The organism is Streptomyces sp. AP-93 (genome assembly GCF_022808175.1).
Taxonomy (GTDB): domain Bacteria; phylum Actinomycetota; class Actinomycetes; order Streptomycetales; family Streptomycetaceae; genus Streptomyces.
The window spans coordinates 56,614-113,382 of record NZ_JALGBX010000007.1; the positions used below are offsets into that span (position 1 = coordinate 56,614).

General features: G+C 70.9%; 55 protein-coding genes (2 of these 55 cut by a window edge). 41 read left to right on the forward strand and 14 right to left on the reverse strand.

The features are described from left to right. The 4 genes from metH to MTF69_RS13655 all read left to right on the forward strand — a co-directional run. On the forward strand, nucleotides 1-628 hold the 3' end of the coding sequence (gene metH, locus MTF69_RS13640; RefSeq protein WP_243334004.1) for a methionine synthase. 2,891 nt of this gene lie to the left of the window's left edge; the window shows 628 of its 3,519 coding nt (coding positions 2,892-3,519); its start codon lies beyond the left edge, outside the window; the stop codon is at nucleotides 626-628. A 164-nt stretch (nucleotides 629-792) separates the two neighbouring features. After that, nucleotides 793-1,494, forward strand: a complete 702-nt coding sequence (locus tag MTF69_RS13645; RefSeq protein WP_243334006.1) for an HAD family phosphatase — start codon at nucleotides 793-795, stop codon at nucleotides 1,492-1,494. Nucleotides 1,495-1,974: 480 nt separating this feature from the next. Then, nucleotides 1,975-3,579, forward strand: a complete 1,605-nt coding sequence (locus MTF69_RS13650; protein ID WP_243334008.1) for an ABC transporter substrate-binding protein — start codon at nucleotides 1,975-1,977, stop codon at nucleotides 3,577-3,579. 134 nt (nucleotides 3,580-3,713) lie between these two features. Then, nucleotides 3,714-5,294 carry an ABC transporter substrate-binding protein gene (locus MTF69_RS13655; protein ID WP_243334009.1) on the forward strand — a complete coding sequence of 527 codons (1,581 nt, stop codon included), beginning with the start codon at nucleotides 3,714-3,716 and terminating at the stop codon, nucleotides 5,292-5,294. 137 nt (nucleotides 5,295-5,431) lie between these two features. Here the strand turns inward: MTF69_RS13655 and MTF69_RS13660 are convergent, their stop codons facing one another. After that, on the reverse strand, nucleotides 5,432-6,106 hold the full coding sequence (locus MTF69_RS13660) for a response regulator transcription factor (protein ID WP_243334010.1): 675 nt from the start codon (nucleotides 6,104-6,106) through the stop codon (nucleotides 5,432-5,434). A 93-nt stretch (nucleotides 6,107-6,199) separates the two neighbouring features. After that, nucleotides 6,200-7,117 carry a RecB family exonuclease gene (locus tag MTF69_RS13665; RefSeq protein ID WP_243334011.1) on the reverse strand — a complete coding sequence of 306 codons (918 nt, stop codon included), beginning with the start codon at nucleotides 7,115-7,117 and terminating at the stop codon, nucleotides 6,200-6,202. Between the two features lie 240 nt (nucleotides 7,118-7,357). Between MTF69_RS13665 and MTF69_RS13670 the strand changes: the two genes are divergently transcribed. From MTF69_RS13670 to MTF69_RS13680, 3 genes are all read left to right on the forward strand, one after another. Then, nucleotides 7,358-8,491: a site-2 protease family protein gene (locus MTF69_RS13670; protein WP_279345768.1), complete on the forward strand. Its 1,134-nt coding sequence runs from the start codon at nucleotides 7,358-7,360 to the stop codon at nucleotides 8,489-8,491. 18 nt (nucleotides 8,492-8,509) lie between these two features. After that, nucleotides 8,510-9,460, forward strand: coding sequence for a tRNA (adenine-N1)-methyltransferase (locus tag MTF69_RS13675; RefSeq protein WP_243334014.1), 951 nt, complete (start codon nucleotides 8,510-8,512; stop codon nucleotides 9,458-9,460). Between the two features lie 240 nt (nucleotides 9,461-9,700). Beyond that, the gene (locus tag MTF69_RS13680) at nucleotides 9,701-10,318 is read left to right on the forward strand and encodes a hypothetical protein (RefSeq protein WP_243334016.1); all 618 of its coding nucleotides are present in this window, start codon (nucleotides 9,701-9,703) and stop codon (nucleotides 10,316-10,318) included. A gap of 4 nt (nucleotides 10,319-10,322) precedes the next feature. On the opposite strand, the gene MTF69_RS13685 is transcribed toward MTF69_RS13680, so the two are convergent. Next, nucleotides 10,323-10,655 carry a ferredoxin gene (locus MTF69_RS13685; RefSeq protein ID WP_243334018.1) on the reverse strand — a complete coding sequence of 111 codons (333 nt, stop codon included), beginning with the start codon at nucleotides 10,653-10,655 and terminating at the stop codon, nucleotides 10,323-10,325. A gap of 264 nt (nucleotides 10,656-10,919) precedes the next feature. Between MTF69_RS13685 and arc the strand changes: the two genes are divergently transcribed. The 6 genes from arc to prcA all read left to right on the forward strand — a co-directional run bounded on the left by arc (nucleotide 10,920) and on the right by prcA (nucleotide 17,109). After that, complete coding sequence (arc, locus tag MTF69_RS13690; RefSeq protein ID WP_243334020.1) at nucleotides 10,920-12,686, forward strand: proteasome ATPase; 1,767 nt, start codon at nucleotides 10,920-10,922, stop codon at nucleotides 12,684-12,686. Between the two features lie 251 nt (nucleotides 12,687-12,937). Beyond that, complete coding sequence (gene dop, locus MTF69_RS13695; protein ID WP_243334022.1) at nucleotides 12,938-14,449, forward strand: depupylase/deamidase Dop; 1,512 nt, start codon at nucleotides 12,938-12,940, stop codon at nucleotides 14,447-14,449. A 193-nt stretch (nucleotides 14,450-14,642) separates the two neighbouring features. Then, the gene (locus MTF69_RS13700) at nucleotides 14,643-14,855 is read left to right on the forward strand and encodes a ubiquitin-like protein Pup (protein ID WP_133898495.1); all 213 of its coding nucleotides are present in this window, start codon (nucleotides 14,643-14,645) and stop codon (nucleotides 14,853-14,855) included. Between the two features lie 71 nt (nucleotides 14,856-14,926). Further along, nucleotides 14,927-15,502, forward strand: a complete 576-nt coding sequence (locus MTF69_RS13705; protein ID WP_243334516.1) for an endonuclease VII domain-containing protein — start codon at nucleotides 14,927-14,929, stop codon at nucleotides 15,500-15,502. After that, nucleotides 15,454-16,293, forward strand: a complete 840-nt coding sequence (gene prcB / locus MTF69_RS13710; protein WP_243334024.1) for a proteasome subunit beta — start codon at nucleotides 15,454-15,456, stop codon at nucleotides 16,291-16,293. The genes MTF69_RS13705 and prcB overlap by 49 nt, the downstream gene beginning before the upstream one ends. Nucleotides 16,294-16,344: 51 nt before the next feature. Further along, nucleotides 16,345-17,109, forward strand: coding sequence for a proteasome subunit alpha (prcA, locus tag MTF69_RS13715; RefSeq protein ID WP_243334026.1), 765 nt, complete (start codon nucleotides 16,345-16,347; stop codon nucleotides 17,107-17,109). Between the two features lie 64 nt (nucleotides 17,110-17,173). Here the strand turns inward: prcA and MTF69_RS13720 are convergent, their stop codons facing one another. Continuing rightward, nucleotides 17,174-18,175, reverse strand: coding sequence for a LacI family DNA-binding transcriptional regulator (locus MTF69_RS13720; RefSeq protein ID WP_243334028.1), 1,002 nt, complete (start codon nucleotides 18,173-18,175; stop codon nucleotides 17,174-17,176). Between the two features lie 160 nt (nucleotides 18,176-18,335). On the opposite strand from MTF69_RS13720, the gene MTF69_RS13725 reads away from it, so the two are divergent. The 13 genes from MTF69_RS13725 (at nucleotide 18,336) to MTF69_RS13785 (ending at nucleotide 31,471) form a co-directional block, all read left to right on the forward strand. Then, nucleotides 18,336-19,637 (forward strand): MFS transporter, encoded by a 1,302-nt coding sequence (locus MTF69_RS13725; protein WP_243334518.1) that lies wholly within the window; start codon nucleotides 18,336-18,338, stop codon nucleotides 19,635-19,637. A 124-nt stretch (nucleotides 19,638-19,761) separates the two neighbouring features. Then, nucleotides 19,762-21,123, forward strand: a complete 1,362-nt coding sequence (gene pafA, locus MTF69_RS13730) for a Pup--protein ligase (protein WP_053678744.1) — start codon at nucleotides 19,762-19,764, stop codon at nucleotides 21,121-21,123. Nucleotides 21,124-21,258: 135 nt separating this feature from the next. Continuing rightward, complete coding sequence (locus tag MTF69_RS13735; RefSeq protein WP_243334030.1) at nucleotides 21,259-22,197, forward strand: FKBP-type peptidyl-prolyl cis-trans isomerase; 939 nt, start codon at nucleotides 21,259-21,261, stop codon at nucleotides 22,195-22,197. Between the two features lie 49 nt (nucleotides 22,198-22,246). Continuing rightward, nucleotides 22,247-22,624 carry an FKBP-type peptidyl-prolyl cis-trans isomerase gene (locus tag MTF69_RS13740; protein WP_243334032.1) on the forward strand — a complete coding sequence of 126 codons (378 nt, stop codon included), beginning with the start codon at nucleotides 22,247-22,249 and terminating at the stop codon, nucleotides 22,622-22,624. A gap of 145 nt (nucleotides 22,625-22,769) precedes the next feature. Beyond that, nucleotides 22,770-23,732 carry a YafY family protein gene (locus MTF69_RS13745; RefSeq protein WP_243334033.1) on the forward strand — a complete coding sequence of 321 codons (963 nt, stop codon included), beginning with the start codon at nucleotides 22,770-22,772 and terminating at the stop codon, nucleotides 23,730-23,732. Between the two features lie 92 nt (nucleotides 23,733-23,824). After that, nucleotides 23,825-24,847, forward strand: coding sequence for a YafY family protein (locus MTF69_RS13750; protein WP_243334035.1), 1,023 nt, complete (start codon nucleotides 23,825-23,827; stop codon nucleotides 24,845-24,847). A gap of 23 nt (nucleotides 24,848-24,870) precedes the next feature. Then, entirely contained in the window at nucleotides 24,871-25,083 is a 213-nt protein-coding gene (locus tag MTF69_RS13755) for a CpXC domain-containing protein (RefSeq protein ID WP_243334037.1), read from the forward strand. 26 nt (nucleotides 25,084-25,109) lie between these two features. Next, nucleotides 25,110-25,310, forward strand: coding sequence for a hypothetical protein (locus MTF69_RS13760; protein WP_243334039.1), 201 nt, complete (start codon nucleotides 25,110-25,112; stop codon nucleotides 25,308-25,310). A gap of 170 nt (nucleotides 25,311-25,480) precedes the next feature. Beyond that, entirely contained in the window at nucleotides 25,481-25,780 is a 300-nt protein-coding gene (gene tatA / locus MTF69_RS13765) for a Sec-independent protein translocase subunit TatA (protein ID WP_243334040.1), read from the forward strand. A 61-nt stretch (nucleotides 25,781-25,841) separates the two neighbouring features. Next, nucleotides 25,842-26,807: a twin-arginine translocase subunit TatC gene (gene tatC / locus MTF69_RS13770; RefSeq protein ID WP_243334042.1), complete on the forward strand. Its 966-nt coding sequence runs from the start codon at nucleotides 25,842-25,844 to the stop codon at nucleotides 26,805-26,807. A 37-nt stretch (nucleotides 26,808-26,844) separates the two neighbouring features. Beyond that, entirely contained in the window at nucleotides 26,845-27,783 is a 939-nt protein-coding gene (locus tag MTF69_RS13775; protein WP_243334044.1) for a diacylglycerol kinase, read from the forward strand. 85 nt (nucleotides 27,784-27,868) lie between these two features. Continuing rightward, on the forward strand, nucleotides 27,869-30,730 hold the full coding sequence (locus tag MTF69_RS13780; RefSeq protein ID WP_243334046.1) for an RNA helicase: 2,862 nt from the start codon (nucleotides 27,869-27,871) through the stop codon (nucleotides 30,728-30,730). 90 nt (nucleotides 30,731-30,820) lie between these two features. After that, nucleotides 30,821-31,471, forward strand: a complete 651-nt coding sequence (locus MTF69_RS13785; protein ID WP_243334047.1) for a helix-turn-helix domain-containing protein — start codon at nucleotides 30,821-30,823, stop codon at nucleotides 31,469-31,471. A 67-nt stretch (nucleotides 31,472-31,538) separates the two neighbouring features. On the opposite strand, the gene MTF69_RS13790 is transcribed toward MTF69_RS13785, so the two are convergent. From MTF69_RS13790 to MTF69_RS13805, 4 genes are all read right to left on the reverse strand, one after another. Next, on the reverse strand, nucleotides 31,539-32,504 hold the full coding sequence (locus MTF69_RS13790; RefSeq protein ID WP_243334048.1) for an RluA family pseudouridine synthase: 966 nt from the start codon (nucleotides 32,502-32,504) through the stop codon (nucleotides 31,539-31,541). An 18-nt stretch (nucleotides 32,505-32,522) separates the two neighbouring features. After that, a complete protein-coding gene (locus MTF69_RS13795) occupies nucleotides 32,523-34,067 on the reverse strand; it encodes a serine hydrolase (RefSeq protein WP_243334050.1) in 1,545 nt (514 codons plus the stop codon). A gap of 81 nt (nucleotides 34,068-34,148) precedes the next feature. Then, on the reverse strand, nucleotides 34,149-34,997 hold the full coding sequence (locus MTF69_RS13800; protein WP_243334052.1) for a siderophore-interacting protein: 849 nt from the start codon (nucleotides 34,995-34,997) through the stop codon (nucleotides 34,149-34,151). Between the two features lie 61 nt (nucleotides 34,998-35,058). Beyond that, nucleotides 35,059-35,964 (reverse strand): 5'-3' exonuclease, encoded by a 906-nt coding sequence (locus MTF69_RS13805; RefSeq protein WP_243334520.1) that lies wholly within the window; start codon nucleotides 35,962-35,964, stop codon nucleotides 35,059-35,061. A 186-nt stretch (nucleotides 35,965-36,150) separates the two neighbouring features. Between MTF69_RS13805 and MTF69_RS13810 the strand changes: the two genes are divergently transcribed. Both MTF69_RS13810 and MTF69_RS13815 read left to right on the forward strand, forming a co-directional pair. Beyond that, complete coding sequence (locus MTF69_RS13810) at nucleotides 36,151-36,804, forward strand: XRE family transcriptional regulator (protein WP_279345743.1); 654 nt, start codon at nucleotides 36,151-36,153, stop codon at nucleotides 36,802-36,804. 4 nt (nucleotides 36,805-36,808) lie between these two features. Continuing rightward, nucleotides 36,809-37,534 carry a helical backbone metal receptor gene (locus tag MTF69_RS13815; RefSeq protein ID WP_243334053.1) on the forward strand — a complete coding sequence of 242 codons (726 nt, stop codon included), beginning with the start codon at nucleotides 36,809-36,811 and terminating at the stop codon, nucleotides 37,532-37,534. A gap of 11 nt (nucleotides 37,535-37,545) precedes the next feature. Here the strand turns inward: MTF69_RS13815 and MTF69_RS13820 are convergent, their stop codons facing one another. Beyond that, nucleotides 37,546-38,694: a TDT family transporter gene (locus tag MTF69_RS13820; protein ID WP_243334055.1), complete on the reverse strand. Its 1,149-nt coding sequence runs from the start codon at nucleotides 38,692-38,694 to the stop codon at nucleotides 37,546-37,548. A gap of 70 nt (nucleotides 38,695-38,764) precedes the next feature. Between MTF69_RS13820 and MTF69_RS13825 the strand changes: the two genes are divergently transcribed. Further along, the gene (locus tag MTF69_RS13825) at nucleotides 38,765-39,706 is read left to right on the forward strand and encodes a LysR family transcriptional regulator (RefSeq protein ID WP_243334057.1); all 942 of its coding nucleotides are present in this window, start codon (nucleotides 38,765-38,767) and stop codon (nucleotides 39,704-39,706) included. A 400-nt stretch (nucleotides 39,707-40,106) separates the two neighbouring features. Here the strand turns inward: MTF69_RS13825 and MTF69_RS13830 are convergent, their stop codons facing one another. From MTF69_RS13830 to MTF69_RS13840, 3 genes are all read right to left on the reverse strand, one after another. Then, on the reverse strand, nucleotides 40,107-40,808 hold the full coding sequence (locus tag MTF69_RS13830; protein WP_243334059.1) for a gamma-glutamyl-gamma-aminobutyrate hydrolase family protein: 702 nt from the start codon (nucleotides 40,806-40,808) through the stop codon (nucleotides 40,107-40,109). A gap of 32 nt (nucleotides 40,809-40,840) precedes the next feature. Beyond that, the gene (gene eat, locus MTF69_RS13835; RefSeq protein WP_243334061.1) at nucleotides 40,841-42,325 is read right to left on the reverse strand and encodes an ethanolamine permease; all 1,485 of its coding nucleotides are present in this window, start codon (nucleotides 42,323-42,325) and stop codon (nucleotides 40,841-40,843) included. Between the two features lie 114 nt (nucleotides 42,326-42,439). Continuing rightward, nucleotides 42,440-43,186 (reverse strand): FadR/GntR family transcriptional regulator, encoded by a 747-nt coding sequence (locus MTF69_RS13840; RefSeq protein WP_243334063.1) that lies wholly within the window; start codon nucleotides 43,184-43,186, stop codon nucleotides 42,440-42,442. A 77-nt stretch (nucleotides 43,187-43,263) separates the two neighbouring features. Here MTF69_RS13840 and MTF69_RS13845 point away from each other — a divergent pair, with 77 nt between their 5' ends. From MTF69_RS13845 to MTF69_RS13860, 4 genes are all read left to right on the forward strand, one after another. After that, nucleotides 43,264-44,643, forward strand: coding sequence for a glutamine synthetase family protein (locus MTF69_RS13845; protein WP_243334065.1), 1,380 nt, complete (start codon nucleotides 43,264-43,266; stop codon nucleotides 44,641-44,643). 120 nt (nucleotides 44,644-44,763) lie between these two features. Further along, the gene (locus tag MTF69_RS13850) at nucleotides 44,764-46,128 is read left to right on the forward strand and encodes an aldehyde dehydrogenase (RefSeq protein ID WP_243334066.1); all 1,365 of its coding nucleotides are present in this window, start codon (nucleotides 44,764-44,766) and stop codon (nucleotides 46,126-46,128) included. A gap of 5 nt (nucleotides 46,129-46,133) precedes the next feature. Next, a complete protein-coding gene (locus MTF69_RS13855; RefSeq protein WP_243334068.1) occupies nucleotides 46,134-46,928 on the forward strand; it encodes a 3-oxoacyl-ACP reductase in 795 nt (264 codons plus the stop codon). Between the two features lie 122 nt (nucleotides 46,929-47,050). Continuing rightward, complete coding sequence (locus MTF69_RS13860) at nucleotides 47,051-48,355, forward strand: haloacid dehalogenase-like hydrolase (protein ID WP_243334070.1); 1,305 nt, start codon at nucleotides 47,051-47,053, stop codon at nucleotides 48,353-48,355. 17 nt (nucleotides 48,356-48,372) lie between these two features. On the opposite strand, the gene MTF69_RS13865 is transcribed toward MTF69_RS13860, so the two are convergent. Next, nucleotides 48,373-49,575, reverse strand: a complete 1,203-nt coding sequence (locus tag MTF69_RS13865) for an amino acid deaminase/aldolase (protein ID WP_243334072.1) — start codon at nucleotides 49,573-49,575, stop codon at nucleotides 48,373-48,375. Nucleotides 49,576-49,828: 253 nt separating this feature from the next. Here MTF69_RS13865 and MTF69_RS13870 point away from each other — a divergent pair, with 253 nt between their 5' ends. From MTF69_RS13870 to MTF69_RS13880, 3 genes are read left to right on the forward strand one after another with little or no spacing between them, the layout of a single operon-like run. Further along, nucleotides 49,829-50,668, forward strand: coding sequence for a hypothetical protein (locus MTF69_RS13870; protein WP_243334074.1), 840 nt, complete (start codon nucleotides 49,829-49,831; stop codon nucleotides 50,666-50,668). Further along, nucleotides 50,665-51,849, forward strand: coding sequence for a type VII secretion-associated serine protease mycosin (gene mycP, locus MTF69_RS13875; protein ID WP_374322991.1), 1,185 nt, complete (start codon nucleotides 50,665-50,667; stop codon nucleotides 51,847-51,849). Before MTF69_RS13870 ends, mycP begins: the two co-directional genes overlap by 4 nt. Nucleotides 51,850-51,861: 12 nt before the next feature. Continuing rightward, nucleotides 51,862-52,602 carry an SseB family protein gene (locus MTF69_RS13880; RefSeq protein WP_243334076.1) on the forward strand — a complete coding sequence of 247 codons (741 nt, stop codon included), beginning with the start codon at nucleotides 51,862-51,864 and terminating at the stop codon, nucleotides 52,600-52,602. A gap of 93 nt (nucleotides 52,603-52,695) precedes the next feature. Here the strand turns inward: MTF69_RS13880 and MTF69_RS13885 are convergent, their stop codons facing one another. Continuing rightward, nucleotides 52,696-53,070 (reverse strand): DUF1844 domain-containing protein, encoded by a 375-nt coding sequence (locus MTF69_RS13885; RefSeq protein WP_243334084.1) that lies wholly within the window; start codon nucleotides 53,068-53,070, stop codon nucleotides 52,696-52,698. 323 nt (nucleotides 53,071-53,393) lie between these two features. Here MTF69_RS13885 and infC point away from each other — a divergent pair, with 323 nt between their 5' ends. The 5 genes from infC to MTF69_RS13910 all read left to right on the forward strand — a co-directional run. Then, on the forward strand, nucleotides 53,394-54,182 hold the full coding sequence (infC, locus tag MTF69_RS13890; protein ID WP_243334086.1) for a translation initiation factor IF-3: 789 nt from the start codon (nucleotides 53,394-53,396) through the stop codon (nucleotides 54,180-54,182). Nucleotides 54,183-54,286: 104 nt separating this feature from the next. Continuing rightward, nucleotides 54,287-54,481, forward strand: coding sequence for a 50S ribosomal protein L35 (gene rpmI, locus MTF69_RS13895; RefSeq protein WP_030157249.1), 195 nt, complete (start codon nucleotides 54,287-54,289; stop codon nucleotides 54,479-54,481). Nucleotides 54,482-54,584: 103 nt separating this feature from the next. Beyond that, on the forward strand, nucleotides 54,585-54,971 hold the full coding sequence (gene rplT / locus MTF69_RS13900; RefSeq protein ID WP_214948116.1) for a 50S ribosomal protein L20: 387 nt from the start codon (nucleotides 54,585-54,587) through the stop codon (nucleotides 54,969-54,971). Nucleotides 54,972-55,104: 133 nt separating this feature from the next. Further along, nucleotides 55,105-55,965 carry an RNA methyltransferase gene (locus MTF69_RS13905; RefSeq protein ID WP_243334089.1) on the forward strand — a complete coding sequence of 287 codons (861 nt, stop codon included), beginning with the start codon at nucleotides 55,105-55,107 and terminating at the stop codon, nucleotides 55,963-55,965. 56 nt (nucleotides 55,966-56,021) lie between these two features. Further along, nucleotides 56,022-56,769 carry the 5' portion of an ATP-binding protein gene (locus MTF69_RS13910; RefSeq protein WP_243334091.1) on the forward strand. The gene runs 551 nt beyond the window's last position, so 748 of the gene's 1,299 nt are visible here — the first part of the coding sequence; the start codon lies at nucleotides 56,022-56,024; the stop codon falls past the right edge of the window.

Below are 56,769 nucleotides of genomic sequence, written 5' to 3' on the forward strand. Positions count from 1 at the left end.
CCCCCGCCTGCGCGGCCTCCTCGACAAGCTGCACACCGAGAACCTCCTCGAAGCCGCCGTCGTCTACGGCTACTTCCCCTGCGTCTCCAAGGGCGAGGACCTGATCATCCTCGACGACTCCGGCAACGAGCGGACCCGCTTCACCTTCCCCCGCCAGCGCCGCGGCCGCCGCCTGTGCCTCGCCGACTTCTTCCGCCCCGAAGAATCCGGCGAAACCGACGTCGTCGGCCTCCAGGTCGTCACCGTCGGCTCCAGGATCGGCGAAGCCACCGCCAAGCTGTTCGAGTCCGACTCCTACCGCGACTACCTCGAGCTCCACGGCCTCTCCGTCCAGCTCGCCGAGGCCATGGCCGAGTACTGGCACGCCCGCGTCCGCGCCGAGCTCGGCTTCGGCGGCGAGGACCCCGCCAAGGTCGAGGACATGTTCGACCTGAAGTACCGCGGCGCCCGCTTCTCCCTCGGCTACGGCGCCTGCCCCGACCTCGAGGACCGCGCCAAGATCGCCGACCTCCTCCAGCCGGAGCGCATCGGCGTCCACCTCTCCGAGGAGTTCCAGCTCCACCCCGAGCAGTCCACCGACGCCATCGTCATCCACCACCCCGAAGCCAAGTACTTCAACGCACGCTGAGACGTACTTCAACGCACGCTGACACGTAATTCAACGCACGCCGCCACGGACCGGCGTACACTAGTCGGTCCCATACAGGCCGGTCACCTGTTCCCCCGGGCACGCCCCCGGAGGTGAGGTGACCGGCCTTCTCGTCCCCAACGGACCCCCGGAAAGGTGCGCGCATGACGAGCACAGTCCCCGCCCCCGTCGCCCGTACGGCCGACGGACACGCCCTGCAGGCGGTGCTGCTCGACATGGACGGCACCCTCGTCGACACCGAAGGCTTCTGGTGGGAGATCGAAGTCGGCGTCTTCGGCGAACTCGGCCACCGCCTCGACGAATCCTGGCGGGACATCGTCGTCGGCGGCCCCATGACCCGCAGCGCCGGCTTCCTCATCGAATCCACCGGCGCCGACATCGGCCTCGCCGAGCTCACCGTCCTCCTCAACGAGCGCTTCGAAGCCCGCATCGCCGACCGCGTCCCCCTCATGCCCGGCGCCGAACGCCTCCTGAGCGAACTGGCCCGGCACAACGTCCCCACCGCCCTGGTCTCCGCCTCCCACCGGCGCGTCATCGACCAGGTCCTGCTCACCCTCGGCCGCGACCGCTTCACCATGACCGTCGCCGGCGACGAGGTCACGCGCACCAAGCCCCACCCCGACCCCTACCTCCTCGCCGCCCACACCCTCGGCGCCCACCCCTCCCGCTGCGCCGTCATCGAGGACACCGCCACCGGCGTCGCCGCCGCCGAAGCCGCCGGATGCAGGGTCGTCGCCATCCCCTCCGTAGGCCTGATCGCACCCGCCCCGGGCCGCACCATCGTCGGCTCCCTCGAAGACGTCGACCTGCCCTTCCTGCGCTCCCTCATCACTCCGCTGAACTGACCGCGCACGCTCCGTACCGGACGATCCGCCCCAGGACCAAGGTCCCGCGGGCGGATCTCCCGCGCACTTCCCCGAGGGCCGAAATTCCATCCCTACCGGGGGAGTTGTCCCGGGTGACCTTTGTCACCCGCAAAGCCCCCTTCGCACCACTGCGCGCCCTCCCGCACCACCCCTTGTGTCCCCATTGATCAGCACCTGACCGACTCTGCGCCCCACCCCGCGCACACCCCCCGGTCAACTCCCGCAACGGAGCGACAACACCCCCGCTCCACACCGTTCAAGCCACCCCTCCACAGGCCACTAATGTCGATCCGGGCACTGCGCCGCACCTCAGCCGTCCCGGACACACACCCCTGTTCCGGAACCGCGTGGACCGATCGTCACACCACCGGCCCGATCGTTCCGCCCAGAACGGGCGACCGTCGCGATGCCCTCCACGCCAGCTTTGAACAAGTGCCGGGTCGAGGGAGTACTTCCAGCATGAACCGCAAGACCATGGCGCTGACGGCAGCCGCCGGACTGCTCACCCCCGCGCTGACCGCCTGCGGCAGCACCAGCGGCGCAGGAGCGGGATCCGGAGCGATCGTCGTCGGAACCACCGACCGGTTCGAGGCAGCCGAATACGCCCCCGCCCCGCTCGACCCCGCCTACGCCTACGACGCCGGCACCTGGAACATCCTCCGCCAGACCGTCCAGACCCTGATGCACACCCCGCGCGGCGGCGGCCGGCCCGTCCCCGAAGCAGCCACCGACTGCCGCTTCACCGACACCGGCAACGAGAGCTACCGCTGCATCCTGCGCCCCGGCCTCACCTTCGCCGACGGCAGCCCCCTCACCGCGCAGGACGTCAAGTTCTCCATCGAACGCGTCCTCGCCATCAAGGACGAGAACGGCCCCTCCTCGCTGCTCTCCACCATCGACACCGTCGAAACCAAGGGCGCCGACACCGTCGTCTTCCACCTGAAGACCGCCGACGCCACCTTCCCGTACAAACTCTCCACCCCCGCCGCCGGCATCATCAGCTCCAAGAAGTACGACGCCAAGAAGCTCCGCGCGGGCTTCGACATCGACGGCTCCGGCCCCTACACCATGAAGGCCGAAGTCAAGGGCAACCGCCTCGTCCGCGCCGTCTTCAGCAAGAACCCCAACTACCGCGGTGATCTGAAACTCCAGAACGACAAGGCCGAACTGCGCGCCTTCGACGACTCCGACACCATGGGCAAAGCCCTGGAACGCGGCACCGTCCACATGGTCTCCCGCACCCTGTCGCCCGCCCAGATCACCGAACTCTCCGCCAATCCCCCCAAGGGCATCAAGCTCGTCCCCATGCCCGGCCTGGAGATCCGCTACCTCGGCTTCAACACCGAGGCCCCCGGAGTCAAGGACAAGGCCGTACGCCAGGCCCTCGCCGCCGCCGTCGACCGCAACGCCCTCATCGCCAAGGTCTACGGCAAGTCCGCGCAGCCCCTGTACTCCCTGGTCCCCACCACCCTGAGCGGCCACGTCAACTCCTTCTTCAACAAGTACGGCGAAGCCAACACCGCCAAGGCCGCCGACCTGCTGAAGACCGCCGGGATCAAAACCCCGGTCAAGCTGACCCTCAACTACACCAACGACCACTACGGCGACGGCACCGCGGCCGAGTTCGAAGCCCTCAAGACCCAGCTGAACTCCACCCAGCTCTTCGACATCACCGTCCAGGGCACCGACTGGGCCGACTTCAGGCCCGCACAGAAGAAGGGCGACTACGCCGCCTACGGGCTCGGCTGGTTCCCCGACTACCCCGACGCCGACAACTTCCTCGCCCCCTTCCTGGAGCAGGACAACTTCCTGGGCACGCCGTACGCCAACACCACGGTGCGCACCAAGCTCATCCCCGAATCGCGCCGCGCCGTCGACCGCGGCGTCGCCGGTCCCGCGATCGCGGAGATGCAGGACATCGTCGCCGAGGACGTACCCGTCCTGCCCCTGTGGCAGGGCAAGCAGTACGTCGCCGCACGCGACGGGATCACCGGAGTGGAGTGGTCGGTCAACGCCATCTCCGACCTCCAGCTGTGGGAACTCGGCCGCGGCGTCAGCGGCTGACGCCCCGGCACCAGGCCCCTGCACCAGGCCCCTGCACCAGGCCCCGGCCTCACCCCGCCCGTGACCCCACCACGGGCCGCAACACGAGCCAGACAGAACCAGACGAGCCCAGTGAGACTGAGAAGGACGTTCACGTGAAGACACGCAACCAGTGGTTGGCCGCCCCGCTCGGAGCGGCCACCGCCGCCGCACTGCTGAGCGGTTGCGGTGCGACGGACGGCTCCAGCGCCGGCAGCGGCAAGGGCGTCGTCATGGGCATATCCGACAAGGTGAAGGCCACCGACCCCGCCTCGGGCTACGACCCCGGCTCCTGGCTGCTCTTCAACAACGTCTTCCAGTCCCTGCTCAGCTTCCCCAAGGGCGGCACCACCCCCGAACCCGACGCCGCACAGGCCTGCGCGTTCGAGGGCAGCGAGAGCAAGACCTACGTGTGCACCCTGCGCGGCGGCCTGAAGTTCAGCAACGGCAACAGCCTCACCTCCAAGGACGTCAAGTACTCCTTCGAGCGCACGCTCAAGATCAACGACGAGAACGGCCCCGCCGTCATGCTCGCGTCGATCGGCAGCATCGACACCCCCGACGACAAGACCGTGGTCTTCCGCCTCAAGACCCCCGACGCGACCTTCCCCAGCAAGATCGCATCCGGCGCCGGCTCCATCGTCGACCACACCGAGTACCCCGCGGACAAACTCCGCACCGACGGCAAGGCCTTCGGCTCCGGCGTCTACAAGCTGGACTCGATCAACGACAAGAGCGCCGCCTTCTCCGTCAACGACAGCTACCGCGGCAAGGCCAAGCCGAAGAACAGCGGCGTCACCATGAAGTTCTTCAACGAGGACCAGGCCGCCCTCAAGAAGGTCCTCGAAAGCGGAGACGTCGACTTCGCCTTCCGCGGCCTCGCCGCCAAGGACATCGCCGGCCTCGCCTCCCAGACCGGAGACCAGAAGGTCGAGGTCGTCCAGGGCGCCGGCGCCGAAGTCGAACACCTCGTCTTCAACACGAGCGACCCCATCGCCGGAAAGCTCCCCGTCCGCAAGGCCATCGCCTACCTCGTCGACCGGGAAGCCCTCGTCAAAGAGGTCTACGACGGCACCGCCACCCCGCTCTACTCCATCGTCCCGGCCGGGATCGCCTCCCACACCACCCCCTTCTTCGACCGCTACGGCGGCACCCCCCAGCCCGACAAGGCCAAGGCCGCCCTCCGCGCAGCCGGCATCAAGGACAAGGTGAAGCTCACCCTGTACTCGACGCCCTCCCGCTACGGCCCCTCGACCGACGAGGAATTCCGCCTCATCGCCAAGCAGCTCAACGACAGCGGGCTCTTCGACGCCGACGTCAAGTCCGTCGAGTTCGAGCAGTACGAGAAGGACATCCAGGCAGGCAAGTACGGCGTCTACGTCAAGGGATGGGTCCCCGACTACCCCGACGCCGACAACTTCACGCAGCCCTTCTTCGGCCCCGACAACGTCCTGCACAACAACTACGAGAACAAGGAGATCACCGGGACGATCATCCCGTCGACCTCCGCCAAGTCCGACCGCGGCACCGCCAGCAACGACTACGCCCGCCTCCAGGACATCGTCGCCGAGGAGATTCCGCTCCTCCCGCTCTGGCAGGGCAAGCAGTACGCCGTCACCCGCCCCAACGTGACCGGCCTGCAGTGGTCCCTGGACGCCTCCACCGTCTTCCGCTTCTGGGAGATCAGCAAGGGCTGAGCCGCCCCGTTCAGGGCAGACCCGCGACGGCAACGGGCCCGCCTCCGCACCCAGCGGAAGCGGGCCCGTACCCGTGTGCCCGTACTCGTACCCGTACTCGTACCTGCGACCTCAGCGAGGGCGGCGGCCCGAGCCGCCTACTGACCGGCCCCCGGACGCACCAGACCGCTCTCGTACGCGTACACCGCCGCCTGCACCCGGTCCCGCAGACCCAGCTTCGTCAGCACATGACCCACATGCGTCTTCACCGTCGTCTCGCTCACGAACAGATCCGCCGCGATCTCCGCGTTCGACAACCCCCGGGCCACCAGCTTCAGCACCTCGACCTCCCGCTCCGTCAACGAAGCGATCATGTCCGGAACGCTGTCCTCACCCGACGGCAGATGCCCCGCGTACTTGTCCAGCAGCCGCCGCGTGATGCTCGGCGCCAGCATCGCCTCGCCACCCGCCACCACCCGGATCGCCTGCACCAGCTCCGCCGCCGGCGCATCCTTCAGCAAGAACCCACTGGCCCCCGCCCGCAGCGCCTCCACCACGTACTCGTCCAGGTCGAACGTCGTCAGCACCAGCACCTTCGCCGGACCGTCCCGCCCCGGACCCGTGATCTGCCGCGTCGCCTCCACCCCGTCCATCCGCGGCATCCGGATGTCCATCAGCACCACATCGGGCTGCAACGCCCGCACCTGGTCCAACGCCTGCAGACCGTCCCCGGCCTCACCCACCACCGCCACATCCTGTTCGGCCTCCAGGATCATCCGGAAACCGGTACGCAGCAGCGGCTGATCGTCGACCAGCAGTACGCGGATCGCCACGGGGTCCACCTCGTATTCATCGGGCCATCGGGGGGCATCGGATTCATTCGGACAGCAACGGGAAACCCGGCCCATTCTGCCCTGACCCCAAGATCAGGATTCGCCGCGGCCGGCCGACGGCAGCGCCAGCGGATACACCGGGGGAGTACCACCGAACTCCGGACACACCGCCTGATGATCACACCAGCCGCACAGCTTCGACTGCCGCGGCCGCCAGTCACCCGTCTCCGTCGCCTCCCGGATCGCCTCCCACAGCGCCAGCAGCTTGCGCTCCATCCGCTCCAGATCCTCGATCACCGGGTCGTACGTCACCACGTCCCCACTGCCCAGATACACCAGCTGCAGCCGCCGCGGCACCACCCGCTTCAGCCGCCACACCACCAGCGCGTAGAACTTCATCTGGAACAGCGCACCCTCGGCATACTCCGGCCGCGGCGCCTTCCCCGTCTTGTAATCGACGATCCGCACCTCACCCGTCGGCGCCACGTCCACCCGGTCGATGATCCCGCGCAGCCGAAGCCCCGACTCCAGCTCCGTCTCCACGAAGAACTCCCGCTCCACCGGCTCCAGCCGCGTCGGGTCCTCCAACGTGAACCACCGGTCCACCAACGCCTCGGCCTCGCCCAGCCAGCGCGTCAGCCCCGCCCCCTCGTCACCCTCCGGGAACAGCTCCAGCAACTCCGGCTTCGACTCCACCAGCCGGTCCCACTGCCCCGGAATCAACGCCTTCGCCCGCGGCGCCGTCCGCTCCGGCGCCGGATGATCGAAAAGCCGCTCCAGCACCGCGTGCACCAACGTCCCCCGCGTCGCCGCCGCACTCGGCTTCTCCGGCAGCTTGTCGATCACCCGGAACCGGTACAACAACGGACACCGCATGAAATCGCTCGCCCGCGAAGGCGACAGCGAGGAAGGCGCCACGGCCACCGCCTGCGCCGGCACCGAACCGGGCACGGAACTGGTCACGGGACTGGTCACTGCATCGTCCGGACCGCTGCCGGGGCTCGTCGTCATAGACAAAACCCTACGACCCGCCACCGACAGCACGCGCATACCATCGACGCCGACCCCCCTCGCACTGCATGATCGGAGCATCACACCGCGCAACGGCGCACCCCGACACCACGGGAAAAACCACCGGAACACCGGCGCACCACCGCACCGGACAGCAGCGAACGAAGGACAACCGTGGCAGACACCGACGAAACCGGCGAGCGCGCTGGCCGGCGCTCAGGACCGGGCGGCGGACTCCTCATGGGCCGCCCCTTCGGCGTGCCCGTCTACGTCTCGCCCAGCTGGTTCCTCGTCGCCGCCCTCATCACCTGGGTCTTCGGCGACCAGCTCGACCGGATCCTGCCCGACCTCGGCACCCTGCGCTACCTCGTGGCCCTCTTCTTCGCCGTCGCCTTCTACGCCTCGGTCCTCGTCCACGAACTCGCCCACACCATCGCCGCCCTCCGCTTCAAACTCCCCGTACGCCGCATCCAGCTCCAGTTCTTCGGCGGCGTCTCCGAGATCGAGAAGGAATCCGAAACCCCCGGCCGCGAATTCGTCCTCGCCTTCGTCGGCCCCCTCCTCTCCCTCCTCCTCGCCGGCGCCTTCTACCTCGGCATGAAAACCGTCGAACCCGCCAGCGTCCCCGGCGTCCTCCTCGCCGGCCTCATGATCTCCAACCTCCTCGTCGCCGCCTTCAACCTCCTCCCCGGCCTCCCCCTCGACGGCGGCCGCATGCTCCGCGCCGTCATCTGGGGCATCACCGGCAAACCCATGACCGGCACCATCGCCGCCGCCTGGGCCGGCCGCGCCCTCGCCGTCGCCGTCCTCCTCGGCCTGCCCCTCCTGAACTACACCGGGACCCTCGGCAACCCCACCGACGACATCGGCGGCATGGACACCGTCATGGACGCCCTCCTCGCCGCCATCCTCGCCGCCATCATCTGGACCGGCGCCGGCAACAGCCTCCGCGTCGCCCGCCTGCGCGAACACCTCCCGGAACTCCACGCCCGCAAACTCACCCGCCGTGCCATCCCCGTCGAGAACGCCACCCCCCTCTCCGAAGCCCTCCGCCGCGCCAACGACGCCGGCGCCCGCGCCCTCGTCATCGTCGACGGGCTCGGAGACCCCACCGGCATCGTCCGCGAGAGCGCCATCGCCTCCGTCCCCGAACACCGCCGCCCCTGGGTCTCGGCCGGCACCCTCGCCCAAGACCTCACCGACGGCATGAAGGTTTCAGCGGACCTCGGCGGCGAAGAACTCCTCGACCACCTCCGCGCCACCCCCGCCAGCGAATACCTCGTCCTCCAGGCCGACGGCACCATCTACGGCGTCCTCTCCACCCTCGACGTGGAAAAGGCCTTCGTGAAGGCCATGGCGCGGCCCCAGTCCTGAAGCCAATACACTGGTCACATGTCCGAACCGACCGGTGCCGCCCGCCGACGCGGGCCCTTCGAGGTCGGGGACCAGGTACAGCTCACCGACCCCAAGGGCCGCCACTACACGTTCACGCTCGAAGCAGGGAAGAATTTCCACACCCACAAGGGTTCCTTCCCGCACGACGAGCTGATCGGCTCCCCCGAGGGAAGCGTTGTCCGTACCACGGGCAACGTCGCCTACCTCGCGCTGCGACCCCTGCTCCCCGACTATGTCCTGTCCATGCCCCGCGGTGCCGCCGTGGTCTACCCCAAGGACGCAGGCCAGATCCTGGCCTTCGCCGACATCTTCCCCGGCGCCCGCGTCGTCGAAGCAGGCGTCGGCTCCGGCTCCCTGAGCAGCTTCCTGCTCCGCGCCATCGGCGACCAGGGCATGCTCCACAGCTACGAGCGCCGCCCGGACTTCGCCGAGATCGCCACGGCCAACGTCGAGCGCTACTTCGGCGGCCCGCACCCCGCGTGGCAGCTGACCGTGGGCGACCTCCAGGACAACCTGTCCGACACGGACGTCGACCGCGTGATCCTCGACATGCTCGCCCCCTGGGAGTGCCTGGAGGCCGTCTCCAAGGCGCTGGTCCCCGGCGGCATCCTCTGCTGCTACGTGGCCACCACCACCCAGCTCTCCCGGACCGTCGAATCCATCCGCGAGTTCGGCTGCTACGCCGAACCGCAGCCCTGGGAATCGATGATCCGCAACTGGCACGTCGAGGGCCTGGCCGTCCGCCCGGACCACCGCATGATCGGCCACACCGGCTTCCTCGTCACCGCCCGCCGCCTCGCGGACGGAGTCGAGCCGCCCATGCGCCGCCGCCGCCCCTCCAAGGGCGCCTACGGCGAGGACTACGACGGCCCCGGCAGCCAGTCCGCGGCCAAGACCGCAGAGACCGCCGCCACGGCCGCCGCCGCCGACACCGGCGACGGCGCCTGAGCAGCTGAGGACCTGAGGACCGTCCCGCCACCCGGCGGGGCGACCCGCACCACCAACACGAAGACGCTGTGCCGCAGTTCCCCCGGAACATCCGGGAACTGCGGCACAGCGTCTTTTCGTTGCCCTACGGGCCGGCCCCGCGCGAGCGCCCCCGCCGGTCCGGACCCACCCGTTCCACCCCGATGTGAGGTGTGGCACGATGCTGGCTCCCCGTCACCCTTCGCACAGGAGACACCCCGCGTGCCGCACAGCCCCGCCGAGCCGGCGCCGAGCACCCCCACCCCGGCGCACCACCGGACCCGGCCCGTCCACTGGCTCGCCACCGCCTCGGCCCTGGCCGCCGTCATAGCCGGCGCCGGACTCCTGCAGCCCGACCGCGCCACCGGAGCCTCCGCGGACCCCGTACGACCGGCGGGCCCCACGGAGTCCACGAGCCCCGCCGGCGGCCCCGAGACGGCCGCCCCCGACGCGCACGCGCTCACCTACCCCCTGGACTGCAAAGGCGCCCCACAGGCCGTCACGGCCACCGCCGAAGGCGACCTCGACGGCGACGGCCGCCCCGAAACCGTCGCGGCCGTCCGCTGCGACGCCGGCTCGGGCACCCCGCCGCACGCGATCTACGTCCTCACCCGGGACCCCGCGAAACCCCGCGTCGTCGCCACACTCCTCGAAGCCGGCCGCAAACAGACCGCGACCGATCTCACCGTCCGCGACGGGCTCGTCACCGCGACGCTCCTCGGGTACTCCTCGCCCGAAGTGCCCCGCTACAGCCCCGACACAGAGCAGCTCGCCAAGTGGCGCTGGACCGGCGGAAAATTCCGCCAGGAGCTTACGGATCCGACCCCCACAGGAGTTTGAACCGTCACTCCGCGTCGGGACCGAAGACTTCCACCCTGTCCGAAACCCGCCTTACGTGGATGCAATCCCCGGGACATTCCTTCGCGGAATCCACCACGTCCTGAAGCAGCACCAGCGGAACCGGAGTGGTCGCCCCCGCCTCCACGAGCAACTCGTCCGCAGGGCTCTTCACGTACGCCAGACCATCGATGTCCAGCTCGAACACCTCCGGTGCGTACTGCACACAGATGCCGTCGCCCGTGCAGAGGTCCTGGTCGATCCAGACCTCGAGCGGCTCTCCGGCCACGCCCGCGGTGCCCGCGGCCTGCCCGGCCACTGCCTCCTGCTGCACGGTCATATCTCCTGCCGTTCCCTGCTCTGAGTGATCCATCCCGGTCACAACTCGCGGCAAGTCGCACGAGCTCTGACGGGTGTTGAACAGTTCGACCTTACAACCGGCTGCTTTCCGATGTTGATGGGTGGGTATTTCCTTGACGGGAGGGAGTACGCAAGGGTGAAGATCGGACACACCCCTACCGTCTTTGTGATCTAGGGGTTTCAATCACCACCAGCCCAGGTAGGGTCAGAAAGCGTCCAGCTCCCCTTGGAGGAGGTGAGGACCGTGGCAGCCCACGACGACGACATCAACCGCGGCATCCGGCCCGGGCGAGGGTCTGAGGACCCCGCCGGCCAGGTTGCCTATCTCGAGCAGGAAATCGCCGTCCTGCGACGTAAGCTCGCCGACTCTCCGCGACACACGAGGATTCTCGAAGAGCGGATCGTCGAGCTCCAGACAAACCTGGCAGGCGTCTCCGCACAGAACGAGCGGCTGGCGAACACCCTGCGCGAGGCCCGCGACCAGATCGTGGCCCTCAAGGAAGAAGTCGACCGGCTCGCACAGCCGCCGGCCGGCTTCGGAGTCTTCCTGCAGTCCAACGAAGACGGAACCGTCGACATCTTCACCGGCGGCCGAAAGCTCCGCGTGAACGTGAGCCCCAGCGTCGAACCGGAAGACCTCCGGCGCGGCCAGGAGGTCATGCTCAACGAGGCCCTCAACGTGGTCGAGGCCATGGCGTACGAGCGGGCCGGGGACATCGTCACCCTCAAGGAAATCCTCGAGGACGGCGAGCGCGCCCTGGTGGTCGGGCACACCGACGAGGAAAGGGTGGTGAGGCTCGCCGAGCCGCTCCTGGACGTCACCATCCGCCCCGGCGACTCCCTGCTGCTCGAACCCCGCTCCGGCTACGTCTACGAGATCGTCCCCAAGAGCGAAGTCGAAGACCTCGTCCTCGAAGAGGTCCCGGACATCGACTACGACAAGATCGGCGGCCTGGGCGACCAGATCGAACTGATCCGCGACGCCGTCGAGCTCCCCTACCTCTACCCCGACCTCTTCAAGGAACACGAACTGCGGCCCCCGAAGGGCATCCTGCTCTACGGCCCTCCCGGCTGTGGCAAGACGCTCATCGCCAAGGCAGTGGCCAACTCCCTTGCCAAGAAGGTCGCCGAGGTCACCGGCCAGCCCACCGGGAAGTCCTACTTCCTGAACATCAAGGGCCCCGAACTCCTCAACAAGTACGTCGGCGAGACCGAGCGGCACATCCGCCTCGTCTTCCAGCGTGCGAGGGAGAAGGCGAGCGAGGGCACCCCCGTCATCGTCTTCTTCGACGAGATGGAATCCCTCTTCCGCACCCGCGGATCCGGAGTCAGCTCGGACGTGGAGAACACCATCGTCCCCCAGCTGCTCGCCGAGATCGACGGCGTGGAAGGCCTGGAGAACGTCATCGTCATCGGCGCCTCCAACCGCGAGGACATGATCGACCCGGCCATCCTGCGCCCCGGCCGGCTCGACGTGAAGATCAAGATCGAGCGCCCCGGCGCCGAAGCCGCCAAGGACATCTTCGCGAAGTACCTCAAGGCCACCCTGCCCCTGCACACCGACGACCTCGGCGAGCACCAGGGCTCCACCGCCGAAACCGTCCACAGCATGATCCAGACCGTCGTCGAGCAGATGTACGCCGAAACCGAGGAAAACCGCTTCCTCGAGGTCACGTACGCCAACGGCGACAAGGAAGTCCTCTACTTCAAGGACTTCAACTCCGGCGCGATGATCCAGAACATCGTGGACCGTGCGAAGAAGATGGCCATCAAGGCCTTCCTCGAGCACAACCAGAAGGGCCTTCGCGTCGCCCATCTCCTCCAGGCTTGCGTGGACGAGTTCAAGGAGAACGAAGACCTGCCCAACACCACCAACCCCGACGACTGGGCCCGAATCTCCGGAAAGAAGGGCGAGCGGATCGTATTCATCCGAACCCTCGTCACCGGAAAGCAAGGCGCGGACACCGGACGCTCCATCGACACGGTGGCCAACACCGGTCAGTACCTCTGACAAACCGGGCCGGCTGCGGGTGCCCGGCAAGGGCACCCGCAGCCGACTGCTTTACCAAACGCTCTTTTCAGCCGGTGACAGGGCAAAGTCAATGACTGAAATGATCTCCCCACCAGCGCGGAGTGGTTCTAGGCTCTTCCATACCGCAGGTCGCGCAGTGCGGGGACGGGCACCGCACACGACGCACCGGAGCACCAGCGGTACTTGAGCGCCGCTCCCGCACGGGAGCGCCGCCGGGCAAGGAGGGCCGCATGACCGTACGGCGAGTAATGGGGATCGAGACGGAGTACGGGATCTCCGTCCCGGGGCACCCGAACGCCAATGCCATGCTCACGTCGTCCCAGATCGTCAACGCCTACGCGGCGGCGATGCACCGGGCGCGACGCGCCCGCTGGGACTTCGAGGAAGAGAACCCGCTGCGGGACGCCCGCGGCTTCGACCTCGCCCGCGAGGCCGCCGACAACAGCCAGCTCACCGACGAGGACATCGGCCTCGCCAACGTCATCCTCACCAACGGCGCACGCCTCTACGTGGACCACGCACACCCCGAATACAGCTCCCCGGAGATCACCAACCCCCTCGACGCCGTCCTCTGGGACAAGGCCGGCGAGCGGATCATGGCCGAAGCGGCTGTCAGGGCCGCCCAGCTCCCCGGGGCCCAGCCCATCCACCTCTACAAGAACAACACCGACAACAAGGGCGCCTCCTACGGCACGCACGAGAACTACCTGATGAAGCGGGAAACCCCCTTCTCGGACATCGTGCGCCACCTCACCCCCTTCTTCGTCTCCCGCCTCGTCTTCACCGGCGCCGGCCGCGTCGGCATCGGCCAGGACGGCCGCGAACACGGCTTCCAGATCAGCCAGCGCGCCGACTACTTCGAAGTCGAGGTCGGCCTGGAGACCACCCTCAAGCGCCCCATCATCAACACGAGGGACGAGCCGCACTCGGACGCGGAAAAGTACCGTCGCCTCCACGTGATCATCGGCGACGCCAACCTCTCCGAGATCTCCACCTACCTCAAGCTCGGCACCACCGCACTCGTCCTGTCCATGATCGAAGACGGCTACATCAACGTCGACCTCGCCGTGGACCAGCCCGTACGCACCCTCCACCAGGTCTCCCACGACCCCGACCTGCGCCACCTGATCACGCTGCGCAGCGGTCGGACACTGACCGCCATCCAACTCCAGATGGAGTACTACGAGCTGGCCAGGAAGTACGTGGAGGAGCGTTTCGGCTCCGACGCGGACGAGCAGACCAAGGACATCCTGCTCCGCTGGGAGGACGTACTGGGCCGGCTGGAGACCGACCCGATGAGCCTGTCGGGAGAGCTCGACTGGATCGCGAAGCGGGAGATCCTGGAGGGCTACCGGCGCCGGGACGGCCTCGGCTGGGACGCGGCCCGGCTCCACCTGGTGGACCTGCAGTACGCGGACGTACGGCCCGAGAAGGGGCTGTACAACCGCCTGGTGGCCCGCGGCAAGATGAAGCGGCTGCTGGAAGAGCCGGCGGTGGAACGGGCGCAGAGCAAGCCGCCGGAGGACACCCGGGCGTACTTCCGGGGGCGGTGCCTGGAGCAGTACGCGGACGACGTGGCGGCGGCCTCGTGGGACTCGGTGATCTTCGACCTGCCGGGCCACGACTCCCTCCAGCGGGTCCCGACCCTGGAACCCCTGCGGGGCACCCGTGCCCACGTGAAGGAGCTCCTGGACCGCTGCCGCACGGCGGAGGACCTGGTGCGGGTGCTCTCGGGGCGGTAAGCCTTTCCGGTCCCCGGGCGGGGGCTGAAAGGCCCCCGGCCCGGGAATCATGAAGACATCCGGACGTTATGAAAGTACCGGGACGGATGTCGGGCCCTCCTTGTAGGGTCCGACGTAGAGTCTGATCTTGAGGGATCCCGAATTCGCGGGGTCTTTCGACGTGAGCGTGCGAACCGAGCGGGGTGAGCTAGACATGGCGACCAAGGACACCGGCGGCGGACAGCAGAAGGCGCAGCGCTCGACCGAGGAGGTCGAGGAGGCAGCGGTCGAAGAATCGACCGACCTCAAGGAGCGACAGGAAAAGCTCTCCGACGACGTCGACTCCGTACTTGACGAAATCGACGACGTCTTGGAGGAGAACGCCGAGGATTTTGTGCGGTCCTTCGTGCAAAAGGGCGGTCAGTGAAGGTCCTGGGTTAAATAGACCTTCGAATCGAAGGTGTGGGGGGTTGCGTGGCCGAGGCGGCGCCTGAGGGAATGAAGCGTTGCTCGCGCTGTAAGCGTGTTCAACCATTCGAGGCCTTCGCGAGTAATCGCGCGATGCGGGACGGCTTTCAGGCGTACTGCCGTGAGTGCCAGGCTGATCACTACAAACAGCGGCAAGAAGCGAAGGGGCGGACGGTACGGGAGAAGATTCCCGTACCGTCGGGCCACAAGCGGTGTCCCCAATGCGGGGAGATCAAGTCCCACGCGGAGTGGGAGCGGAACAAGACGAGCTCGGACGGTTGGGCCAGCTACTGCCGTGACTGCCGAGCACAACGGAACCGGGCCTCGTACTTCAAGCGGCACTACGGCATCACCGAGGCCGAGCGTGACGAGATGATCGCTGCCCAGGGCGGGGTCTGCGTGATCTGCCAAGAGGCTCCGGCGGAGCATGTGGATCACGATCATCAGACGGGTAAGGTCCGAGGCGTACTTTGCTTCGGCTGCAACGCAGGAATCGGGCAACTCAAGGATCGGCCGGACGTCTTGAGGCGTGCAGCCGCTTACGTGGAAGGAAACCTGTGGAACCCAACACTCGTAGCACAGGGCGTCTACCGGCAGCCTTCCTGACGCCGGGGTCGTCGTCCTTCATGGACTTCTTGGGCGCGCACCAGCCCGAGATGCTCCCGGGCAACCGGAAGCTGCCCGACGGGGTCATCGAGGCGCCGCACGGGACGACCATCGTGGCCGCCACCTTCCCCGGCGGGGTGGTCCTCGCCGGTGACCGGCGCGCGACCATGGGGAACATGATCGCGCAGCGGGACATCGAGAAGGTGTTCCCGGCGGACGAGTACTCCGCCGTCGGCATCGCCGGCACCGCCGGTCTGGCCGTGGAGATGGTGAAGCTGTTCCAGCTGGAGCTGGAGCACTTCGAGAAGGTGGAGGGGGCGACCCTCTCCCTCGAAGGTAAGGCGAACCGGCTGTCGACCATGATCCGGAGCAATCTGGGGATGGCCATGCAGGGCCTGGCCGTCGTGCCGCTCTTCGCGGGGTACGACGAGGCCAAGGAGAGGGGGCGGATCTTCTCCTACGACGTGACCGGCGGCCGCTCCGAGGAGCACGGCTACGCCGCCACCGGGTCCGGCTCGATCTTCGCCCGCGGCTCGATGAAGAAGCTGTACCACTCGAAGCTGACGGAGGAAGAGGCCACGACGCTCGTCGTGCAGGCGTTGTACGACGCAGCCGACGACGACTCGGCCACGGGCGGTCCGGACCTCTACCGCCATATCTACCCCATCGTCACCGTCATGACCGACGAGGGATTCCGCAGGCTGACCGACGAGGAGTCCTCGGAGCTGGCCCGCAAGATCACGAACCGCCGGCTGGAGCAGCCCGACGGTCCGCGCGCCGCCCTGCTCTGACCAGCCCCGCCCTGACCTCCTCGTCGTCCAGAAGAAAGGGACGGAAAGCCGGTGTCGACTCCGTTCTATGTGTCACCCCAGCAGGCCATGGCCGACCGGGCGGAATACGCCCGCAAGGGCATCGCCCGCGGTCGCAGCCTTGTTGTGATCCAGTACGCCGACGGCATCGTGTTCGTCGGTGAGAACCCGTCCCGTGCGCTGCACAAGTTCAGCGAGATCTACGACCGGATCGGCTTCGCGGCCGCCGGCAAGTACAACGAGTACGAGAACCTGCGCATCGGCGGTGTGCGGTACGCCGATCTGCGTGGATACACCTACGACCGTGACGATGTGACGGCCCGTGGGCTGGCGAACGTCTACGCGCAGACGCTCGGCACGATCTTCTCGAGTGCGGGGGAGAAGCCGTACGAGGTGGAGCTGGTGGTGGCGGAGGTCGGTGCGACCGCTGCCGGGGACCAGATCTATCGCCTGCCGCACGACGGGTCGATCGTCGACGAGCACGGGTCGGTCGCCGTTGGTGGCAACGCCGAGCAGATCAGCACCTTCCTCGACCAGCGCCACCAGGACGGGATGACCCTGCCCGACGCGCTGAAGCTGGCGGTGCAGGCGCTGTCGAGTCAGGCGAACGGCGCGGACAAGACGATCCCGGCGGAGCGGCTGGAGGTGGCGGTGCTGGACCGTACGCGGTCGCAGCAGCGCAAGTTCAAGCGGATCCGTGGCCGGCAGCTGTCGCGGCTGCTGGAGGCGGACGTTCCGGCGGCGGCTCAGGCGGATGCCGTGTCGAACGACGAGGCTCCTGAAGAGGAAGCCGAGTAGAGCGCGTACGGAGTGGGTGGGCGCCCCTGGCCTTCGGGTCGGGGGCGCTTTCGCGTTCCCGGGCTCAGATGCCGGGTGCCGGGCCGGTGGAGTCGCGGACGACGAGGTGGACCGGGATGTCGACGGGGGTCCAGGGGGTGCCTTCGAGGACGGCGAGGAGGGCGGTCATGCCCTGTTCGCCGACGCGTTCGGCGGGGAGGTGGACGGTGGTGAGTTCGGGTTCGACGGCGGTGGCGAGGGCGAGGTCGTCGAAGCCGGTGACGGAGAGGTCCTCGGGGATGCGCAGGCCGAGGCGGCGGGCGGCTTTGCAGGCGCCGGCGGCGAGGATGTCGTCGTCGCAGACGATGGCGGTGGGGCGGCGGTCCGCGGGGGTGTCCAGGGCGCTCTCCATGGCCGTACGGGCGGCTTCCACGCTGAGGTGGGCCCGTACGGTGCACAGCTCGGCGGGGGGCGGCAGGAGGGCGGCCAGGGCGTTGGCCCGGACGTCGAAGGTCCAGGAGTCGATGGCGGAGGCGAGGTGGAGGAAGCGGTGGTGGCCGTGGGTGAGGAGGTGTTCGGTGGTTTGGCGCATGCCGTCGGCGATGGCGAGGTTGACGTGGGCGTGGGCGGTGTCGGCGGTGGGGTCGCTGTCGAGCATGACGAGGGGGAGTGCGTCGCCGCCGAGGGCGTGGAGGGCGTCGGCGGCCATGGAGGAGGCGATGACTCCGTCGAGGGCGGCGCGGGCGGAGGCGAAGGGGTTGCGGGCGGGGCCGGTGCCGTCGGGGGAGGGGTAGAGGACGACGCCGAAGCCGTGTTCGGCGGCGATGCGGGCGGCGCCGGTGTAGACGCGGGCGAAGAATTCGTTGGTGAGGGCGGGGACGACGAGGAGGGCGGTGCGGGTGGAGCCGAGGCGGAGGTTGCGGGCGGCGAGGTTGGGGCGGTAGCCGAGTTCGGTGGCGGTGTGGCGGACGTGGTCGGCGGTGCGTTCGGAGACGCGGCCGCGCCATTTGTCGCCGAGGACGAGGGAGACGGTGGCCTGGGAGACTCCGGCGGCGGTGGCCACGTCGCGGCTGGTGGGTCTCGTCACACGGTGCTCCTGTAGTGCGAGGTCGCGGGGGGTGTGGGGGTGGGGTGTGGGGGTCGGGTGGGTGGACCGTCCGACTGTGGTCATGGTACGTATGACCGGTCACGTTATACGTATTACTTGGGTGGTTCCCGGCTGGGTCCGGGCGGAGGAGGGGGCGGACATGGCCGCGGGTTACGCGGAGCTGCTCAGGACCCGGCATGCCGCGAGGCTGCTGGTGGGCACGCTCATAGGCCGGCTGCCGAACGGGACGGGGCCGATCGCGATCGTGCTGTTCACCCGGGCGGAGGGCGGCAGCTACAGCCTGGCGGGGGCGCTCGCGGCCGCGTACGGGGTGTCGAACGCGGTGGGGCAGCCGTTGCTGGGGCGGGCGGTGGACCTGTTCGGGCAGCCGCGGGTGCAGTTGCCGGCGGCGGTGGTGTCGGCGCTGGGCATGGTGTGGCTGGCGCTGGCCGGTACCGGGTCGGTGGTGGTGGCGTACGCGGCGGTGGTGGTCGCGGGGCTGTTCACGCCGCCGCTGGAGGGCGGGCTGCGGGCGCTGTGGCCGAGCGTGCTGGGCGGCAAGGAGGAGCGGGTGCACGCGGCGTACGCGATGGACGCGGTAGCCCAGGAGGTCATGTTCACGGTGGGGCCGCTGCTGGTGACGCTGTGCGTGGCGCTGTGGGATCCGGCGGCGGCGCTGCTGGTGCTCAACGGGATCGGGGTGCTGGGGGCGCTGTCGGTCGTGGTGTCGGAGCCCTCGCGCACGTGGCGTTCGGAGCCGCGGGAGGCGCACTGGCTGGGGGCGCTGCGTTCGCGGGGTCTGCTGGCGTTGCTGGGGGCGTTCTTCTTCGTGGGGACGGCGCTGGGGTCGATCACGGTGGCGGGTGTGGCGTACGCGGACGAGCACGGTGGTCAGGCGGTGTACGGCTGGCTGATGGCGGCGCTGGGTCTGGGCGCGCTGTTCGGTGGCGTGCTGTACGGGGCGCGGCAGTGGGCGGGGGCGCCGGAGCGGCGGCTCTGGGTGCTGCTGGCGTTGCTGGCGGTGTGTTACCTGCCGCTGATGCTGGTGCCGGGTGTGGTGGCGATGACGGCGTTCGCGGCGCTGGCGGGTGTGTTCCTGGCTCCGGCTCTGGCGTGTGCGTTCATCGTGGTGGACCGGCATGCTCCGGCGGGCACGGTGACGGAGGCGTTCTCGTGGCTGGTGACGTTCTTCGGGGTGGGTGCGGCGATCGGTACGGCGGCGGCGGGTCCTTCGGTGGAGGCGGGGGGTACGGCGGCGGGTTTCGCGGTGGCGAGCGTGGCGGGGGTCGCGGCGCTGCTGGTGCTGACGGTCACTCAGCGGGTGCTGGCGCGTGCGGGTGAGAGCCGTGCGGTGGCGGGTTCCGGGCAGGGGTCGGTGGCGGGGCAGCCGGCGGGTGGCTCGGCGGGTGGCTCGGCGGGGCCGTTGGAGGGCTCTGCGGAGGCCTCGGTGACGGGGTCTTAGTCGGGCCGGTGGGCGTGTGGCGCGCGCGTGGCGGGCGGGCGCAGGGGTGGTCTCTCGGGAAAATGATCGAAACGGCGCCTGCGAACTCGGTTTCAGAACAGAGCAGAAGGCGTAATGTTCAGTCATGGACCGCCGCATTTTCGGGCTGGAGAACGAGTACGGCGTCACGTGCACGTTCAGGGGACAGCGCCGACTGTCTCCTGACGAAGTGGCGCGCTACCTCTTCCGCCGTGTTGTGTCATGGGGCCGCAGTAGCAATGTCTTCCTGCGGAACGGCGCCCGCCTCTACCTCGACGTGGGTTCGCATCCGGAGTATGCAACTCCCGAATGCGACAACCTGATCGAACTGGTCACCCACGACAAGGCCGGCGAGCGCATTCTCGAAGGCCTGCTCGTCGATGCCGAACGCCGCCTGCACGAGGAGGGAATCGCGGGCGACGTCTATCTGTTCAAGAACAACACCGACTCGGCGGGAAACTCGTACGGCTGCCATGAGAACTACCTGGTGGCCCGGCACGGGGAATTCTCCCGGCTGGCGGACATTCTGATCCCGTTCCTCGTCACGCGGCAGCTGATCTGCGGTGCGGGCAAGGTGCTGCAGACGCCCCGGGGTGCGGTCTACTGCGTGAGTCAGCGGGCCGAGCACATCTGGGAGGGTGTCAGTTCGGCCACGACGCGTTCGCGGCCGATCATCAACACGCGCGACGAGCCGCACGCGGACGCGGAGCGTTACCGGCGTCTGCACGTGATCGTGGGCGACTCGAACATGTCCGAGACGACCATGCTGCTGAAGGTCGGGGCGACCGATCTGGTGCTGCGCATGATCGAGGCGGGCACGGTGATGCGGGACCTGACGCTGGAGAACCCGATCCGGGCGATCCGGGAGGTCAGTCACGACATCACGGGTCAGCGCAAGGTGCGCCTCGCGAGCGGCCGGGAGGCCTCCGCGCTGGAGATCCAGCGGGAGTACTACGACAAGGCGGTGGACTTCGCGGAGCGCCGGGGCATCCGTACGGGTGTCGTGGACCAGGTGCTGGAGCTGTGGGGCCGGACGCTGGACGCGATCGACGCGGAGGACCTGGACCGGATCGGGACCGAGATCGACTGGGTGATGAAGTACCAGCTGATCGAGCGGTACCGGGCGAAGCACAACATGACGATGTCGAATCCGCGGGTGGCTCAGATAGACCTCGCGTATCACGACATCCACCGCAGGCGCGGGCTGTACTACCTGCTGGAGCGCAAGGGGCAGGCAGCGCGGATCTGCAACGACCTCAAGATCTTCGAGGGCAAGTCGGTGCCTCCTCAGACGACGAGGGCGAGGCTGCGGGGTGACTTCATCCGTCGTGCGCAGGAGCAGCGGCGGGACTTCACGGTCGACTGGGTGCATCTGAAGCTGAACGATCAGGCGCAGCGCACGGTGCTGTGCAAGGACCCGTTCCGGTCGGTGGACGACCGGGTGGAGAAGCTGATCGCGGGGATGTGAGGGCAGGCAGGGCGCTGCGTGGCGACGCGCGCATCGCACTGATCTTGGCCAGGGCCTCGTACGGATCTCGTACGGGGCCCTGTCCACGCCTTAGAGTGGCGACGACCTATGTGCCGTCTGAGATCTGAGGAACACGTGCGCCGACTTGCCGGCCTGCTTGTCGTACCCCTTCTGCTGCTGTCGACAGCGGCCTGTGGCGACAGCGGCTCCGACTCCGCCGAGATGAAGAACGGGGCGCCCGCGATCACGAAGGGCGCGAAGTTCGGGGAGACCCCCACCCTGTCGAAGGGGAAGGGCACCCCGCCGAAGGAACTGAAGGTGGTGACCGTCAGCGAGGGTGATGGCCCGGCGCTGAAGAAGGGCGACATCGCCCAGGTCAACTACCTCGGCCAGGTCTGGGACGGCAAGGAGCCGTTCGACCAGAGCTTCGGCAAGGACAAGCCGTTCGACGTGACCATCGGTGCGGGTCAGGTCATCAAGGGCTGGGACCAGGGCCTGGAGGGCAAGAAGGTCGGCAGCCGTCTGGAGCTCGTGATTCCGCCGGACCTCGGTTACGGCGAGCAGGGCTCGGGCGACAAGATCAAGGCGAACGCCACGCTGGTCTTCGTCGTGGACATCGTCAAGGGCACCTCCGTCCCGGTTTCGGCCAAGGGCAAGGAGGTCCCGCAGACGGACGCCGCCCTGCCGAAGGTCGGTACGAACACGGACGGCAAGGAAGTCTCCGTGGCCGTCCCGAAGGACGTCGCGCCGCCGGCGAAGCTCGTGTCGAACTACGTCCTGGAGAGCGACGGCGCGGTCGTGAAGGACACCGACAGCGTCGTCGTCAAGTTCAACGGCAAGACGTGGAAGGACGACAAGTCCTTCCAGAGCACGTACGGCACCGACACGACGGAGACGTGGCCGCTGGCGGAGCTCCAGGTCAAGGGTCTGAAGGACGGGATCGTCGGCAAGAAGGCCGGCAGCCGCGTCTTGCTGGTCATCCCGGCGGACCAGGGTTTCGGTGACAAGGAGCAGGGCCCCATCCCGGCCAACTCGACGCTGGTCTTCAGCCTCGACATCCTCGCCGTGGTGTAAGACTGTCCGGGTTGTACCCCCTGTTCGTAAGTTTTTGAGGAGCAGTTCCGTGAGCAACGAGCTCAAGAAGCCCGAGATCGACTTCCCCGAGGGCCCGGCCCCCACCGACCTCGTGATCGAGGACATCTGGGTCGGCGACGGCGCCGAGGCCAAGGCCGGTGCCATGGTCTCCGTCCACTACGTGGGCGTGGCCTTCTCCACCGGTGAGGAATTCGACGCTTCGTGGAACCGCGGTTCCGCGCTGCAGTTCCCGCTCGGTGCCGGCCGCGTCATCGCGGGCTGGGACCAGGGCGTCCAGGGCATGAAGGTCGGCGGCCGTCGCAAGCTGACGATCCCGGCCCACCTGGCGTACGGCGACAGGGGCGCCGGCGGTGCCATCGCCCCGGGCGAGACGCTGATCTTCGTGTGCGACCTGATGGCCGCCTGATCGGTCCGCCGTGAAGCGTGTGGGGCCCCTGCCGTGAAGGCAGGGGCCCTCGCTTTTGCCCTGGACCATCGGGGCGGTACGGTCAGCGGTCACGAGGGTGTACCGGGGACACGACTCGAAGGTCTGGAAGGGCGGATGGGCGTCGATGGCGATTGCCAAGGCCGAGCGGCTGATGAATCTGGCGCTGTGTCTGCTGGGGACGCGTCGGCCGCTCAGCAAGCGGGAACTGCGCGGTTCCATCGAGGCCTACATGGAAGCCGGGAACGACGAGTCCTTCAACCGCATGTTCGAGCGGGACAAGGATGATCTGCGGGAGCTCGGGCTGGTCATCGAGACCGTCGAGAACCTGGAGGGCGACACGGGCTACCTGGCCCGCCGCGATTCGAACCGGCTGCCGCCCGTGGCGCTGGACGCCGAGGAGGCCGCGGCCCTCGGGCTCGCCGCCAAGGTCTGGCAGCAGGCCCGGCTCGCCGGGGCGGCCAGTGGCGCCCTGCAGAAGCTGCGCGCCGGCGGCATGCCGGAGGCCTCGGACCCGTACGAGGGTCAGCACAGTGCCATCGAGCCGCGGATCCCGGTGCACGAGGCGGCCTTCGAGCCGCTGATGCTCGCCTGCCGCGACCGCCGTCCCGTGGTCTTCGACTACCGCAAGTCCACCGCGGCCCGCCCCGAGACCCGCCAGGTCGAGCCGTGGGCGCTGGAGTGCTGGCGCGGCCACTGGTACCTGGCGGGCTTCGACCGCGACCGCGGGGCGGAGCGCGTGTTCCGGCTCTCCCGGATCACGGGCAAGGTCCGCTCGCGCGCCGCCAAGTACACCGCCGAGGTCCCGGACGTGGTGACCGTACGGGAGACCGTGGCGAGCTGGGCCGGGGAGAGCGCGGAGCGTTCCGCGCTGATCCGGCTGCGCGCGGGGGCGGGCTATCCGCTGCGGGCCAAGGCCACGGCGGTGCGCGAGGGGGCCGGCGGGGCGGAGTGGGACGAGCTGGAGATCCCGTACGGGCACGGGCTGGACGCCTGGCTGGTGGAGTTCGGCCCGGACGTCGTGGTGCTGGAGCCGGCCGACCTGCGGGCCGGCGTGGTGGACCGGCTGCGGGCCGTGGCCAAGGGCTGATCCGGACCGCGCGCGGCCGCGCGCGGCGGACGGGTGGGCCGGGTGACCGGGCAAGATCAGTGAGCAACGCCCTGAGGGGGAGACGTACCAGCATGGCTGCCAACGCCATCGACCAGACGCGCCGGATGCTGTCCCTGGTGACGTACCTGCGCGAGCGCCCGGGTGCGCACGTCGCGGACGTGGCCCGGGCCTTCGGGATCACCGAGGACGAGCTGATTTCGGACCTCGACGTGCTGCCCATGTGCGGGACCAGCTTCCGGGGCGGTGACCTGCTCGACATCGACACCGACGGGGAGCGCATCTGGTGGCGCAACCCCGATGCGTCGGGGGAGTCCACGGCCGAGCCGTTGCGGCTGGCCGCCGACGAGGCGACGGCGCTGCTGGTGGCGGCCCGGGCCGTGGCCACGCTGCCGGGCCTGCGCGAGGGGGACCGCCAGGCCCTGCTGCGGGCCACCGCCAAGCTGGAGGCGGCCGCGGGCGAGGCGGCCGGGGCCAGTTCCCGGCTCTCGGTGACCTTCGAGTCCGAGGGCGGGGTCTTCGCCGACGTGGACCGGGCCATCTCCGAGCGGCGCCGGCTGTGGCTGCGCTACTACTCGCCGGCGCGCGACGAGCTCACCGAGCGCACGGTGGACCCGATCCGGCTGTTCGCCGTCGGGCACACCTACATGGAGGGGTGGTGTCACCTCTCCGAGGCCCGGCGCACTTTCCGCCTGGACCGGGTGGCCGAGATCCGGCTGCTCGACGAGCGGGCCGATCCGCCGGCCATCGAGCCCCGTGATCTGTCCGAGGGGCTGGTCCAGCCGGCCGCCGAGGATCCGGAGGTCGTGGTCGAGGTCGGTCCGGGCGGGCGCTGGGTGGCCGAGTACTACCCGCACGACAGCGCCGAGGAGCTGCCGGAGGGGGGCCTGCGGATCACCTTGCGCACCCCCGACCCGGGCTCGCTGCGGCGCCTCGCGCTGCGGCTGGGCCGTGAGGGGCGGATCGTGGCCCCCGTGGAGCTGGCGGACAGTGCCCGCCGGGCGGCCCGGGAGGCGCTCGCCGCGTATGAGGGCGGGGCGGGAGCCGGGGACGTGGCCGTCGAGAGCGGCACCGAAAGTGACGGGGAACAGGGCTGAGGGGGCGAGGGGGGATCCGCGCGATGTCGGTCGCGTTCAAGGCGTCCTGTCCCGACTGCCGGGCCCGCTTCGAGCTGGACGCGGGCTCCCTGCGGCTGGCCATCGGCGGCAGCAGGCGTACGACCTTCTACTCCTTCACCTGTCCCGAGTGCGGGGCTCCGGTACGCAAACCGGCCGGTGAGCGCATCGTGGAACTGCTGACCGGTGGCGGCGTGAGCACCCTGCGCAGCGTGTGAGGCGGCCGGTGGCCTAGGCTCGTCGCATGCTGTGGCCGATGTTCGCAATCGCTCTGGGTTTCCTCGGGCTCGCCGTCCTCGCCGTGCTCGCCGTGCGGGTCTTCGTGGAGGTGCGCAGGCTCTCGGTCCAGGTCGCGGACGCCGGGCGCCGGATCGCGGAGGCCTCCGCGGAGCTGGAGCAGGCCGCGACGGGCCTGGCCAGGGCCGGGCGGTCCGTGCGGCCATAGCCATCGTCGGGCAACCGTCGTACTGTCTGATCACGCAGGCGGTGATGCCCCAGGGGATTGCCTGGCGTTAACCCCCGGGGGTTACGATCCATGTCAGAACGGCTCACCGATCTCGGTCCGGGCCGTCTTGACTACCACAACCAGCCGTTTCGGTGAGAAGGAAGACACACATGATCGGCAACCTGAAGCCCCTCGAAATCCTCCTGATCGTCGCCGTGATCTTCCTGCTGTTCGGTGCCAAGAAGCTTCCCGACATGGCCCGCTCGCTCGGCAAGTCCGCCCGCATCCTCAAGAGCGAGGCGAAGGCGATGAAGAAGGAGGGGGAGGCGGAGGACGCCGCCACCGCCGCTTCCGTCGCCGACCCGGCGCCCCAGCAGCAGGCCACGGCCCCGCGCACGATCCAGGCCTCGCCCGGTGACGTCACCAGCGCCCGGCCCGTGAACGAGCCCAACCACACCACGCAGGGCTGACGGCGGCCGGTCCGCCGGTCGCGCTCGCACCAGTCAACTGCAACGAGACAAGGGACGTGGGTTGCTCAAGTCTGCCCGCAAGCAGGAGAAGCAGGACCAGAAGGCAAAGGACGCCGAAGGGCGGATGCCTCTTGTCGAGCACCTGCGTGAGCTGAGAAACCGGCTGATGAAGGCGGTCCTCGGGGTCCTCGTGGTCACCATCGTGGCCGCGTTCTTCTACAAGGACCTCATCGACTTCATGATGAAGCCGATCCTGGACTCCGTCGGCTGCAGCAACGGCGTGACCGAGCAGCGCAACGGGAGTCCCTGCGCCGCCATGACGGTCAACGGCCTCATCGCGCCGTTCTCGATCGCACTGAAGGTCTCGCTGACCGCCGGTCTCGTGCTCTCCGCGCCGGTGTGGCTGTACCAGCTGTGGGCCTTCGTGGCCCCGGGGCTGCACAACAACGAGAAGAAGTACGCCGTGGCCTTCGTGGCGGTCGGCGCGCCGCTGTTCGGCGCCGGCGCGGTCCTCGCGTACAGCGTCTTGCCGCAGACCGCGGTGATCCTGCTGGAGTTCACGCCCGACAACGCGAGCAACCTGCTGCCGGTCGACGACTACCTCGACCTGATCACGCGCATGGTCGTGGTCTTCGGCCTGGCCTTCGAGCTGCCGCTGCTGCTGATCCTGCTCAACGTCACCGGGGTGCTGACCGCGACGCGGCTCGCGAGCTGGTGGCGGGCCATGGTGCTGGGCATCACGCTCTTCGCGGCGTTCGCGACGCCCACCGGTGACCCGCTGACGATGCTGGCGCTGGCCCTGCCGATCGTCGCCCTGTACTTCGTCGCGCTCCTCTTCTGCTACCTCAACGACCGCAGGCGGGCACGGAACAACCCCGACGCGGGCCTCGACGACGACGAGGCCTCCGAGGTGGACCTGACCCCGGCGCAGGTGGGCGCGGTCGAGGCGGTGGCCGCCCCGGGCGCCCTGCCCGAGCAGGCCGACGGCGGACGCCAGCGGATCAACGGCTACGACGACGCCACCTGATCGACGCGGGTCCGCCCTGGCTAGTACATTCCCGCGGGTGAGTGCTGAGATCACCCTCTTCGTCAATCCCACCGCCGGAAGCGGCCGGGCCGCGCACGCCGCGCAGCCGGCCGCTTCCGCGCTTCGCGAGGCCGGCTTCTCGGTGCGGACCGTCGTCGGCGGCGACGCCCCCGACGCACTGGCCCGGCTGCGCACCGCGGTGCGCGAGGGCACCGGAGCGGTGATCGCGGTCGGCGGTGACGGCATGGTCTCCCTCGCGCTGCAGGCACTCGCGGGCACCCTGGTGCCGCTCGGGGTGGTCGCGGTGGGCACCGGGAACGATTTCGCGCGCGCGATGGGACTGCCCGTACGGGAACCGGCGCGGGCGGGCCGGCTGGCCGCCGAGGCGCTCAAGGAGGGCCGGCTCCGCGAGATCGACCTCGGCAGGGTGAGCGGGGCCGCGGCCCGGGCAGGAGCCGGGGACGAGGCCGAGGAGGGCGCCGGTGGTACCTGGTACGGGACCGTGCTGTGCTCCGGTTTCGACTCGCGGGTCAACGACCGGGGCAACCGGATGCGGCTGCCGGCCGGCCGGTTCAAGTACGACCTGGCGATGGCTCTGGAGCTGGCCGCCTTCCGGCCCTTCCCGTACCGGATCACCCTGGACGGCGGCCCCGTGCTGGAGACCGAGGCCACGCTGGTGGCCGTCGGCAACGGCTCCTCCTACGGCGGCGGGATGCGCATCTGCGCGGACGCGGTCCCCGACGACGGGCTGTTCGACATCGTCGTCGTCGGCGACTGCAGCCGGGCCACCCTGCTGAAGGTCTTCCCGCGGGTCTACAAGGGCACTCACCTCGACCACCCGAAGGTCACCGTCCACCGGGCCGCGAAGGTGACCCTGGAGGCGGCCGGCATCACGGCCTACGCGGACGGCGAGCCCCTCGGGCCGCTCCCGGTGAGCGCGAGTTGCGTCCCGGCGGCCCTGCGGCTCCTGGCGTAGGACGTCCGGGCCCGTCCGGGCCCGCACGGGCCCGCGCAAAAGATCGCGACTGTTGTCAGAGGCGGCGGGTAGGCTCGATGACAAGATGACCGAAGAACTTTCTCCCGCCGAGCGGTACGCCGCTGCCCGGATCCGCGCCGCCGAAGAGGCCACCGCTCTGTGGCCCTTCCGCGAGATGTACGAATTCGACCTGGATCCCTACCAGATCGAGGCCTGCAAGGCACTGGAGGCCGGCAAGGGCGTCCTCGTCGCCGCGCCGACCGGCTCGGGCAAGACGATCGTCGGCGAGTTCGCCGTGCACCTGGCCCTCCAGCAGGGCCGCAAGTGCTTCTACACCACGCCCATCAAGGCCCTGTCGAACCAGAAGTACGCCGACCTCGCCAAGCGCTACGGCGCCGACAAGGTCGGTCTGCTCACCGGCGACAACAGCGTCAACGCCAACGCTCCGGTGGTCGTCATGACCACCGAGGTGCTCCGCAACATGCTGTATGCGGGCTCGCAGGCGCTGGTCGGTCTGGGCTACGTGGTGATGGACGAGGTGCACTACCTCTCCGACCGGTTCCGCGGAGCCGTCTGGGAGGAAGTGATCATCCACCTCCCCGAGTCGGTGACCCTGGTCTCGCTCTCCGCCACCGTCTCCAACGCCGAGGAGTTCGGCGACTGGCTCGACACCGTGCGCGGCGACACCCAGGTGATCGTCTCCGAGGAGCGGCCCGTACCGCTGTGGCAGCACGTCATGGCCGGCCGGCGGATCTACGACCTCTTCGAGGAGGGGTCCGACCACGGCGGCCGCGGCTCCGCGCGCCGCGAGGTCAACCCCGACCTGCTGCGGATGGCGCGCGAGGAGAACAGTAGCCGGTACAACCCGAAGGACCGGCGGCGCGGAAAGATGGTCCGCGAGGCCGACCGCGAGCGCGAGCGGCGCTCCCGCGGCCGGATCTGGACCCCCTCGCGCCCCGAGGTCATCGCCCGGCTGGACGGCGACGGACTGCTGCCCGCCATCAACTTCATCTTCAGCCGGGCCGGCTGCGAAGCCGCCGTCCAGCAGTGCCTGTACGCGGGGCTGCGGCTCAACGACGACACCGCCCGCCTGAAGGTGCGCGAGATCGTCGAGGAGCGGACCGCCTCCATCCCCACCGAGGACCTGCACGTCCTGGGGTACTACGAATGGCTCGAAGGCCTGGAGCGGGGCATCGCCGCGCACCACGCGGGCATGCTGCCGACCTTCAAGGAGGTCGTCGAGGAGCTGTTCGTACGGGGTCTGGTGAAGGCCGTGTTCGCCACCGAGACCCTGGCGCTGGGCATCAACATGCCCGCGCGCACGGTCATCCTGGAGAAGCTCGTCAAGTGGAACGGCGAACAGCACGCCGACATCACCCCCGGCGAGTACACGCAGCTCACGGGGCGGGCCGGGCGGCGCGGCATCGACGTCGAGGGCCACGCGGTGGTCTTGTGGCAGCGGGGCATGGACCCGGCGGGCCTGGCCGGGCTCGCGGGTACCCGTACGTATCCGCTGCGCTCCAGCTTCAAGCCCTCGTACAACATGGCCGTCAACCTGGTCCAGCAGTTCGGGCGGCACCGTTCGCGCGAGCTGCTGGAGACCTCCTTCGCGCAGTTCCAGGCCGACCGCTCGGTCGTCGGGATCTCCCGGCAGGTGCAGCGCAACGAGGAGGGCCTGGACGGCTACCGGGAGGGCATGACCTGCCACCTCGGTGACTTCGAGGAGTACGCGCGGCTGCGCCGCGACCTCAAGGACCGCGAGAACGACCTGGCCAAGCAGGGCGCCGCCCAGCGGCGGGCGCAGGCCGCCGCGTCGCTGGAGAAGCTCAAGCCGGGGGACATCATCCACGTCCCGACGGGCAAGTTCGCCGGGCTGGCGCTGGTGCTGGACCCGGGGGTCCCGGCCGGGCGGTCCAACGGGCACCGCGGGCACGAGTACACCGAGGGCCCGCGCCCGCTGGTGCTCACCGTGGAGCGGCAGGTCAAGCGGCTCGCCGGGATCGACTTCCCGGTCCCGGTCGAGGCCATCGAGCGGATGCGGATCCCCAAGACGTTCAACGCCCGCTCCCCGCAGTCCCGTCGGGACCTGGCGTCCCAGCTGCGGAGCAAGGCCGGGCACCTCACGGTCGAGCGGCACGCGCGCGGCAGGGCCGCCGCGGCCGACGACCGGGAGATCACGCGGCTGCGCACCGCACTGCGGGCACACCCGTGCCACGGCTGCGACGAGCGTGAGGACCACGCCCGTTGGGCGGAGCGCTACCACCGGCTCCAGCGGGACACCCGGCAGCTGGAGCAGCGCATCGAGGGCCGGACGAACACCATCGCCCGCACCTTCGACCGGATCCACGCGCTGCTGACGGACCTGGACTACCTGCGCGAGGACGAGGTGACCCCGCACGGGCGGCGGCTCGCCCGGCTCTACGGAGAGCTCGACCTGCTGGCGTCGGAGTGCCTGCGGGCCGGTATCTGGGAGGGGCTGAGCCCTGCCGAACTGGCCGCCTGTGTCTCGGCGCTGGTCTTCGAGGCCCGGCAGTCCGACGACGCGGTGGCGCCGAAGGTGCCGGGCGGTGCGGCGAAGGCCGCCCTCGGCGAGATGGTCCACATCTGGGGCCGGCTCGACGCGCTGGAGGAGGAGCACGGCATCAACCAGGCGGAGGGCGTGGGCCAGCGCGAGCCGGACCTCGGCTTCGCGTGGGCGGTGTACCAGTGGGCCTCCGACAAGAGCCTGGACGAGGTGCTGCGCGAGGCGGAAATGCCGGCCGGTGACTTCGTGCGCTGGTGCAAGCAGGTCATCGACGTCCTGGGGCAGGTGGCCGCCGCGGCGCCCTCCTCCTCCGCGCCTCCGTCTTCGGCTTCCTCGGGGGGTGGCAGCACGGTGGCCCGCAATGCCCGCAAGGCGGTGGACGCGCTGCTGCGGGGTGTGGTGGCCTACAGCTCGGTGGGATAGCCGGACTTGTAGGTTCCTCCAGAAGTGGTCATGGCTGGATCTCACCTCTTGCCATGATCACTTCGGTGTGTCCTGTGGGAAGATCAGGCCATGACTGGTGGAACGGATGACGGGCCGAGACGGGTCGGTCGGCCACGCGCCGACCAGCTGAGACCGGCCAGCGGGCGGCCGCCGCGCGAGGAACTCCTCTACGCGGCGGCCGAATTGTTCACGGTGAAGGGGTACGCGGCCACCACCACGCGGGCGGTGGCCGAACGGGCCGGAATGCGCCAGGCCACGATGTACCACTACTTCGGCGGCAAGGAGGAACTCCTCGCCGAACTCCTGGAGTCCACGGTCGCGCCCTCCCTGGAGCTGGCCGGCCGCCTGGTCCGGGAAGCGGACCGGCCCGCCGCCCGCCGGCTCTGGGAGCTGTGCCGCTCGGACGTGATGCTGCTGTGCGGGGGGCCGTACAACCTGGGCGCGCTCTACCTGTTGCCCGAGGTCTCCGGTGCGCGCTTCGCCCGCTTCCGCCGGATGCGCCAGGAACTCAAGGACATCTACCGGCAGTTGCTCGACGGGACCTGCGTCGGAGTCGAACTCGCCGGTGACCGGGCTGGGCTGATGCTCCGCAACGATCTCGTCTTCGGCCTCATCGAAGGCGTGATGCTGATCCACCGCTCCGATCCGGCACGCCCGGTGGCCGCCTTCGCGGAGGCCACCGCCGACGCGGCGCTGCGGATCGCGGACGTCCGCCGCTAGGGCTTCCCGGCCCTCAGGCCTCAGGCGTCAGCCCTCAGGCGTCAGCCCTCAGCCCTGAGGCCTCAGGCTAGTCCTCGGATCCCTCTTCCCAGCCGGGCCGGTCCTCCCAGGCCCGCAGCGTGCGGCCGCTCTCGATCCGGTGCGCGATCCCGGTGACCGGATCGGTGAACTCCAGGGTGCGGGCCAGGAGCTGGAGCGGACGCCGGTAGTCGTCGGGCGCCGGATCGCGGACCACCGGATAGACCGGGTCGCCCAGGATCGGCAGGCCCAGGCTGTTCATGTGCACGCGCAGCTGGTGGGTGCGCCCGGTGTGCGGGGTCAGCCGGTAGCGCCCGGTGGCCCCCCGGACCGCGAGGAGTTCGGCCCGGGTCTCGGCGTTGGGCTCGGCGCCCGCGACCTCCGTCGCCGCCATCACCCCGCGCACCTTCTCGATGTGGCTGCGCAGCGTCCGGGGGAACTCCACCGCCGGGTCGTGGGGCGCGAGCGCCTCGTACTCCTTGCGGATCCGCCGCTCCTGGAACATCAGCTGGTAGGCGCCCCGGTCCTCGGGGCGGATGCTGAACAGCACCAGCCCGGCGGTCATCCGGTCCAGCCGGTGCGCGGGGCTCAGCGCGGGCAGGCCGAGCTCCACCCGGAGCCGGGCCAGGGCCGTCTGGAAGACGTGGCTGCCGCGCGGGGTGGTGGCCAGGAAGTGCGGTTTGTCGGCCACCAGCAGGTGCTCGTCGCGGTACACGACCCCGATGGGGAAGGGCACCACGGGCTCGGGCGGCATGTCCCGGTGGAACCAGAGGAAGCCGCCGGGCTCGTACGGGTCCTGCGGCCGCAGCACCCGGCCGCCGGGGCCCAGCACCCGGCCGTCCCGCAGCAGGCGGGCCATGGACTCGGCGCCGCGCGTGCCCTCGTAGCGTGCGGTGAGGTAGGAGCCGAGGTCCGGCCAGGTCCCGTCCGGGTCGGGGGGCAGCCGCATGCGGACCGGGTCGATGCCGGAGACCTGGGTCAGGGGCGCGTCGGGGATGTGGGATCTGCGCTTCACCGGGTACAGGCTATGCGGCTACCCCCTGGTGAACGTTCCCAGGTGGTCGGCGTCCAGGTACTCGATGCGGACCGTGCGGTCGGCGGGGGAGAAGAACACCCCGGTGCGGCCGACCGCGTTCTCCCCGGCGGTCTCGTAGCTGAAGGTGTCCCCGTCGTAGTGGGTGAGGGGGAAGACCATCGGCTCCGGGCCCAGCGACAGGGTCAGCTTGCCCTCGCTCGTGGCGGCCACGGTGGCCTTGCCGTAGTAGGGGTTCTCGTACGTGCCGGTGTACGAGGAGTCCTCCCCGGCCGGCTTGGCCCCGGTGGGCGGGTGGGCGTAGTCGGTGGGGGAGCGGCCCTCCGCGTCGATCTGGGCGTAGAGGGCGCCCGTCAGGGCCAGCCAGTCGGTGGTGGCCTTCCCGTGTTCGGCGGTGTCGAAGAAGTCGGCCGCGACGGCGTCGGGGAGGCCGATGGGGGCGCCGTTGGTGAGGACGACGATGCCGAGCTTCTCCAGCGGGAGCATGCTGACGCTGGTGTTGGCGCCGAGGTCGAAGGCGCCGGAGTGGCTCAGGCGCAGGCGGCCGGCGTCGTCGTAGTTGACGTTCCAGCCCAGCCCGTAGAAGCCGGTGCGGCCGGTGGGGGAGGCGGGCGGCTGCGACACGATCTCGGGGAGATGGGTGCGGGCCAGGGTGTCGGCGGGGATGATCCGCTTGCCGTCGAGGGTGCCGCCGGAGAGCTGGAGCCGCAGCCAGCGGGACATGTCGCGGGCCGTGCTGCTCACCCCGCCGGCCGGGGCCTGGGCGTCGGGATCGCGGACGTAGCGGGGGCTCCAGGTGCCGTCGGCGGTTTTGACGTGGGTGGCGGCGTGCTCGGGGGCGTCGACGAAGGCCTGGAACTCGGTGCTGGTGTGCGTCATGCCGGCGGGCTTGAAGAGGGTGTCGGCGCTGAGCTTCTGCCAGGTGGCGCCCTGGGCGCGGGCGATCGCCTCGGCGGCGGCCGTGAATCCGTAGTTGGTGTAGGCGTAGCTCGCGCGGAAGGGGGTCAGGGGCGCCAGGCGCAGGTGGCCGAGGATGTACGACTGGTCGTAGCCGAGGTCTTCGAGGAGGTCGCCGGCGTGGTCGGGCAGGCCGCTGCGGTGGGAGAACAGGTCGGCGGCGGTGACGTGGGAGGTCACCCACGGGTCCTTGAGGGCGAAGCCGGGCAGCTCCGTGTGCCGGTCGAAGTCGGCGGGGTCCTTGAGGACCCCGGCGGCGACGGTGGAGGAGACCGGCTTGGAGAGCGAGGCGATCTGGAAGACGGTGTCGGGGCCCACCGTGGCCGGGTCGCCGACGCGGCGCACGCCGAAGCCCTTGAGGTAGACCACCTTGTCGTCGTGGACGACGGCGACGGAGACGCCCGGGACCCCGGTGCGGCGCATCATCTCGGCGACCGTCGCATCGAGGCGCCCCACCGCCTTGTCGACTTGGGCGTCGGTGAGCTGGGCGGTGGGCGCGGGCGGCGGGCTCGGCGCGGCGGTCGCGGTCCCGGCCGTGGCCAGGAGGGCGGCTGCTCCGGCTGCCGTGAATGCGCGGAGCGTACGCATGCGCCCATTGTGCCGCCGAACGGGTCATACCGCCTTGCGGGGGCCGTGGGCCCGTACTGCCGCTCGCCGCGGGATTCCGCGTCAGGACGCGGCGGCGGCCAGGGGGCGTTCCTGCTCGGCTTCGACTTCCGCGTTCCAGTCCCGCTTGATCGCGCGCCAGCCCTCGTCCGTCTGGCCCAGGCGCCAGTAGCCGGAGATGGACAGGCGCTCGCTCGGGATGCCGCGGTCGATGCGCAGGTGGCGGCGCAGGGTTCTGACGAAGCCGGCCTCGCCGTGCACGAATGCGTGTACGTCGGCGGAGGGGAAGTGCAGGGCCTGGACGGCCTCGTTCAGCGCCTGCCCGACCGGGCGGGAGCCGCGGTGGATCCAGACCGGGACGGTGCCGTCGCGGGTGGCGATCTTCAGTTCGTCGCCCGGGCCCTGGACCTCCACGAGCGCGTGGACCCGCGCCCCGACGGGCATCCGCTCCATCGCCGCGCCGATCGCCGGCAGGGCGCTCTCGTCGCCGACCAGCAGGTGCCAGCCGGCGACCGGGTCCGGGGCGTAGGCCCCGCCCGGACCGAGGAAGCGTACGAGCTCACCCGGCTGGACGCGGGCCGCCCAGGGGCCGGCCAGCCCCTCGTCGCCGTGGACCACGAAGTCGAGGGTCAGCTCCAGGTGGGCCGGGTCCCAGGCGCGCACCGTGTACGCGCGCTGGCGCGGCCATTCCTCGCGGGGGTGGGCCGTCCGGATCCGGTCCAGGTCCCAGGGGGTGGTGTAGCTGACGCCCGCCGGTGCGAAGAGCAGTTTCACGTAGTGGTCGGTGTACCTGCCCGCACCGAATCCGGCCAGCCCCGCACCGCCCAGCACGATCCGCACCATGTGCGGACTCAACCGCTCGGTCCGCACGACCACTGCGGTGCCGACCTTGCGGGCGCGTCCTTCTGCCACGACGTCTCCCTGACTTTCCGACCCTGACTCCGTGAAGCTTAGGATTACCTAAGTTAGCACCTCAGGAGCGCAGTGCGCTGCTCAGCCGTTCAACTGCTCCACTCAGACCCCATCGGTGAGCCAGAGCCGCGACCAGATCCGGCTGGGCCGGGGAGGCCGGGAGCGCCGGGTCGAACGGCGGAAGCGGAACGTCCGAGGCGACCTGGACCACCTTCGGGGCGACCGCCAGATATGGCCGGGATTCGTCGAGCCGCTTGCGCTGGGTGGGGGTCAGCTTGGACGTGGGGTCCTCGATCGCCGCGATGATCCCGGCCAGGTCTCCGTAGGCGTCCAGCAGCTTCGCCGCCGTCTTCTCGCCGATGCCGGGGACGCCCGGCAGACCGTCGCTCGGGTCCCCGCGCAGCAGCGCCAGGTCGGCGTAGCCGGGGCCGTCCACCCCGTACTTCTCGCGGAGCCACGCCTCGTCGGTCACCTGGAGCGTGCCCACGCCCTTCAGCGGGTACAGCACCCGGCGCTGCTTCGCGTCGTCGACCAGCTGGTACAGGTCCCGGTCGCCCGTGACGATGTCCACCGGGCCGGTGGCGCGGCCGGTCAGGGTGCCGATCACGTCGTCGGCCTCGTACCCGGCGACCCCCACACGGGCGATGCCGAAGGCGTCCAGGGCCGCCTCGATGATCGGGACCTGCGGGGCCAGGGTGTCCGGGGTCTCCTCGACGTCCGGACCGACCGCGGTCTCCTCGGCGACCCGGTGGGCCTTGTAGGACGGGATCAGCTCCACCCGCCAGTGGGGCCGCCAGTCGGCGTCCATGCAGGCGACCAGGTCGTCGGGCCGGTGGTCCTGCACGAGGCGGCCGATGAAGTCGAGCAGGCCGCGGACGGCGTTGACCGGAGTTCCGTCGGGGGCCTTCACGGAATCCGGCACGCCGAAGTACGCGCGGTAGTAGAGGGAAGCGGTGTCCAGGAGCATCAGGCGTCGTGTCGTCGTCACGGTCACGATGATGCACCGGGGGGAAACGGAAAGTGGCGCGGGTACGGCCTCCTCTGCCCTTGAGCGCGAAACCGGAGCCGGTTGCTGCGTAAGGTGCTTACAGCACACCGATGTGCGTTGTGCGACGGACCGGACCACCGGAAACAAGGGGAGGGCAGCCCCGCCATGGACGACAGGGACGGCACCGACGGCAAGAACGGACGCGGAGCGACGACCGGCGCGGACGACAAGGAGCGGGACCGGGACAAGGACTCCAGGGAACCGCTCCGGGTGGGCGTGGCCGTGCGCAAGAGGCGCCGGGCCCTGCACCTGACCCTGGCCGCCGTGTCCGCGCGCAGCGGACTGTCGGTCCCCTTCCTGAGCCAGATAGAGAACGAGCGGGCCCGGCCCAGCATGCGGTCCCTGGAGCGGGTCGCCGACGCGCTGGAGACCACGGCCGTCGATCTGCTGGCCGCCTCCGACACCGCGCGCACCGTGGACCTCGTACGGGCCGGCGACGACTCGGCGCTGACCCCGGTTCCCGGCGTACGGCCCCTCGTGCGCGGGCACCACCAGTTGCACGCGCTGGAGTTCACCGGGGACCAGGACGCGGGCCGCGAGTACCAGCACCGCAACGACGAGCTGATGTACGTGGTCTCGGGCGCCTGCCAGGTGGAGGCCGAGGGGCGGGCGTACCGGCTGGAGAACGGCGACGCGCTGTTCCTGTCCGGCGGGGTGCGCCACCGCTGGCGGGCCGTCACCGAGGACACCCGGATCCTGATCGTCGCGGTCGGCGAACACATCCACGCGACCTCCGAGCCGCCCTCGCCGGGGCGCTGACCGGATGCGGGTCGTTTCGCTGGTGCCGTCCCTGACCGAGGCGGTGGCCGTGAGCGCGCCCGGTGCGCTGGCCGGGGTGACCGACTGGTGCACGCACCCGGCCGCGCTGGGGGACGTGGCGCGCATCGGGGGGACGAAGAACCCCGACGTGCGGGCGATCGCGGAGCTGCGCCCGGATCTGGTCCTCGCCAACGAGGAGGAGAACCGGGCGCCGGACCTGGCGGCGCTGCGGGAGGCCGGGCTGGAGGTCCTGGTCACCGAGGTACGGGACCTGCCGCAGGCGTTCGCCGAACTGGACCGGGTGCTGGTGGGGGCCATGGGGCTGGAGCGGCCCCGGTGGCTGGCGGACGCGGAGGCCGCGTGGGCCCGCGTGGAGCCCGTCGGACCGCCGCGGACGGCCTTCGTGCCCATTTGGCGCCGGCCCTGGATGGTGCTGGGCCGCGACACCTTCGCGGGGGACCTGCTGGCCCGCCTCGGCGTGCGCAACGCCTACGCCGGGCACGCGGAGCGGTACCCGAGGATCCCGGCGGCCGAGCTGGCCGCCGCCGGCTGCGGGCTCGTGGTGTTCCCGGACGAGCCGTACCGCTTCAGCGCAGGGGACGGGCCCGAGGCCTTCCCCGGTATCCCGGCCGCGTTCGTCGACGGCCGCCACCTGACCTGGTACGGCCCCTCGCTGGCCGGGGCCCCGGCGGTGCTGGGGGCGGCCCTGCGGGCAGCAGCCTCGCGCTAGCGGGGCGCGCTCTAGCGGGGCGCGGCGAGCAGGCGGCCGGTGGCGAGGCCGCGCAGGGTGTTCGCGGCGGCCAGGAGCCAGGCGGTCAGCAGGGCCAGGAAGAGGGCCGCGGCCAGCCAGGAGAAGGCGGTGAGTCCGGTGTGCCGGGCCAGCCCGGCGGCGCCGGTGACACAGGTGCCGACGGGGAAGGTCAGCGCCCACCAGGTCATGGCGAACCCCATGCCGTCCCGGGCGGCCCGCAGCAGCATCGCCGCGGCCAGCGCCAGCCACATCAGGGCGAATCCCATCACGGGGACCCCGTAGACGACCGCGAAGGCGGAGAAGGCGCCGGAGTAGGGGCCGGGCATCGACTGGGGAGCCATGTCCGCGAGGGAGTTCACCGCGGTGGTGGACTGGCCGAGGGGGCCCAGCACCAGGAACAGGGTCGGGGTCAGCGCCAGGGGGAGGGGGCCGCTGACGATCAGCCGGCCGAAGATCAGGGGGAGCAGCAGCAGGGTGGCGAGCAGGCTCAAACCGAACATCGCGTAGCAGGCGAGCAGCATGGCCTCGCGGGCCTGGCCGGCGGGGAGATGGGGGATGAGCAGGGGGCCCAGCGCGGCGGAGACCATGGGGGCGACCACGGGGAGCAGCCAGACGGGGGTGGCCTGGTGGGCCTCCACCTTGTGGCGGACCACCATCAGGTAGGGGACGGCGACGGCCGCGAGGAGGCCTATGGCGGTGCCGGCGGTGAACAGGACCGTGTCCACGGCCACGGCGGCGGGGACGCCGATGAGGTCCTTGCCGACGATGAGCGCGCCGCCGCCGACGGCCAGCAGGGCCATCGAGAGGCAGCCGTAGAAGGGGGCCACGGCGGGGTCCAGGAGGTGGGCGCGGGCCTGGTCGCGGTGGTGGAGCCAGTGGCCGGCCCGGGCGGTCAGCAGGACCGCGAGGGCGGTGGCGGCCAGCACCCAGAAGATCTGGCAGACCACGCGCTGGCCGGGGAGCTGGTACGGGAGGGTCGCGCCGGCATTGGCGATGATCGCCGTGCCCATGACGGAGGCGTACCAGTTGGGGCCGAGGTGCCGCAGGGAGGGGGCCTTGTGGGCTGCGGCGCCGGGGATCGCGGGGGCGGCGGGGGTCCCGGGGGTGGTGGGACCGGGGCGTACGAGGGTGGTGGCCATGGGTCCAGCGTCCCGTCGGGCGGGGCCGGACGGCAGAGGGTCTCTTCCTATGAGGGCATAAACTGAAGTTATGGGGAATGGGCGCGGTAATGAGGAGTGGGTCGAGGGGCAGGTTCCGCTGGCCCACCGGGTCCCGGACCTGGGGGCCATGGAACTGCTGCTCGCGGTCGCGCGCGTGGGCAGTCTGAGCGCCGCCGCGCGGCGGCTCGGGATCACCCAGCCCGCCGCCAGCAGCCGGATCCGGGCGATGGAGACCCGGCTCGGGGTCGCGCTCGTGGACCGCTCCCCGCGCGGATCGACGCTGACCGCGGAGGGGGCGCTGGTCACGGACTGGGCCCGGCGGGTGGTGGAGGCGGCCGAGGCCTTCGACGCGGGCGCGCAGGCGCTACGGGGCCGCCGCGACTCCCGGCTGCGGGTCGCGGCCAGCATGACCATCGCGGAGTACCTGCTGCCCGGCTGGCTGATCGCGCTGCGCGGGCAGCGGCCGGACACGGCGGTGTCGCTGCACGCGGGGAACTCGGCGGTGGTGGCGGAGCGGGTGCTGGCGCACGAGGCGGACCTCGGGTTCGTGGAGGGGCTGAGCGTGCCGGAGGGACTGGACTCGGTGGTCATCGCGCAGGACCGCCTCGTGGTGGCGGTGGCCCCCGGGCACCCCTGGGCGCGGCGCACGCGCGGGGTGGAGCCGGCGGAGCTGGCGGCGACCCCGCTGATCCTGCGGGAGCGGGGGTCGGGGACCCGGCAGGTCCTGGACGCGGCGCTGGCCGGGTGCGGGGGGCTGGCGGAGCCGCTGCTGGAACTGGCCTCCACCACCGCGGTGAAGGCTGCCGCGGTGAGCGGGGCGGGGCCGTGCGTGCTGTCGGAACTGGCGGTCGGGGACGAGCTGGCGGGGCGGCGGCTGGTGTGCGTGCCGGTGCTCGGGGCGGGGCTGGAGCGGGAGCTGCGGGCGGTGTGGCCCGCGGGGGCGCGGCCGGCCGGGCCGGCGCGGGACCTGCTCTCGCTGACCCGGCGCTGACCCCCGGGGCCGGCGCTCACCCCCGGCCCGGCCCGGCCCGGGGACCCGACGCGGCCCGGGCCGGCCCGGCGACCCCTGTGGGTCCTGCGCCCAGGGGTCCGGGGCGGAGCCCCGGGGAACGGGCGAAGGGCGGGTGGGGGACAGCTCCGCACCGGCCCCCGCGGCCGGATCCCCGAGTGGGAGGCGGCGGGCGGTCCTGCGGGGCGGAGTCCCCTACCCGCCCTTCGCCCGTTCCCCGGGCTCTGCCCGGACCCGGTCCTCAAACGCCGGACGGGCTGGAAGGGGTACCGGGCTGCGCCCGGACCCCCTGGGGCTCCGCCCCAGGCCCCGGTCCTCAAACGCCGGACGGCTGAAAAGACCTGGGGCTTCGCCCCGGGCCGGCTGTGCCCAAGGGGCCCGGTCAGGGGTGGGGTGTTCGGGTGGATGCCGCTGTGATCAGGGCTGACATGACGCGGGTGTCCTTGTCCTGTTCCGGGTGCCATTGGACGCCCAGGGTCCAGGGGGAGGGGGCGGGGAGTTCGATGGACTCCACCGTGCCGTCGGTGGCGTGGGAGGAGGCGATCAGGCCCCGGCCCAGGCGGTCGACGGCCTGGTGGTGGTAGGTCGGGACCTCCGACTCCTCCGGGACCAGCGCCGCGTACCGCGTGCCGGGGACCGGGCGGACCGGGTGCCAGGACATCACGCCCGGGCCCGCGACGTGGCCGTCGATGTGCTGGATCAGGGTGCCGCCCAGGGCCACGTTCAGCGCCTGCATGCCACGGCAGACGCCGAGCAGGGGCGTGCCCGAGGCCAGGGCCGCGGAGGTCAGGGCGAGCTCCCACGTGTCGCGCAGGGTCGCCGCCGGTCCGGTGCGGGGATCGCGCGGAGCCCCGTACCGGACCGGGTCCATGTCCGGGCCGCCCGCGACGACCAGGCCGTCCAGCCGGCTGAGCACCTCCGCCGCCGCCTCCGGTTCGTCCGGCGGGAGCAGGACGGCGATGCCGCCCGAGGCCTGGACGAGCTCGTAGTACCCGGTGGGGGTGAGGGCCGTCGGAATGTCCCACACCCCGTAGCGGGTGGATTGCTCGACGTAGGTGGTGATGCCGATGAGCGGCCTGGGCAAGGGGGGTACCTCCGGAGGGCGGCGGGTGGGGATCAGTCGCGGGAGAGCTCGGCCTCGGCTTCCGCCAGCGCCGCGAACTCCTCCTCCGGCGCGGAGGCCACCAGGTGGTGCCGACTGTAGAACGCGAAGTAGGCGAGGGCGACGGCGTACACGGCCAGCGCGATGAACGCCGCGTCCTTGTCCACCAGGAAGGTGGCGACCAGGGCCGAGAGGGCGAGGACGAAGGCCACCGTGGAGGTCGCGATGCCGCCCGGAGTGCGGTACGGGCGCTCCAGGCCGGGCTCGCGGCGCCGTAGCACGATGTGGGAGAGGGCCATCAGCGCGTACGAGATGGTCGCCCCGAACACCGCCATGTTCAGCATGCGCGGGCCGTTGCCGGTGGCGGCGGCCAGTGCGAAGCCGATGGCGCCGGGGATGAGCAGGCCCAGGTACGGGGCCTTGCGCTTCGAGGTCAGGGACAGGAAGCGCGGGAGGTAGCCCGCCCGGGACAGGGCGAAGAGCTGGCGGGAGCCGGCGTAGATGAGGGAGAAGAAGGAGGCCACCAGCCCGGCCAGGCCCGCGTAGTTGACGAAGGTCTTCAGCCAGGAGAGGCCGGGGTCGCCTTCCAGGGCGACGACGAGCGGGTTGCCCGCGTCCTTGATGGCGTCGGCTCCGCGCGCACCGGTGGAGGCGAGGAAGGTGACCAGGGCGAGCAGGACCAGGACGCCCATGGAGATCGACAGGGCGCGCGGGACCGAGCGGACCGGGTCCTTGGCCTCCTCGGCGGCCAGCGGCACGCCTTCGACGCCGAGGAAGAACCACATGCCGAAGGGGAAGGCGGCCCAGATGCCGAGGATGCCCAGCGGCAGCCAGGAGCTCGCGCCGGCGGCGGTGGTGTCGACGGCGATGTTGTCGAGGTTGGCGGGGTCGAACTGGGTGAAGGCGCCGACGGCGAAGACGACCAGCGCGATCACGGCGATGGCGGTGACGACGAGCGAGAAGCTCAGGGCCTCGCCCACGCCCCACAGGTGGATGCCTATGAAGACGACGAAGCAGGCGAGGTAGACCGGCCAGCCCGAGGTCAGGCCGAAGAGGTTGAGGGACTCCACGTAGTCGCCGATGAAGATGGCGATGGCGGCCGGGGCGAGGATGTACTCGATGAGGATCGCGGTGCCGGTGAGGAAGCCGCCCCAGGTGCCGAGCGCCCGGCGGGCGAAGCCGTAACCGCCGCCGGCGGTGGGCAGGATCGCCGACAGCTCGGCGAGGGAGTAGACCAGGCAGGCGTACATGACGCCCATCAGGACGGTGGCGATGGCGAGGCCGCCGAAGCCGCCCTGGGCGAGGCCGATGTTCCAGCCGGAGAAGTCGCCGGAGACCACGTACGCGACGCCGAGACCGGTCAGCAGCAGCCAGCCGGCGCTGCCGCGGCGCAGGGTGCGGCGCTCCAGGTAGCCGTCGGTGCCGTTCCCGGTGGCGTTCTCGGGGGACGGGGTGGGTTCGGGCACGGCTGCCAGCCGTGCGCCGGTGTCGTCGGCCATGTGCGCTCCTGCCTAGGGCAATGGTTGTGGGGCGTACCTTTGCTGCTCGGGCGTGGCGGGCGCAAGACCCCTGCGTTAAACAGGGGTTACGAATGCCTCTCGGCCGGGTCCGGGTCAGGTCAGGAACCCCCGCAGCAGCGCCGCCGTGCCGCAGCAGTGCTCGCGCATCACCGCGCGCGCCGCCTCCGGGTCCCGCTCCAGCACCGCCTCCACGAGCGTGCTGTGCTGCTGCTGCGAGTGCTCCAGATTGCGCACCAGCAGCGGGATGCAGTCCAGCAGGTCGTTCACGGTGGCCCGGACGGCCGCGTACTGGGCCGTCAGGGTGGCGGATCCGGCGAGTTCGCACAGGGTGAGGTGGAAGAGCGTGTCCTGGCGGCGGTAGTCCGGCAGCGGGGCGTCGTGGGTGGCGGTCAGTGCCCCGAGCAGCCGGTCGGTCTCCTGCTCCGAGAGTCCCTGGGAGGCGCACAGGCCGGCCGCTCCCACCTCCAGCACCTCGCGGAAGCGCAGGACATCCTCGATGTCCACGCCCGCGACCCGGCGCCGCAGCTCCTCCTCGGTGCCCCCGGCCGGCGTGTCGGGGCGGGACAGCACAAACGTTCCGCCGTACCGCCCGCGCCGGGCCTCCACCAGGCCCTGGTCCTGGAGTACCTTCAGCACCTCGCGGAGCGTCACCCGGCTGATCCCCATCCGCTCGGCCAACTCGCGCTCCGGCGGCAGCCGTTCCCCGCCCGGTACCAGTCCGAGCCGGACCACCTGGAGGATCTGCTCCAGCGCCTCCTCGAAACCGTTGCCCGCCCGCACCTGTCGCAGTACGGGATTGAGCCGCCGGGCGGCCTCGTCCTCGCTCGCCGTATTGGTCATCTCGCCTCCTCCCCTTCCCAAGCAATGGTTCTATTCAATACCTTAGGCCTACTCGGCTCACCGAAGGAGAGAATCCCGTGGTAGACCGCAAGCCGCCGCTTTCGCCCGAGGAGCTCCGCGCTCTCGTCGCCAGCGGTGAAATCGACACAGTGGTCCTGGCCTTCCCCGACATGCAGGGGCGGCTCCAGGGCAAGCGGTTCGCCGCACAGTTCTTCCTCGACGAGGTCCTCGGGCACGGCACCGAGGGCTGCAACTACCTCCTCGCCGTCGACACCGACATGAACACCGTCGACGGGTACGAGATGTCCTCCTGGGACCGGGGCTACGGCGACTTCGCCATGCACCCCGACCTCGCCACCCTGCGCCGGATCCCCTGGAACCCGGGCAGCGCCTTCGTCCTCGCCGACCTCGCGTGGAACGACGGCTCGCCCGTGGTCGCAGCGCCCCGGCAGATCCTGCGCCGCCAGCTCGAGCGCCTCGGCGAACACGGGTACACCGCGATGGTGGGCACCGAGCTGGAGTTCATGGTCTTCCTGGACACCTACGAGCAGGCCTGGAACTCCGACTACCGCGGCCTGACCCCCGCCAACCAGTACAACACCGACTACTCCATCCTCGGGACCGGCCGCGTCGAACCCCTGCTGCGCCGCATCCGCAACGAGATGCAGGCCGCCGGCCTGGTCGTCGAGTCGGCCAAGGGCGAGTGCAACCTCGGCCAGCACGAGATCGTCTTCCGCTACGACGAGGCGCTGACCACCTGTGACCAGCACTCCGTCTACAAGACGGGGGCCAAGGAGATCGCCGCCCAGGAGGGTGTCTCGCTCACCTTCATGGCCAAGTTCGACGAGCGCGAGGGCAACTCCTGTCACATCCACCTCTCGCTCAACGATGCCGACGGACGCAGCGCGATGGCCGGTGAGGGCCCGGACGCGCACGACCACGGCGGTATGTCACCCGTGATGCGCCACTTCCTGGCCGGCCAGCTCGCCGCCCTGCGCGACTTCTCCCTTCTCTACGCCCCCAACATCAACTCCTACAAGCGTTTCCGGCCGGGATCCTTCGCGCCGACCGCCGTCGCCTGGGGCGTGGACAACCGGACCTGCGCGCTCCGCGTGGTCGGCCACGGCCGCTCCCTGCGCTTCGAGAACCGCCTGCCCGGCGGCGACGTCAATCCGTACCTCGCCGTCGCCGGCCTGGTCGCGGCCGGAATCTACGGCATCGAGAACCGCCTGGAGCTGCCCGAGGCCTGCGCCGGCAACGCCTACACCGCCGACTTCGCGCACGTTCCCACCACCTTGCGCGAGGCCGCCGAGCTCTGGGAGAACAGCGAGATCGCCAAGGCCGCCTTCGGCCCCGAGGTCGTCGCCCACTACCGCAACATGGCCCGCGTCGAACTGGACGCGTACGACTCCGCCGTGACCGACTGGGAACTGCGCCGCTCCTTCGAACGCCTCTAGGGCCGGAGCCGTCCCGTAGGGCCGGAGCCGTCCCGGCATCCGCCGCCCCGCCCCGCCCCGCCGCACCGCATTACCGGACCCACCGCACCCACCGCACCCGAACGTCTGAAAGGCCACCACGTGTCCGATGCGCTGGAAGTCTTGAATCCGGCCACCGAGGAACTCGTCGCCGTCGTCCCGGCCGCCACACGGGACGACGTCGACGCCGCCGTCGTACGGGCCACCGCGGCCCAGCGGGCCTGGGCGGCCGCCGCTCCCGGCGACCGGGCCAGGCTGCTGCGCCGCTTCGCCGCGGTCGTCGACGGGCACATCGAGGAACTGGCACAGCTGGAGGTCCGGGAAGCGGGCCACACCATCGGCAACGCCCGCTGGGAAGCCGGCAACGTCCGTGACGTGCTCGACTTCGCCGCCGGGGGAGTGGAACGGCTCTCCGGCCGCCAGATCCCCGTCGCCGGCGGCATCGACGTCACCTTCCTCGAACCCCTCGGCGTCATCGGCGTGATCGCGCCGTGGAACTTCCCCATGCCGATCGCCGCCTGGGGCCTCGCCCCGGCGCTGGCCGCCGGCAACGCGGTCATCCTCAAGCCCGCCGAGACCACCCCGCTCACCGCGCTGCGCCTCGCCGAGCTCGCCCTGGAGGCCGGACTCCCCGAGCACCTCTTCCAGGTGCTGCCCGGCCGGGGCGAGGTCGCGGGCGACGCCCTCGTCGAGCACCCGGGGGTGGCCAAGATCGTGTTCACCGGCTCCACCCGGACCGGCAAGCGGATCATGGCCAAGTGCGCCGACCGGGTGAAGCGCCTCACCCTCGAACTCGGCGGCAAGAACCCCAACATCGTCTTCGCCGACGCGGACCTGGAGGCGGCGGCCGCCGCGGCCCCCATGTCCTTCCTGGACAACACCGGGCAGGACTGCTGCGCCCGCACGCGGATCCTCGTACAGCGCTCCGCGTACGACCGGTTCATGGAACTGCTCGTCCCCGCCGTCGAGAAGGTGGTCGTCGGGGACCCGTACGACGAGAACACGCAGCTGGGGCCGCTGATCTCGCGGGCGCAGCTGGACCGCGTACGGTCCTACGTCACCGATGACCTCACCGTCGTCCGGGGCACCGCGCCCGAGGGCCCCGGCTTCTGGTACCCCCCGACCCTCGTCACCGGCGTCGACCCCACCGCCGCCGTGGCCACCGAAGAGGTCTTCGGACCGGTCGCCGTCGTCCTGCCCTTCGAGGACGAGGAGGACGCCGTACGCCTGGCCAACGCCACCGACTACGGCCTCGCGGGCTCCCTGTGGACCCGCGACGTGGGCCGCGCGCTGCGCGTCTCGCGCGCCGTCGCCGCGGGCAACCTGTCGGTCAACTCGCACAGCAGCGTCCGCTACTGGACCCCCTTCGGCGGCTACAAGCAGTCCGGACTCGGGCGCGAGCTCGGACCCGACTCCCTCACCGCTTTCACCGAGACCAAGAACGTCTTCATCAGCACGGAGGCCTGAAGAACATGAGCATCGAGCCCACCGAAGAGATCGTCTGCCGCCGCCTGGTCGGCCGTACCGCCGTCATCACCGGAGCCGGCAGCGGCATCGGCCTCGCCACCGCCCGCCGGCTGGCCTCCGAAGGTGCCAACGTCGTCTGCGGCGACATCGACGAGACCGCGGGCAAGGCCGCGGCCGAGGAGGTCGGCGGCACCTTCGTCAAGGTCGACGTCACCAGCCCGGAGGAGGTCGAGGCCCTGTTCAAGACCGCCTTCGACACCTACGGCTCCGTGGACATCGCCTTCAACAACGCCGGCATCTCGCCCCCGGACGACGACTCGATCCTCACCACGGGCCTGGAGGCCTGGAAGCGGGTCCAGGACGTCAACCTCACCTCCGTCTACCTCTGCTGCAAGGCCGCCCTGCCCTACATGCAGCGCCAGGGCCGGGGCTCCATCATCAACACCGCCTCCTTCGTGGCCCGGATGGGCGCCGCCACCTCGCAGATCTCCTACACCGCCTCCAAGGGCGGCGTGCTCGCCATGTCCCGCGAGCTCGGCGTGCAGTTCGCCCGCGAGGGCATCCGCGTCAACGCGCTCTGCCCGGGGCCCGTCAACACCCCGCTCCTGCAGGAGCTGTTCGCCAAGGACCCGGAGCGGGCGGCCCGCCGGATCGTGCACATCCCGCTGGGCCGGTTCGCCGAGCCCACCGAGATCGCCGCCGCCGTCGCCTTCCTCGCGAGCGACGACTCCTCCTTCATCAACGCCACCGACTTCCTGGTCGACGGCGGGATCTCCGGCGCGTACGTCACTCCCCTGTAAACGTCCGCCTCCCACCACCCTCCCGACAGCCGGGCGTCGCACGACGCCCGGCTGTCGTGCTCCACCGTCCGCGACGCTCTTGACCGTGATGATCCTTCTGAGAACCAGGAGAACCCACCTCAGTGACCCGACCCAGTTCGATGCGGCGGCTCCAGGCCGTCGGCGCCGCCGTCGCGATAGCCGCCGGCACCCTCGTGGCCGCCGCGCCCGCCGCGCCCGCCGCCCAGGCGGCCCGCGACGCCCACTGCACCACCCCCCACCTCAAGGCCGACTGGTACGGGGACAACCAGGCCCGGCTCCAGCAGCTCATCGACGACTACGGGACGTGCAACCCGTACCGGCCGAGCCGCAACAAGCCCGTCGCCGTCTTCGACTGGGACAACACCGTCGTCAAGAACGACGTGGGCGACGCGCAAATGTTCTGGCTGCTGCGCAACGGCAAGATCCGCCAGCCCGCCGCGGGCGACTGGAGCAGCACCAGCCGCCACCTCACCCCGGCCGCCGCCCGGGCCCTGGCCGAGGCCTGCGGCACGCTGGCGAAGCCCGGCGCCCCGCTGCCCACCGGAGCCCCCGAAGGCGTCGGTTGCGCCGACGAGATCAACGCCGTGTACGGCACCGCCGCCACCCGCGCGGGCGCCCCCGCCTTCGACGGCTGGGACCGCCGTACCTTCGAGCCCTCCTACGCCTGGCTGCCGCAGCTCATGCAGGGCTGGACCGCGCGCGAGATCCGCGGCTTCACGGCCGCCGCGCGGGCCGAGAACCTGGCCGCCCCGGTCGACGCCAAGCAGCAGGTCGGCTCCGCCACCGCCACCGGCTGGGTGCGCTACTACGACCAGCAGAAGGAGCTCATCGGCGCTCTGCAGAAGGCCGGCTTCGACGTCTGGATCAGCTCGGCCTCGCCGCAGCCGGTCGTCGAGGTGTGGGCGGAGGGCGTGGGCATCGACGCCGGGCACGTGATCGGCATCCGCAACACCACCACGTACGGCGGGAAGTTCACCAACCACCTGCAGGGCTGCGGGTCCGTCGCGGACGGCGCCGACACGATGATCACGTACATCGACGGCAAGCGCTGCTGGATCAACAAGGAGATCTTCGGGGTGCGCGGCGCCGCGGCCGAGAAGGTCCAGCCGGCCGCCCGCCGCCAGGTGTTCGCCGCGGGCGACTCCGACACCGACATCTCGTTCCTGCGGGACGCGACGGTGCTGCGGCTCGTCGTCAACCGCAACAAGAACGAGCTGATGTGCCGCGCCTACGACAACAGCGACGGCAAGTGGATCGTGAACCCGATGTTCATCCAGCCCAAGAAGCAGAAGGCCACGCCGTACCCGTGCGCGACCACCGGCTTCACCGGCCGCGACGGCACCCCGGGGCCCGTGCTCCGGGGCGACGCCAGCGTCATCCCGGACCAGGCGGACTCCGTCTTCTAGCCGTTTTTCAGCCGGCCCTAGAGGAACGTGCGGCCCTCGCCCCGGTAGGTCGGGGCGGTGGCCGTCACCCGGTCGCCCTGGACCAGCTGCAATGTGTCGAAGCGCTCGCACAGCTCACCGGCCTTCGCGTGCCGGAACCAGACCCGGTCGCCGATCAGCAGATCGTCGGCCGGACTGCCGAGCAGCGGGGTCTGCACCTCGCCGGCCCCCTCCTGCGGGTCGTAGCGCAGCCCCTCGGGCAGGTACGGAACCGGCAGCCGGTCCGCGCCGGGCGCGCCGGAGGCCGGGTACCCGCCGCCGAGCACGGTGACCACCCCGACCCCGGGCCGGCGGACCACCGGCTGGGCGAAGAGCGCCGCCGGGCGGCCGCTGAAGGAGGTGTAGTTGTCGAACAGCCGCGGTACGTACAGTCCCGACCCGGCCGCGATCTCCGTGACGGCGTCCTCGGCGGCGGTCTGCTGGACGCTGCCGGTGCCGCCGCCGTTGACGAACTCCAGGTCGGGGACCACCGCGCGCACGGCCCGTACGGCCTCGGCCCGGCGGGCGGCCAGCTCCTTGCGGGCCGCGCCCTGCATCAGCCGGATGGCGCGCGACCTGAGCGGACGCCCCGGGAGGGCGTCGCCGACCCCGGCCACGTGGCCCTCGTAGCCCATCAGCCCGACCACCCGGAAGCCGGGCCGGGCGCTCACCGCGCGGGCCAGCTCGGCGAGCTGGGCGGGCTCGCGCAGCGGGGAGCGGCGGGCGCCGACGCGCACCCTGCCGCCGAAGAGGTGCAGGGCGGTGTCCAGTTCCAGGCAGACCCGGATCTCCTGGCCGCCGCCGTCGCGGGCCCGGTCCACGAGCTCCAGCTGCGCGAGGTCGTCGACCATCACGGTGACCGCGCCGGCCAGCTTCGGATCGGCGGCGAGCTCGGCGAAGCCGGCCCGGTCGGCGGACGGGTAGGCGAGCAGGACGTCCTCGAAGCCCGAGCGGGCCAGCCAGATCGACTCGGCGAGGGTGTAGGACATGATCCCGGCGAACCCGGGCCGCGCCAGGACCCGTTCGAGCAGCGCACGGCACCGTACGGACTTGCTCGCCACCCGGACCGGCTTCCCGCCGGCGCGACGCACGAGATCGTCGGCGTTGGCGTCGAACGCGTCCAGGTCCACGAGGGCGAGCGGAGCGTCGAGATGGGCGGTGGCCCGGTCGTAACGGGCCCGGTCGGCGGCGGGGGAGTTCATGGGCGGCAGCCTGCCAGATGGGTGTACTCGTGGGTAGGGGGTTCGCGGAGGCCGGGGGACGCCCTGCCAGGTCAGAGGCCCGGGAGGGCGCTCCGGTCACATCTCGGTCTCGACCTCCGGATGCCCCATTTGGATATTGAGGCGGCAGTTCGAATGTGTTTACTGTCGCTCCTCCCCGGCCGACGTTTCAGGCGCTGACGGGCGCGTAAAGTAAGGGCAGGCAGCCGACGGGAACGGGGGGCTGAGCCGCCGGATGAGTACGTCCACACCGCACGGCGGGGTCCTGACCACGCCCGACCATGTCCAGGTACCGCCACGGCGGCGCCCGGGAACGGTCCTCGCCGCCGCCCTGTGCGGCCTCCTCGGCCTCGGTCTCACCGGTGCGGCCGGCTACAAGGCGGTCTCCGACCACCAGGCCGCGTCCCGGCCCGTGCCCCCCGCCGAGGCCTACCGCAAGGCCGCGTCCCTCTGGCACAGCACGCCCGTCGACACCCTGTTCCCGCTCGTCCTCGACGGCCAGGACGCCGGGCCGGGCGGCGCCGACCGCACGTGGACCCGGATCACCGAGGCCGCCGACGCCGGCTGCTCCGAGGTACTCGACGCCGACTGGCAGGCCCTGTTCGCCGGGACCGGGTGCACCCGCGTGCTCGTCGCCACCTACACCGACGCCACCCGAAGTTCCCTCGTCACCGTCGGCATGGTCTTCACCCCGGCGGAGGCCGCCGCCATGGACCTGCTGCGCGGCCGGTTCACCGCCCCGCCCGGCTACGGGTTCCGCCCCAACCGCCGCGGTGCCTGGACCGCCTCCGTGCTCGCCGAAGCCCCTGTCGTCGTCTACACCGTGTCCGCCTTCGCAGACGGCCGCCGCCTCAACGAACCCAGCCCCGCGGAGGACAAGATGGCCGAGGACGCCCGCGGGCGCGTGGCCCAGGCGGGCCTCGGCCACGAGGCCAAGGCCATCGGCGATCTGGTGGGAGGCACCCTGCGCACCCTCGCGACCTCCCCTCCGGGCAAGCCGGTCCGGCCGGCCGCGGAGCCGTCGAAGACCCCGCAGACCCCGGCCCCGACGGCGACCCCGGAGGCCGCCCGGTGACCCGCCGCGCCCTGTTCCCGGCGGCCCTCGCCCTCGGAGCCCTCTTCACCGTCACCGCCGCGCCGCCGGCCACCGCCGACTCCATCCGCGACCGCCAGTGGGGCCTGACCGCCCTGCGCGCCGAGGAGGCCTGGGGCACCACGCGGGGCGAGGGGGTCACCGTGGCCGTCCTGGACACCGGGGTCGACCCGACGCACCCCGACCTGGCCGGCCAGGTCCTGGAGGGCGTCGACCTCGTCGGGATGGGCGCCGTACGGGGCGACCGCGCCTGGGCCCGCCACGGCACCGCCATGGCCGGGATCATCGCCGGGCACGGCCACGGTGCCGACGGCAAGAAGGGCATCCGGGGCATCGCCCCCCAGGCGAAGATCCTCCCGGTCCGGGTGATCCTGGAGGAGCGCGACCCCGGCCGGGACAAGGCCCGCGACAGCAAGGGCGGCGCCCTCGCCGAGGGCATCCGCTGGGCCGCCGACCACGGCGCGGACGTGATCAACCTCTCGCTCGGCGACGACAGCAGCTCCGCCCACCACGAGGCCGCCGAGGACGAGGCCGTCCAGTACGCCCTGGCCAAGGGCGTGGTCGTCGTCGCCTCCGCCGGCAACGGCGGCAAGGAGGGGGACCGCATCTCGTACCCGGCCGCCTATCCCGGGGTCATCGCCGTCACGGCCGTCGACAAGAAGAACCGGAAGGCCTCCTTCTCCACACGCAGCTGGTACGCGACCGTCAGCGCCCCGGGCGTCGGCGTGGTCATCGCCGACCCCGACCGCTCCTACTACGAGGGCTGGGGCACCAGCGCCGCTTCCGCCTTCGTCTCCGGCGCCGTAGCCCTGGTCAAGGCGGCCCACCCGGACCTGTCCCCGGCGCAGATCAAGAACCTGCTGGAGGACACGGCCTCCAATTCCCCGCGCGGCGGCCGCGACGACTCCCGCGGCTTCGGCCTGGTGGACCCGGTCGCCGCCCTCCAGGCCGCCGACGAAATGTCCCCCGAGCCGGTGCTGCCCGCACCCGTCGTGGACGGGAGCCCCTACTTCGGTCCCGGTCCCGACCCGGTGCGCGACCCCGGGCTCTGGGCCCGCTTCGGAGCCCCGGTGGGCGTGGCGGCGGGGCTGGCCCTGCTCGCGGCGGCCGGCGTACTGGTCCGGCGGCCCGGGGCCGGACGGCGGGATCCCGACGCGGGATAGGCTCGGGGAACTGTGGCGAACAAAAACATTCCGGACCCCGGTTTCTCCGACGACGACGGCTCCGCCGACCCCCGGCTGAGCGCGGCCCTGGCCGCCTGGGCCGAGGACAGAGCCAAGGAGCCGGAGCTGCTGGCGGCGCTCAAGGACGCGCGCCTGCTGGTTCCCGTCGTCGCGGTCCTCGGCGAGGTCGAGACGGACCCCGAGACCGGACTCAAGCGCGAGAAGACCAGCGACATGGCCGTCCCGACCCTGCGGGCGGGGGACCGGCGGGCGCTGCCCGCCTTCACCTCCATCGCCTCGCTGGCCCTGTGGGACCCGGCCGCCCGCCCGGTGGCGGTGCCGCTGCACCAGGCGCTGGCCGCCGCCGCGCACGAGAAGGCCGACACCATCGTCCTGGACCTGTCCGGGCCGGTCACCTACCAGCTGGCGGGCTCCGCGCTGCTCGCGCTCGCCGAGGGCCGCACGGACGCCGGCCCGCTCGCCGACCCCGCCGTGCGCGAGGCCGTACGGGCCGTCGTGAGCGCCGAGCCGGCCGTACTCGGCGCCCACCTCGGCCCGGGCGGTGCGGACGCCGACGGAACCCTGGCGATCGTGCTGGCGGCCGGTCCGCAAGCCGCGCCGGCGGCTCGCCGGGTGGCCGAGGCCCTGGCGGGCGACGAGACCCTGCGCGCACGCCTCGTAGGCGGCCTGGACCTGGCGCTGCTCCCCGAGGGGGCCCCGGTCCCGCCGGGCGAGCCGCTCTTCACGCGCTGAGCGACCCGGAACGCCGAAGGACCACGCCGTGATGTCACGGCGTGGTCCTTCGGCGTCGTGCTTCCGCGGTGACGCGGTTACTCGGTTACGGGGTTACGCGTACACGGGACCCGTGAACTTCTCGCCCGGGCCCTGCCCCGGCTCGTCCTGCACCAGCGAGGCTTCGCGGAAGGCCAGCTGGAGGGACTTCAGGCCGTCGCGCAGCGGGGCGGCGTGGAAGGAGCTGATCTCGGTGGCGCTCGCGGTGACCAGGCCCGCCAGGGCGGTGATCAGCTTGCGGGCCTCGTCGAGGTCCTTGTACTCGGAGTCCGGCTTGTCCAGGCCCAGGTTGACCGCCGCCGCGCTGAGGAGGTGGACGGCCACCGTGGTGATGACCTCGACGGCCGGCACGTCCGCGATGTCGCGGGTCAGGTCGTCGTAGTCGGGGGCGGAGTCAGGAGTGGAACCGGAGGGCGTCGCGTCAGTCATGGGCCACACGATATGCCGTGCGGCGGGCTTGCAACGCGGGTGGTAGTATGTACTTCGACCGGCCGGACACTTATGTGCCCGGCCCACAAGTGGAGGCTCCGATTCTCCCACCCAGCCACCCTCACGGGAGGCGGGTCACCGGTCAGGCGGTATCCATCGTTCCGTACGGACGATGGAAAGCTGCCCGATTTTGCGCCCCGCGGTTCGCACGCGACGGTGCTCCGGTTGTATTGGAGCCCTCGTCTGTGCCCGGCGGGGCTTTTTTGATTCTCCGCCGCGGTCGGTCTGACGGAAAAACGTCAGCGGCTGTCCTCCAGGCAGCCGTGTGGTGCTACCGAGGAGGATCCATCAGCACCGAGCCCCGCATCAACGACCGGATTCGCGTTCCCGAGGTACGACTCGTCGGCCCGAGTGGCGAGCAGGTCGGCATCGTGCCGCTTGCCAAGGCGCTTGAGCTCGCGCAGGAGTACGACCTCGACCTGGTCGAGGTCGCGGCGTCCGCACGCCCGCCGGTCTGCAAGCTCATGGACTACGGCAAGTTCAAGTACGAGTCGGCCATGAAGGCCCGTGAGGCGCGCAAGAACCAGGCGCACACGGTCATCAAGGAAATGAAGCTCCGGCCGAAGATCGACCCGCACGACTATGACACCAAGAAGGGTCACGTCGTTCGGTTCCTCAAGCAGGGCGACAAGGTCAAGATCACGATCATGTTCCGTGGTCGCGAGCAGTCCAGGCCGGAACTCGGCTACCGACTGCTGCAGCGCCTCGCTTCGGACGTCGAGGACCTCGGGTTCATCGAGTCGAACCCGAAGCAGGACGGCCGAAACATGATCATGGTTCTCGGTCCGCACAAGAAGAAGACCGAGGCCATGGCCGAAGCCCGCGAGGCGCAGGCCGCCCGCAAGGCCGAGCGCCAGGGTGTTGCGGTCACCGACGAGAGTGGTGACGAGGCCCTGGCCGCCGACGCCGCGCTCGAGGCGGAGAACGCCGCACTCGAAGCCGAGGACGTGGACGCCGAGGACGCTTCCGAGGAAGCGACCGACGCGGCCGACGCGGCCGAGGCCGGCACCGACGAGGCAGCCGCCTCGGACGAGGCCTCTGCCCAGGCCTGATTCCGAGGCAGCCCGTCTCGGATCACCGATACAACATGACGCTCCCGTGAGCCGGCCCCCACCAGGGCCGGTGGGGGCGCCACCGACGAGGAGATAACGGCGCTATGCCGAAGAACAAGACGCACTCCGGGACCAAGAAGCGCTTCAAGATCACCGGCTCCGGCAAGGTGCTCCGCGAGCGTGCCGGCAAGCGCCACCTGCTCGAGCACAAGTCGTCCCGTGTCACCCGCCGCCTGACCGGCACCGCGGAGATGGCCCCCGGCGACGCCGCGAAGATCAAGAAGCTTCTCGGCAAGTGACGTCCTCCGCTCCCCTTCCGGGAGCGGGAGCACGTCAAGACCGGGACCCCATCGAATTCGGGCCGTGTGAAGTCATCCACGGCCCCGCTACAAGGAGTACAAAGTGGCACGCGTCAAGCGGGCAGTAAACGCGCACAAGAAGCGCCGGGCAATCCTCGAGGCGGCCAAGGGCTACCGCGGTCAGCGTTCGCGCCTGTACCGCAAGGCCAAGGAGCAGGTCACCCACTCCCTGGTCTACAACTTCAACGACCGCAAGAAGCGCAAGGGCGACTTCCGTCGTCTCTGGATCCAGCGCATCAACGCGGCTGCCCGTCAGAACGGCATGACGTACAACCGCCTCATCCAGGGTCTGAACGCCGCCAACATCGAGGTGGACCGCAAGATCCTCGCCGAGCTGGCCGTCAACGACGCCAACGCGTTCGCCGCGCTGGTCGAGGTCGCGCAGAAGGCCCTCCCGGCCGACGTCAACGCCCCGAAGGTCGCTGCCTAAGCAGCACGCCGTCAAGGCCGCAGTAACTTGCCCGGACCCGCAGGCCTCGCGCCTGCGGGTCCGGTGCGTTGACCCACCATTTCCTTCGATCAGGGCAGCCACCCGCTGTACGTACGGAAGCGAGCCGACCGCCATGGGCACCCCCGCCGAGCTGATCTCCCCCCGGTCCACCCGGGTGGCCGCCGCCAGGCGACTGGCGCGACGTAATTTCCGTACGAAGGAGCGCCGCTTCATCGCCGAGGGCCCGCAGGCCGTCCGCGAGGCCGTGGAGCACCGCGGCGCCGGGGGCGAGTCCACGCTGATCGAGCTGTTCGCGACCGTGGAGGCCGCCGAGCGCTACGCCGACATCGTCGACGCCGCGTACGCCGCCGGAGCCCGCGTCCACTACGCCTCCGACGAGGTGCTCGCGGAGGTCTCCCAGACGGTCACCCCGCAGGGCCTGGTCGGCGTCTGCCACTTCCTCGACTCCCCGTTCGAGGAGATCCTGAAGGCCCGGCCCAGGCTCGTCGCCGTCCTCGCGCACGTCCGCGACCCCGGCAACGCCGGTACGGTGCTGCGCTGCGCGGACGCCGCCGGAGCCGACGCGGTCGTGCTGACCGACGCCTCCGTCGACCTGTACAACCCCAAGTCGGTACGCGCCTCCGTGGGCTCCCTCTTCCACCTCCCGGTGGCCGTCGGCGTGCCCGTGGAGCAGGCCGTCGCGGGGCTGCGCGCGGCCGGCGTGCGGATCCTCGCCGCCGACGGGGCCGGCACCGACGACCTCGACGCCGAGCTCGACGCGGGCACCATGGGCACCCCCTCGGCCTGGATCTTCGGCAACGAGGCCTGGGGCCTGCCCGAGGAGACCAGGGCGCTCGCGGACGCCGTCGTACGGGTCCCGATCCACGGAAAGGCCGAGAGCCTGAACCTCGCCACGGCCGCCGCGGTGTGCCTGTACGCCTCCGCGCGTGCACAGCGGGCGCCCGGAGGGTGCCGCTCCGTGACCCCCAGCTAGTAATGTGGCGGCCCGGGGGGCCCACTGCGCTACTCGGAGATGTGGGGTACGGGGACATGACCGTCGGTACGAACAGCTCGCCAGGTGCCGCCAAGGCGGCCGGCGCACCGGTCCTGGCGACCGTGCCCCCGCCGGCCGCGCCCGCCGCCCGGGTGCCCGTACAGCAGCCCCAAGGCGCCTCGGCCCCGCAGACCCTGCCCGCGCCCGCGAGCCCCGTAGGCCCCGCCGTGGCGGGTCCGGGGCCGGACGCGCCGGAGGATCCGGACGGGCACGGCGGCGAGTACGCCGCGCTCGGGATCGACCCCGACGACCTGCCCGACGGGCTGGTGATCGCCGACGCCACCGGCCGGGTCATCTGTTTCAACTCCGCCGCCGCCCGGATCACCGCCCTCGTGGCGGGCGAGGCCCTGGGCCTGGGGATCGAGCGCGCACTCCCGCTGGAGGACCTCGAAGGCCGCCGCTGGTGGGCGCTGACCGACCCCTACGGAGGCCTCGCCACCCGGCGCGGACAGCCCGAGCGCAACCTGCTGCTCCCCGGCGGCCGCGAGGTGCTCGTCTCCGCCCGGTACGTGCGCACCCACCCCAAGGGCCCGGTGCGCCGGCTCGTGGTCACCCTGCGCGGCACCGAGGCCCGGCGGCGCACCGAGCGCAGCCACGCCGAGCTGATCGCCACCGTCGCGCACGAGCTGCGCTCCCCGCTCACCTCCGTGAAGGGGTTCACGGCGACCCTGCTCGCCAAGTGGGAGCGGTTCACCGACGACCAGAAGCGACTGATGCTGGAGACCGTCGACGCCGACGCGAACC

Coding starts and splice junctions, on each gene's coding strand:
- MTF69_RS13645 (WP_243334006.1), top strand. CDS start 793: ATGACGAGCACAGTCCCCGCCCCCGTCGCCCGTACGGCCGACGGACAC.
- MTF69_RS13650 (WP_243334008.1), top strand. CDS start 1,975: ATGAACCGCAAGACCATGGCGCTGACGGCAGCCGCCGGACTGCTCACC.
- MTF69_RS13665 (WP_243334011.1), bottom strand. CDS start 7,117: ATGACGACGAGCCCCGGCAGCGGTCCGGACGATGCAGTGACCAGTCCC.
- MTF69_RS13670 (WP_279345768.1), top strand. CDS start 7,358: ATGGGCCGCCCCTTCGGCGTGCCCGTCTACGTCTCGCCCAGCTGGTTC.
- MTF69_RS13675 (WP_243334014.1), top strand. CDS start 8,510: ATGTCCGAACCGACCGGTGCCGCCCGCCGACGCGGGCCCTTCGAGGTC.
- MTF69_RS13685 (WP_243334018.1), bottom strand. CDS start 10,655: ATGACCGTGCAGCAGGAGGCAGTGGCCGGGCAGGCCGCGGGCACCGCG.
- dop (WP_243334022.1), top strand. CDS start 12,938: ATGACCGTACGGCGAGTAATGGGGATCGAGACGGAGTACGGGATCTCC.
- MTF69_RS13700 (WP_133898495.1), top strand. CDS start 14,643: ATGGCGACCAAGGACACCGGCGGCGGACAGCAGAAGGCGCAGCGCTCG.
- MTF69_RS13705 (WP_243334516.1), top strand. CDS start 14,927: ATGAAGCGTTGCTCGCGCTGTAAGCGTGTTCAACCATTCGAGGCCTTC.
- MTF69_RS13725 (WP_243334518.1), top strand. CDS start 18,336: ATGGCCGCGGGTTACGCGGAGCTGCTCAGGACCCGGCATGCCGCGAGG.
- pafA (WP_053678744.1), top strand. CDS start 19,762: ATGGACCGCCGCATTTTCGGGCTGGAGAACGAGTACGGCGTCACGTGC.
- MTF69_RS13745 (WP_243334033.1), top strand. CDS start 22,770: ATGGCGATTGCCAAGGCCGAGCGGCTGATGAATCTGGCGCTGTGTCTG.
- MTF69_RS13750 (WP_243334035.1), top strand. CDS start 23,825: ATGGCTGCCAACGCCATCGACCAGACGCGCCGGATGCTGTCCCTGGTG.
- MTF69_RS13755 (WP_243334037.1), top strand. CDS start 24,871: ATGTCGGTCGCGTTCAAGGCGTCCTGTCCCGACTGCCGGGCCCGCTTC.
- MTF69_RS13760 (WP_243334039.1), top strand. CDS start 25,110: ATGCTGTGGCCGATGTTCGCAATCGCTCTGGGTTTCCTCGGGCTCGCC.
- tatA (WP_243334040.1), top strand. CDS start 25,481: ATGATCGGCAACCTGAAGCCCCTCGAAATCCTCCTGATCGTCGCCGTG.
- MTF69_RS13780 (WP_243334046.1), top strand. CDS start 27,869: ATGACCGAAGAACTTTCTCCCGCCGAGCGGTACGCCGCTGCCCGGATC.
- MTF69_RS13785 (WP_243334047.1), top strand. CDS start 30,821: ATGACTGGTGGAACGGATGACGGGCCGAGACGGGTCGGTCGGCCACGC.
- MTF69_RS13795 (WP_243334050.1), bottom strand. CDS start 34,067: ATGCGTACGCTCCGCGCATTCACGGCAGCCGGAGCAGCCGCCCTCCTG.
- MTF69_RS13805 (WP_243334520.1), bottom strand. CDS start 35,964: ATGCTCCTGGACACCGCTTCCCTCTACTACCGCGCGTACTTCGGCGTG.
- MTF69_RS13810 (WP_279345743.1), top strand. CDS start 36,151: ATGGACGACAGGGACGGCACCGACGGCAAGAACGGACGCGGAGCGACG.
- MTF69_RS13815 (WP_243334053.1), top strand. CDS start 36,809: ATGCGGGTCGTTTCGCTGGTGCCGTCCCTGACCGAGGCGGTGGCCGTG.
- MTF69_RS13820 (WP_243334055.1), bottom strand. CDS start 38,694: ATGGCCACCACCCTCGTACGCCCCGGTCCCACCACCCCCGGGACCCCC.
- MTF69_RS13825 (WP_243334057.1), top strand. CDS start 38,765: ATGGGGAATGGGCGCGGTAATGAGGAGTGGGTCGAGGGGCAGGTTCCG.
- eat (WP_243334061.1), bottom strand. CDS start 42,325: ATGGCCGACGACACCGGCGCACGGCTGGCAGCCGTGCCCGAACCCACC.
- MTF69_RS13840 (WP_243334063.1), bottom strand. CDS start 43,186: ATGACCAATACGGCGAGCGAGGACGAGGCCGCCCGGCGGCTCAATCCC.
- MTF69_RS13855 (WP_243334068.1), top strand. CDS start 46,134: ATGAGCATCGAGCCCACCGAAGAGATCGTCTGCCGCCGCCTGGTCGGC.
- MTF69_RS13865 (WP_243334072.1), bottom strand. CDS start 49,575: ATGAACTCCCCCGCCGCCGACCGGGCCCGTTACGACCGGGCCACCGCC.
- MTF69_RS13870 (WP_243334074.1), top strand. CDS start 49,829: ATGAGTACGTCCACACCGCACGGCGGGGTCCTGACCACGCCCGACCAT.
- MTF69_RS13885 (WP_243334084.1), bottom strand. CDS start 53,070: ATGACTGACGCGACGCCCTCCGGTTCCACTCCTGACTCCGCCCCCGAC.
- rpmI (WP_030157249.1), top strand. CDS start 54,287: ATGCCGAAGAACAAGACGCACTCCGGGACCAAGAAGCGCTTCAAGATC.
- MTF69_RS13905 (WP_243334089.1), top strand. CDS start 55,105: ATGGGCACCCCCGCCGAGCTGATCTCCCCCCGGTCCACCCGGGTGGCC.